Below are 42,184 nucleotides of genomic sequence, written 5' to 3'. Positions count from 1 at the left end.
TATGCGAATACTGCTGATCAGACTGAATGCCATGCTGCGAGACGGCACAGAGTGGCGGTGACGAACGGTGGTAGTAAGACAGTTGCTCCCACAGGAGGTTGTATTCCAGGCAGTTGCTGCACGCTGTTTTGAGGTCGCGAGATATACAGTCGATCTTTGCCCCCCCCACAGAACCCGTTTGGGAGTGGGCTTGCTCACGAAAGCGGTGTGTCATACAACGATGCTGCTGGCTGGCCTGACGCCTTCGCGAGCAAGCCCGCTCCCACAAAAGGGCGCCTGTTTTTCAGGGACATCGTGGCATACTGCCGCGCATGACTTTCGACTCTCCTTTAAGCGCCTGGCAACACGCGATCGAGCACAAGGGTTTCATCCAGGATGAAGCCCAGGAGCATGCGGTCTGGGCCTTGCAAAAATGCCATGAAGCCTTGCACGCCGGTGCCCGTTCGGTCACTGGCGTGTATTTGTGGGGCCCGGTCGGGCGCGGCAAGACCTGGTTGATGGATCAGTTCTATCAGACTTTGCGGGTGCCGGCGCGACGGCAGCACTTTCATCACTTCATGGGCTGGGTGCACCAGCGCTCGTTCCAGTTGACCGGCATCGCCGACCCGCTGCGAGCGCTGGCCAAAGAGTTGGCGGCGGAAGTGCGGGTGCTGTGTTTCGACGAGCTGTTCGTCAACGACATCGGCGATGCGATCATTCTCGGGCGGCTGTTTCAGGTGATGTTCGACGAAGGCGTGGTGGTGGTCTGCACCTCCAACCTGCCGCCGGATGAGCTGTACGCCGACGGCTTCAACCGCGACCGGTTTGTCCCGGCGATTGCCGCGATCAAGGCGCACATGCAAGTGGTGGCGGTAAATGGTGCCGAGGATCATCGCCTGCATCCGGGCGCGGGTCAGCAGCGCTATTTTGTCGCTGCGCCGGGACAGGGCAGTGCTCTGGAGCAGGTCTTCCAGTCACTCAACGCCGGGCAGCCCGCCAGCGCCGAGCCGGTGCCCGTCGGCCATCGTGTGCTGAACGTGGTGCAAGCCAGTGCGACGGTGCTCTGGTGCCGCTATGCCGATCTCTGCGAGCAACCATTTGCCGCGATGGATTTCATCGCACTGTGCGACAACTATCGGTCTATTCTGTTGAGCGACGTGCCGAACCTCAGCGCGCAGAAACGCGAAGGGCGCATCGCTCGCGGCACCGAGGACGGCTCGGCGCAGGTGGTGGCCGGTGACCGTGAGTTGCCGCAACTGTCGGTGCACGACGACGGCGTGCGTCGCTTCATTGCCTTGGTCGACGAGTGTTACGACCGTAAGGTGCCGCTGTACATTGAAGCCCAGGTACCGATGGAGGCGCTGTACACCGAGGGTTATCTGGAATTCCCGTTCCGGCGCACCCTCAGCCGGTTGCAGGAGATGCAGCTGCAGCGTTTTGCCGAATCCTGAGCGAAGAGGGCGCGAGCATGAGTCAACCGTTGTCGCATCATTTACTGACCATGGCCTACCAGAACGCGTGGGCCAATCATCGCCTCGGCAAAGCCTGGAATCAGCTCGACGCCACTGAGCTGGCGGCGCCGCGAACGAGCTTCTTTCCGAGTATCCGCCTCACCCTCAATCACATCCTGACGTGCGACTGGTTCTACGTCGACGCTCTGGAACGCGAGTTGCGCGGTGACGAACCGCATCCTGATTGCTATGTGTTTTTCAACCATGACGAGCCGTTTACCGAGGCCGCAGCGCTGCGTGAAGAGCAGGCGCACGTCGATCGTCGACTGATCGCTTATTGCGAACAACTGCGCGATGCCGATCTGGGGCGGATCGTCACCATCGCCCGGGAAACGCCGCAGCATGACAGTCGCTTGCGTATGCTGTCGCACCTGTTCGAGCACCAGATTCATCATCGTGGGCAGGTGCACGCGATGCTCAGCGCGACCACGGTGAAACCGCCGCAACTGGATGAGTTCTTCTGCGCCGGCGAGAGCGGGTTGCGTGCTCAGGATTTTGCCGAGTTGGGCTGGACCGAAGAGCTGATCTGGGGGCGCTGAAGCCTGGAAATCAAAAGATCCGGTTGTGGCCCGCAACATCCTCGCGGTAAGGTCGAACAGCCTTTCAGGTGCGCACTTTGCACGCCGGGGCCATGATCGGGGATGGAAATGGATTCCGCAGAAATTCTTGTGCTGCAAGCCAGTTACACCAATCCACTGCACGCCGAAGCCATCGGCATCGTGCTCAATCATTACGCAGAAGATCCCATGGGCGGCGGCCATTCGCTTGACCCGGAACTGTTGCGTCGCGTGCCGGAAGAACTTGCGCGCAGGCCTCATGCGTTCAGTGTGCTGGCGTTCGTCGGTGGCGAGCCGGCAGGGCTGGTGAACTGCTTTGAAGGTTTCTCGACGTTTGCCTGCAAGCCGCTGGTCAATGTCCATGACGTGGCGGTCGTGAGCAAATTTCGCGGCCTCGGCTTGAGTCAGAAAATGCTGCGCAAGGTCGAGGAAATCTGCCGTCAGCGCGGTTGCTGCAAGATCACCCTGGAAGTGCTCGAAGGCAACGAGGTGGCACAGAACTCCTACCGCAAATTCGGCTTCGCCCCCGGCATGTTCGACCCGGAACATGGCCGTATGCTGTTCTGGATCAAGGATCTGCAGGCATAAAAAAAGGCGCCCCGGACAGGGCGCCCAACTGTCGTCTCCGAGGCCAGAGCGGAGCCATCGGAGGTCCATCGGTTGCTCGGTGAATCAGTCGCGATAAGACTCGGTGACTTGCGCGGTCTGATCGTTCGGAACCTTCAGTTCCGCTGCTTTGCTATCGGTCGGCTGTTCGCTTGGCGCGTGGTGGACCGGGAAGTTGTCGTAGTAATGCCGCATGCGTTCGGCGCCGCCCTCGGCAAAGGCGCTGGCGGAACCGAGGGCGAGTAGCCCGGCAAGAATGGCGGTGGTGGTTTTCATGGTGCCTCCTACTGAAAAACGTGGGAGCCGTTCGTCCATGAAGCAGATCTCGGGGCACAGTGTCCCGGCGGGGAATTAACTCGGGGTTAACAGCGGTGGCGACGGGATTTGGTGACGCATTGCGCGTCACCTCGAGAGTGGGGCCGCTTCGCGACCCATCGGGGATGAATCCCCTCACCACAGGGGTTTTGTTTGCGTGGATTGGTCAGAGCTTCCAGTCCAGGCTCAAGGTCACCGTGCGCGGGTCGCCCCAGTACACGCCGTTGTAGAAGCCGACGTTGTCGTAATACTTCTTGTCGAACAGGTTATCGACGTTCAGCGACGCCGACAGATGCCTGTCGAACTCATAGCGCGACATCAGCTTGACCACGGTGTAGGCCTCCTGGTTGATCCGCGCCGGTTCGGTGATGATCCGGCCGTTGGCGCCGCGCCCGACCGGGCGGTTGGCCGCGCCGTAGACGTCGCTCTGCCAGTTCACCGCGCCACCCACGGTCAATGCGTGCCAGTTGCCCGGCAGGCGATAGGCCGTGGACAGCCGCAGCATGTTCAGTGGTTGAGCGGTGTTGCTGCGCTGTTTTTCGCCGTCGACGGAATGGGTGTAGGTGTAGCCGGCGGTCATGTTCCAGCCGCTGAGAATTTCCCCGGACACTTCGGCTTCGAAGCCATTGACCTTGTTACCCTTGCCGCCGGACTTGAAAAACTCCTCGCCGCTCACCGGGTCCGGGGGCACCGAGTTGTCACGCTCGGCGACGTTGTCCTGTTTGCTCCAGAACACTGCCGTCGCCAGGTTCAGGCGTTCGTCGAGCAGGCTGCCTTTGAGCCCGACTTCATAGTTGCTGCCGATCACCGGGTCGAGGTAATTGCGGTTGCTGTCGCGCTTACTCTGCGGTTTGAAAATGTCGGTGTAGCTGGCGTAAACCGTGTACTCCGGCGTCAGGTCGTAAAGCAGGCCGGCGTAGGGCGTCCAGATATCATTCTGGCGTTGATGGGTGGCATCGGTGCTGGTCAGTTTTTGCTGCGCATCATAGTAGTAATCGGTGCTGGATTCGTCCCAACTGCCATAGCGGCTGCCGAGTACTGCATGCAGCTCATCGGTCAGGCTCAGACGTGTCGCGAGATAACCGGCTTTCTGCCGGGTGATGCCTCGCGCGCCCGGCAGGCTGGTAACGGTGTCGGCGAATTTGCCGATGTCACCCATGTACTTCCAGTCGCGGATCTTGCCGTAGTCGGCGGCTTGGGGACTGTTGAAGGAGTAGGGCGAAGTCGAGCGGTTTTCCGCCTCGCCGTAGCCGAACATCATCTCGTGTTCGCGGCCGAACAGCTGGTACGGCCCTGACAGGTTGAAGTCGTACACGCTCATTTTCTGTGTGCCGAGCATGTGCCCCATGTAGGCCATCATGCCGCTGCGGTCGGTTTCAGGAAAACCGGCGCCGCCGTAATAGACCTTGCCGTCGGTATCACTTTCGCGGTGGGTGTAGGCGGCCTTCAGCTTCCAGCCATTACCCAATTGCTGGTCCAGGGTAACGAACGCGGTCTTGTCCTTCAGCGGCCAGGAACTCCAGGATGTCGCCATGTTGGTCGACCGTCCGAGGCCGGCCTTGCTGCCGTCGGCGTTCCAGTACGGCACGGTGCCCCAGGAGGTGCCCTGAACCTGCTTGTCCTGATAGTCGTAACCGACGGCAAGCACCGTGGAGTCGGTCAGATCAGCTTCGAGAATGCCGTAGCCGACCTCGCGCTGCAGCGCGTATTTGTCGCGGAACGACTGGCTGTCGCGATAGGCCAGCACCGTACGCCCGCGCAGCCGACCATCGAAGGCCAGCGGCCCGCCGACATCGACATAGCTGTAGTAGTTGTCGTAGCTGCCGCCACTGACCCCGGCCAGTGCCTGCCACTGGGCAGTCGGGCGCTTGCGCACCATGTTGATGGTGGCTGAAGGATCACCGGCGCCGGTGGTCAGCCCGGTGGCGCCGCGTACCACTTCGATGCGGTCGTAGATGATGGTGTCCGAGTCCGACTTCATGCGCCCGAAGGTGTTGAGCATCCCATCAATCTGGAAATTGTTGATCGGGTAACCCCGCGCCGAATAGCTGACCCGATCCGAGTCGTTGTGCTGCACGACGATGCCGGTGGTCTGGCGCATGGCTTCGGACAATGTACCGAGCTTGAAATCATCCATTTGCTGGCGCGTGACCACGGACACCGATTGCGGGGTTTCCTTGATCGACAGGTTCAGCCGCGTCGCGGTGCTCATCGCGCCAGTGGTGTAGGACTCGGTGTTTTCGGTATTAACGCCGAGACCTTCAGCGCTGACGCTGGTGGCGTCCAGTTCCAGCGCTTGGGCGGCGGATTGTGGCGCTGCTTCAGGATCGGTTTCAGCCAGCAGATCGGGACTCAACGCCATGCTGAACAAGCCGACAGTCAGGGTCATGGAACGGGTAATGGGCGCGAACATCGCAGCCGACTCCTTGTCTTCGAGGGAAAAAATCCATTGGTTCAAAGACGAGACGCAGCACGACGATTTAGTAACAAACAAGAAATATTATTATTTGGAGATATTTCCCGACTTCGCCGAGACGGGCGAAAAGCTGCTCACGGCGCTTGCCCAATAGACGGCGGCGGGTATGCTGTTGGCCTGCCGAGGAGATAGCAATGGCCTACGATTTTGACCTTTATGTGATTGGTGCCGGTTCCGGCGGTGTACGTGCAGCGCGCTTCGCCGCCGGTTTCGGCGCGAAAGTGGCGGTGGCCGAGAGCCGTTACCTGGGCGGCACCTGCGTCAACGTCGGCTGCGTGCCGAAGAAACTGCTGGTGTACGGCGCGCATTTCGCCGAAGACTTCGAACAGTCGTCCGGTTTCGGCTGGAGCCTGGGCGAAGCGAATTTCGACTGGGCGACCCTGATCGCCAACAAGGACCGCGAGATCAATCGCCTCAACGGCATTTATCGCAACCTTCTGGTCAACAGCGGCGTGACCCTGCACGAAGCCCACGCGAAGATCGTCGGCCCGCACGAGGTCGAGGTCAACGGTGAGCGCTTCACCGCGAAAAACATTCTGATTGCCACGGGTGGCTGGCCGCAGATTCCGGAAATCCCGGGGCACGAACACGCGATCAGTTCCAATCAGGCGTTTTTCCTCAAAGAGCTGCCGAAGCGGGTACTGGTGGTCGGTGGTGGTTACATCGCGGTCGAGTTCGCCGGGATTTTCCACGGTCTGGGCGCGAACACTACGCTGCTGTATCGCGGTGATCTGTTCCTGCGTGGTTTCGATGGCTCGGTGCGCAAGCATCTGCAGGAAGAGCTGACCAAGCGCGGTATGGATCTGCAATTCAACGCCGACATCGCGCGCATCGACAAACAGCCTGACGGCAGCCTGAAAGCGACCCTCAAGGATGGCCGCGTGCTGGAAGCCGATTGCGTGTTCTACGCCACGGGCCGGCGTCCGATGCTGGACAACCTTGGGCTGGAAAACACCGATGTGCAGCTCACCGACAAAGGTTTCATCAAAGTTGACGAGCAATACCAGACCAGCGAGCCGTCGATTCTGGCGCTGGGTGATGTGATCGGTCGGGTGCAACTGACGCCAGTGGCGCTGGCCGAAGGCATGGCGGTGGCGCGGCGCTTGTTCAAGCCTGAGCAATACCGTCCGGTGGATTACAAGATGATCCCGACCGCCGTGTTCAGTCTGCCGAACATCGGCACTGTCGGCTTGACCGAAGAGGAGGCGCGGGAAGCGGGGTATGAAGTGGTGATTTACGAGAGCCGCTTTCGCCCGATGAAGCTGACGCTGACCGAGTGTCAGGAGAAAACCCTGATGAAACTGGTGGTCGACGGCAAGACCGACAAGGTGCTCGGTTGCCACATGGTCGGTCCGGACGCGGGGGAGATCGTCCAGGGTCTGGCGATCGCGCTGAAGGCTGGCGCGACCAAGCGTGACTTCGACGACACGATCGGGGTGCACCCGACGGCCGCCGAAGAGTTCGTCACCATGCGTACGCCGGTCGGCGCTTAAGCGTCCTTCGCTTTGGTTGTGTCTGGCGCTGCCGCAACGGTAGCCGCCAGACGCAAGCTGTCCTCGAGGCTGGCCTGAGTCTTGGTCAGTTCCTTTTCCAGTGACTGATTGAGCTGCCGCTGTTCGTCGGCATCCTGTTTCAGCGTCTGACTTTCCAGCAGGGCCACGCGCAGGCGTTCCTGGAGGAGGGTGCGTTCGTTGTCGACGCGAGTGGCTTGCTCCAGCAACTGATCCTGACGCTGGTTGCTGTGCTTGAGCTGATCCTGCATCAGGCTCAGTTCGCGCTGAGTGCCGCGGTTTTCCGTGAGCAGGCGTTCGTTGTCGCGATGCAACTGAGTGATCTCGTCCTGACGCACCAGTGCACTTTGTTGCGCCTGGCGCAATTCCATCTGCAACTGCTGCAGCTGTCCTTCGTGACGGGCCTGCTCCTGCTCGCGCTGCTCTTTAGTGGCGTTGCGGTAGTGCTCCAGAGCATCACGGGCGTGCAGATGTTTCTCTTCCAGCGAGCGGATCTGCTCGTCCTTGTCCTGCAGGCGCAATTCGAAATCAGCCAGCGCCTGATTGAGTCCGGCGTTGCGGGTTTGCTCGGTCTGCAGCATCGAGCGGGTTTCTTTTAGCGCTTCGGATTCCTTGGCCAGCGCCGCGCCTTGAATGTCGTGCTGTTGTTCCAGTTGCTCAAGTGCCTGGCGCACCTGCTTGAGTTCCGCTTCCAGGATTTCGCGCTGCTCTTCGAACTGCTCGCGCGCTAGTTCGATCGGCTCTTGCGCCTGTTCTTTCAGGCGCTGGGCGAGACGCGAGACCAGTGCAGTCAGCTCGTCATTGATCGGTTCTGCGGACGCTTCGACCGGTTGGCTGCCGTCATCCAGCTCTTTCAGATAGCGATGGATCGTGGTTTTCGAACCGGTGTTGCCCAGTTCGATGCGTACTGCATCGATGCTGGGGTGTTCGCCTCGGGCCAGAATCGCTGAGCGCGCGATCTGCACCACTGCTTTGTTAACGCCACCACGGGCCATTTTAACTCCTACCATTACGTACTGTGGTACATGCCACCAAAGTACGCAGTGTACCACGCTGAAAATAAAGTTAAATGCTTGATTAATCACAGGCGGGATATACTGGTATTACCCAATGTCAGACCCCTGAATCGGGTTTTTCATCCAGCAATCAGTACGCCTGCGAGAACACTGCCCATGAGCGAGATCGATCGCTACCTGCAAGCCGCCACCCGTGACAACACCCGCCGCAGTTATCGTTCTGCGATCGAGCATTTCGAAGTGAAGTGGGGCGGCTTCCTGCCAGCGACCGCCGACAGCGTGGCGCGGTATCTGGTCGAGCATGCCGGGGTGCTGTCGATCAACACACTGAAACTGCGGCTGTCAGCGCTGGCGCAGTGGCACAACAGTCAGGGTTTTGCCGATCCGACCAAGGCCCCAGTGGTGCGCAAAGTGTTCAAAGGCATTCGCGCACTGCATCCGGCGCAGGAAAAACAGGCCGAACCGTTGCAATTGCACGATCTGCAGCAAGTGGTCGACTGGCTGGAGCAGGAAACCAGTAGCGCCAGGCAGAATCAGGATCGTCCGCAGTTGCTCAAGGCCTATCGCGATCGGGCGCTGATCCTGCTGGGCTTCTGGCGGGGCTTCCGCAGTGACGAGTTGTGCCGTCTGCAGATCGAGCACGTGCAGGCGCACGCCGGCAGCGGCATCACCCTCTACCTGCCGCGCAGCAAGGGCGACCGCGACAACCTCGGGCAGACGTATCAGGCGCCGGCGCTGCTCAAGCTGTGCCCGGTGCAGGCTTATATCGACTGGATCACCGAAGCAGCGCTGGTACGCGGCCCGGTGTTTCGCGGCGTTGACCGCTGGGGCCATCTGAGCGAGGAGGGCTTGCACGCCAACAGCATCATTCCGCTGTTGCGTCAGGCGCTCGAGCGCGCCGGCATCCCGGCCGAGCGTTACACCAGCCATTCCCTGCGCCGCGGCTTTGCCACGTGGGCGCATCAAAGCGGCTGGGATCTGAAATCGCTGATGAGTTACGTCGGCTGGAAGGATATGAAGTCAGCCATGCGCTATGTTGAAGCCAGCCCCTTTCACGGGATGGCCCGGATTACGGATAAACCGGCTTCGTCGTAGATATGGTTTTCTTCTATTAATACAGTCCGCTAATAGCGAAAACAAATCAGCAGCATCAGGTTTGCCAATGAGCCATCCGTCGAGTGAGTGGGTAGGATTCACCCATCGAATTCACAACCCTGACGGAGAGTCATCAATGCCTATCATCAACAGCCAAGTAAAACCGTTCAAAGCTACCGCATTCAAAAACGGCGACTTCGTACAAGTCTCGGACGCTGACCTGAAAGGCAAATGGTCCGTAGTGTTCTTCTACCCAGCCGACTTCACCTTCGTGTGCCCAACCGAGCTGGAAGACCTGGCCGACAACTACGCTGCGTTCCAGAAACTGGGCGTGGAAATCTACAGCGTTTCGACCGACACCCACTTTGCTCACGCTGCCTGGCACAACACTTCGCCAGCCATCGGCAAAATCGAATACACCATGATCGGCGACCCGACCCACGTCATCTCCCGCAACTTCGACGTGCTGATCGAAGAAGCTGGTCTGGCTGACCGTGGCACCTTCGTGATCAACCCTGAAGGCCAGATCAAAATCGTTGAACTGAACGATGGCGGCGTTGGCCGTGACGCTTCCGAGCTGCTGCGCAAGATCAAGGCTGCTCAGTACGTTGCTGCTCACCCAGGCGAAGTTTGCCCAGCCAAATGGAAAGAAGGCGAGGCCACTCTGGCTCCGTCCCTGGACCTGGTCGGCAAGATCTGAGTCTGTGAGACACGCAACACAGGGCGGGATTCCGCACCTACTTCAGTAAGCTGCACCGCCCATTGAAAAAGCCCGGGCGAGATTCGCTCGGGCTTTTTTTCGCCTCGAATAAAGACACAGGAGATCGCCCGTATGTTGGACGCCAATCTTAAAGCCCAGTTGAAATCGTACCTGGAACGGGTTACCCAGCCGATCGAGATCGTTGCTTCCCTCGACGACGGTGCGAAATCCCGGGAAATGCTTGACCTGCTGAAAGACGTTGCCAGTCTTTCGAGCCAAATTACTCTGATCGACAGCGGCACCGATGCCCGCAAGCCGTCGTTCTCGATCAATCGCCCGGGTGCCGACATCAGCCTGCGTTTCGCCGGCATCCCGATGGGCCATGAATTCACCTCGCTGGTGCTGGCCCTGTTGCAAGTCGGCGGCCACCCATCGAAAGCCAGTGCCGAAGTGATCGAACAGATCCGCTCGCTCAAGGGTGAGTTCAGTTTCGAAACCTACTTCTCGCTGTCGTGCCAGAACTGCCCGGACGTGGTCCAGGCGTTGAACCTGATGGCCGTGCTGAACCCGAACATCCGTCACGTCGCCATCGACGGCGCGCTGTTCCAGGACGAAGTCAACGATCGCAAGATCATGGCGGTGCCGAGCATCTACCTCAATGGTGAAAACTTCGGTCAGGGTCGCATGGGCCTGGAAGAAATCCTCGCCAAACTCGATACCGGCGCCATCGAGCGTCAGGCCGAGAAAATCAGCGCCAAACAAGCCTTTGATGTGCTCGTAGTAGGAGGTGGCCCGGCCGGTGCGTCGGCCGCGATCTATGCCGCCCGTAAAGGCATCCGCACCGGTGTTGCGGCTGAGCGCTTCGGCGGTCAGGTGCTCGACACCATGGCCATCGAGAACTTCATTTCCGTGCAGGAAACCGAAGGCCCGAAACTGGCCACGGCGCTGGAAGAACACGTCAAGCAGTACGACGTCGACATCATGAACCTGCAACGCGCCGACAAGCTGATTCCCGGCAAGAACGGCGAGCTGCACGAAGTCCACTTTGCCAGCGGTGCAACCCTGAAAGCCAAGAGCGTGATCCTGGCGACCGGTGCGCGCTGGCGTGAAATGAACGTGCCGGGCGAGCAGGAATACCGTAACAAGGGCGTGGCGTACTGCCCGCACTGCGACGGCCCGCTGTTCAAAGGCAAGCGTGTGGCGGTGATCGGCGGCGGTAACTCCGGCGTCGAAGCTGCCATCGACCTGGCCGGTATCGTTGCTCACGTCACGCTGCTGGAGTTCGACGTGCAACTGCGTGCCGACGCGGTACTGCAACGCAAACTGCACAGCCTGCCGAACGTCACCGTGATCACCAGTGCGCAAACCACTGAAGTCACCGGTAATGGCGAGAAGGTCAACGGCTTGCGTTACAAGGATCGCAATACTGACGAACTGCGCAGCGTCGAGCTGGAAGGGATTTTCGTACAGATCGGTCTGCTGCCGAACACCGACTGGCTCAAAGGCACCATCGAGCTGTCGCCGCGTGGTGAAATCATCGTCGACAACCGTGGCGAGACCTCGATCCCGGGGATCTTCGCAGCCGGCGACGTGACCACTGTGCCGTACAAGCAGATCGTGATTGCGGTGGGCGAGGGTGCCAAGGCTTCCCTCAGCGCGTTCGATCACTTGATCCGTACTTCCGCGCCGGCGTAAAACGGCAGTCGCTGAAACGAAAAAACCCATGAGCGATCATGGGTTTTTTATGCCTGACACAATCCAATTGTAGGAGTGAGCCTGCTCGCGATGGCGGCTGCACATTCAAAACATCATGGCCTGACACACCGCTATCGCGAGCAGGCTCACTCCTACAGGAGAAATTTGCAGTCAGTTACAGCGGCGCAGGCTGAATGATTTCAACCCAGTAGCCATCCGGGTCCTTGATGAACGCCAGGCTTTTCATACGGCCATCAGTCAGGCGCTTCTGGAAATCACAGCCCAGCTCTTCAAAACGTGCGCACGCGGCAACGATGTCTGGCACCGAGATGCAGATGTGGCCGAAACCGCGTGGGTCGGTGTTGCCATTGTGATAGGCGAAGTCGGCGTCGTTTTCGGTGCCGTGGTTGTGGGTCAGTTCCAGAATGCCGGGGATCGCCTTCATCCATTCGGTGCGGGCGGCGGCGTCGGCCGGGATCTGCGCCTTGTCGACCAGCGCGAGGAAGTACAGGCTGAATTCGGCTTCCGGGAAATCACGCTTTTCAACCAGCGAGAAGCCCAATACGCGGGTGTAGAAGTCCAGCGACTTGGTGATGTCCTTCACACGCAGCATGGTGTGGTTGAAGACGAAGTTGCGGGTTGCGCTGTCTGGAGTGGCGGTGACGCCAGGGAAAGTGTTCAGTTCGTGCAGGCTCATAGGCCCTCCGTAACAATGGGGCGAGTGAATGGGCGCAATGATACGCATGCGGGGCGGCATCGCCAAACCGAATGCGCGGCTTGCTCTGTGGGCGGCCGGGCCTCAGACTTTGCAGCTCAATCTGCGAGTGCCTCTGGTAATGATCCGACCGTTCAAAGCGCTGTTCGTTTGCCTTTTCTCATCGCTGCTTGCCGGTCCGGCGCTGGCGGATCAGCCCAGTATCACCTGGCCTGCAGGCTGGGAAGTAGAGGCGCTGCCTGATCAAGCCCCTCAGGTTTCGCGCCAGCGCGCGGTGAAAAACGATGCTGACGGCAATCAGGTGATGGTGATGGAGTTGACCATGAGCCAGGTTGAGGCAGGCCATCAGGTCAATGTGCAGGGTGTCCTGCTGGAAATGCGCAAATCTATTCAGAAAGACTTCTTCCAGGGTGGCTATCAAAGCGTTTGCAACAAGATACATCCGGCAAAACTCGCCGCTCTGGATGCACTGGAGACCACCTGCACGATCACCGAAAACGGCCGTCATGTGTTGTCGCAAACATTGGTTGCTGCGGTCGCGACGGATAAGGCTTATGTACTTTCTTACGCGGGTCAGGCTGAGGTTTATAAGGCGAGCGCCGAGGAAATAGTCGCAGTGAGAAACAGCTTGAAACTTTAAGCGTCTGTTTGCACCGCGACGGGTTTAGATACCCGAAGGAATTAAGCACAAAGTTTAGCAGCGGTTACGGCCGCAACATCCTGGCGCAAACTGTTTGGCCTCACGTCTTGTGGGTGTTAAAGCGAATTGATAATTAGCGCGGGGGAAATCGTTGCTTTTGTTAGATATTGTCGAAAAAAAAGCCCTGCATAGAGCAGGGCTTGTTTGTTGACGCAAGATTAACCGCGCAACCAGGAATCAACGGTGGCTGCACCGTACTGTTCCTTCCAGGCTTTCAGGCCGCGGTGGTTGCCGCCCTTGGTTTCGATCAGTTCACCGGTGTGCGGGTTCTGATAGACCTTGACCACGCGAGCGCGGCGGGTTTTCGGTGCGGCAGACACTTGCAGGCCGGACTTGGACGGGTTCGGATCGAGGATGGCGATGATGTCTTTCAGGCCTTTGCCGTAGGTTTTCATCAGCCCCTGGAGCTTTTCTTCGAATTCGATTTCTTTCTTGAGCCCGGCATCGTTCTTCAGTGATTCCAACTGCTTGAGCTGTTCCTGAAGGGCCTTTTCAGCTGCACGAAATTCAGCGAGTCTGGACAATATCTTTACTCCAATAGTGTGTTTGGCTGATACCAACCGCAAACAAAGCTATAAGCCAAGAGCCTTGAAGCGACTCGGTGATAATGGCTCACCTGCCAATCTTGCACAGGCTGAAAAAATTGTAGTAGTTAATGCGCCAAGAGTAAATCCTGATCTTGTCGTCATGTAACAACAGTGGTGTTTTGTATCAATTTGGTGCGCCCGGTCGCAGCGCCGGGCTTAATTTATTTTTAGTTAATGGTGACTTAATGCATCGATGAAGTCGGCGCCAGGCATGGGTTTTCCGAACAGATAGCCCTGCAGGAAGTTGACGTGGTGTGCGGTCAGATAGTCAGCCTGAGCCTGAGTTTCTACACCTTCGGCAACAATACCCAAATCGAGCTTGGCCGACAGTTCGATAATCGTGTCCAGAATATGCCGCGACAGCGCATCAATGCCGATCATCGCGACGAAACTCTGGTCGATCTTGAGAAAATCGACATTGAATGTTCGCAGGTAGCCCAGGCTTGAATGGCCGGTACCGAAATCGTCGATGGCGATCATCACCCCCAGCGCGTGCAACTGCTCGAACAATAGGTGCGTGACATCGGTTGGCTCAATCAGCTCGCGCTCGGTCAGCTCCAGCACCAGGTTGATACTGCCGGGGGCAAAAGCAGCGAGAAACCCGCGACAGTCTTCGACCAGTTGCAGATCCTGGCAATGGCTGGCGGTGATGTTGATGCCGATGTGGAACGGTTTGTCGAACTCCGCCGACAACGGGCCGAGCAGGGCGGCTGTCTGCTGCATCAGCGAACGAGTCATGGGCACGATCAGGCCTGAATGTTCGGCAAACGGAATGAACAGATCCGGACGCACCAGACCCTCCTTGGGGTGATTCCAGCGCATCAGTACTTCAGCGCCGGACCACTTCCGGCTGTCGCCATGCACCACCGGCTGGAAGTAGGGAATGAATTCGCCAGCCTCCAGCGCGCGCAGCATCTCATGGCTGGGCGAAGTGGCGCGCCGTTGCAGGACATGGGCGATAGCGCCCGCGATCACCCCGAAAAATATCAGCAGACTGAACAGCGGCGGGTATTCGCCGGCCATGTAGCGCCACGTTTGCCCCTGCGGAAAGCCTGCACTGACACTGAAGGCATAGCGCGAAGACGCGAGCATACTCTGCGCCACCGGTAACGGCGGCAGGGCGCCTTGATGCACCTTGCCATCGACGGACAGCCAGTTATCGCCGACCTGCAACAACAGCAGCGTCTGCCGGCCGATCAGGCGCAGGATGTTGCTCAGGTGATAACCATCGAGGGTGGTCAGCGCGCCACCGCGACCTTCGCTGAGGCGATACACCAACAGCGCGGTGTTGGGCGTGACGGGGTTGCCATTCATCAACCACAGTTTGCCCTGCGTATAGTCACCCGGGTTCACGGCCTCCTTGAACTCCCCGAACAGCGAGCTGCAATAGAGGTTGTTGTCCCACACCAGATTGGTCGAGCGCACAAAAGGTCGACGGGTCACCTGCTCACGCAAGGCCAGTTTGACGCTGTCGCAGGGCTGGCCGGCCAGGGGCAGCAGTTCGCTGGCGGCCTGGGCGGTGTTGTCGAGCATCAGTTCAAACTGGCGCAACGCCTCCTCGGCGGTATTTTGCGTGCTCTGTTGCAAGGTGCGTTCGGCTTGCAGATACAGAATCCCGCCGCCTAGCAGGACGGGCAAAACACCACAAAGCAGGCTCACAAAAATGCGTACGCTGCGTTTGCGGCGGGGTCTGACGGTCAAGGGCATAGGCGCATCCTGTTGCGATGGATTGGAACTCTCGAATGCTGGCCTGGCAACGGCGCACCGGTGAAAACAGCGGAGTCAGAAGGGATGATAGATGGCCGTTGGCGCTTGTGCTGCTCACGGCTGGTTGATCTGTCTAGCGAGTTCGATAAATGCCCGCGTGGCGGGCGACGCCTGACGCTGATCGAGGACAGCGAGGCCGATCAGACGTTGCACCGCCGGCAACAGCGGTTTCTTCACGTAACGTGGGGCAGGAGCGCCCGGCAACGAGCCTTCGGCGACGACGGTGATTGCATCGCCCCGGCTGACGACGTCCAGCGTACTGAGCAATTGCGAGCAACGATAGCGAATGTTCGGTTGCAGACGCGCGGCGCTGAACAGACGCGAAACCAGTTCCGATGAGCCGGCCTCGGTCAGCACAAATGGATCAGTGCACAGATCCTTGAGGCTTAGTGCGGCCTTTGCGGCCAATGGATGATTGGACGGCAGCAGGGCAACCATCTGATCTTCGACCAGAGCAAAAGTGTCGAAGCGTTCCTCGGGCAACACTACAAAACCGACATCGATTCGCCGCTCTTCCAGCCACTGCAGCACCTGCCGGTCCGGCCCCTCATCAATGTGCACTTCGATGCCCGGATGCACTTCGCGATAGCGCTGCAGAATCTTCGGCAGCAACTTGATCGATGACGTCGGGCCGAATGAGCCAATACGCAACGTACCGCTTTTCATGCCCCGCGCATCGGCCGCTTCCTGGCGCAACGTGTTGGCCAGACCGAGCATGGCCCTTGCGCGCTGCAGCAGTTGCTCGCCGATATCGGTGAGCTCCACCTGCGACTGGTGTCGCCGCAACAACTCCACGCCCAACTCCTGTTCCAGCGATTTCATCGCGTGGGATATCGCCGACTGCGAAATCCCCAGACGATGGGCAGCGAGGGTAAATCCGCGCAGTTCGGCGACCAGCGAGAAGATCTCCAGTTGTGTGAGGGTCATGAGTGTTTACTCATTTTACGATGAGAGGGCATGAGGGGAATGATACGCCATCCTTCAACTTCTTTCGTTTGGAACATCATGCGCAACCTTGAGCAAACCCACCTAACGGCCTCCGACCGGCCGGTTTACCTGACGCTGGCAGCGGTAACCATGATTTGGGGCGGGACCTTTGTCGCAGGGCGTTTTCTGACGGGCAGCCTCAGCCCGTTGTTCGCCGCCAGCCTGCGCTTCCTGCTCGCCAGCGTGGCGTTGCTCGGGTTTCTGTGGATAGCGCGTATCCCGTTGGCGCGACCGACACCCGGGCAATGGCTGCAACTGACGTTGCTCGGGTTCTTCGGCATTTTCCTCTACAACCTGTGCTTCTTTTATGGTCTGCGGTACATCAACGCTTCACGGGCTTCGTTGATTGTCGCGTTGAACCCGGCGGTGATCGGTCTGGCCTCGTGGTTGTTGTTCAAAGAGCGCCTGGGTCGGGCGAAAGTCGCCGGTATCGCGATCTGCATCACGGGCGCCGGCCTGGTGATTGTCAGCCGTGACCCGCGACTACTTGCCGTGACACCCGATGCGTGGATCGGTGATCTGTTGATTTTTGGCTGCGTGTTGAGCTGGGGTGTTTACTCGCTGTTTTCCCGGGGGCTGAACCAATCCATCGGCCCGCTGCAGACCGTGACCTTTTCCGTGTTGATCGGCAGCGCGATGCTGTGGGCGCTGGCAATGTTGCGTGGCGAGGTCAGCGGAGCAGCCTTGATCAGCCTCGGAACGCCACAATGGCTGAGCCTGATTTACCTCGGCGTGTTCGGCTCGGCGCTGGCTTACATCGGCTACTACGATGGCATCCGCAAAATCGGCGCGACCCGATCCGGCGTGTTCATTGCCCTGAATCCGCTGACCGCGGTGGTGCTCGGCGCGCTGCTGCTCGGCGAGCAACTGACGTTGAGCATGTGCCTGGGCGGCGGGTTGGTGCTGGTGGGGATTTACCTGTGCAACAAACCCCTTGCACCGATGCGAAAAAGGCGGATTTTATAGAGAGGGCAGACAACCCTATTTACGCTGTGTAGAATCGGGTTACGCATACAATAATAAACGTCTTCTGGCAGCAGAAGCCTCGCCCGCAAGAGCCTTGGGTCGACAATGAAGATATTCGGGTTTCAACTGATCTACGGTGACTTCCTCGCCCGCAGTGTGCGAGGCATCTCCTGCGCACCTCCCGCCGGTCTCAGCATTACTGACAAATAACTCTGGTTAATTGATAAGAATGATGAGGCGTCACCATGGCAGATTTATACGAAAACCCAATGGGCCTGATGGGCTTTGAGTTCATCGAGTTCGCATCGCCGACTCCTGGCACCCTGGAGCCGATCTTCGAGATCATGGGCTTCACCAAAGTCGCGACCCACCGCTCCAAGAACGTGCACCTGTACCGTCAGGGCGCGATCAACCTGATCCTCAACAACGAACCCAATAGCGTCGCTTCGTACTTCGCGGCCGAACACGGCCCGTCGGTGTGTGGCATGGCGTTCCGCGTGAAGGATTCGCAAAAGGCCTACAGCCGCGCACTGGAACTCGGTGCTCAGCCGATCCACATCGAAACCGGCCCGATGGAGCTGAACCTGCCAGCGATAAAGGGCATCGGCGGCGCGCCGCTGTACCTGATCGACCGTTTTGGTGAAGGCAGTTCGATCTATGACATCGACTTCGTGTTCATCGAGGGCGTTGATCGCAACCCGGTCGGTGCCGGTCTGAAAATCATCGACCACCTGACCCACAACGTGTACCGCGGTCGCATGGCCTACTGGGCCAACTTCTACGAGAAGCTGTTCAACTTCCGCGAGATCCGTTATTTCGACATCAAGGGCGAATACACCGGCCTGACCTCGAAAGCGATGACCGCTCCGGACGGCATGATCCGCATCCCGCTGAACGAAGAGTCGTCCAAGGGCGCCGGGCAGATCGAAGAGTTCCTGATGCAGTTCAACGGCGAGGGCATTCAGCACGTGGCGTTCCTCACCGACGACCTGATCAAGACCTGGGATCAGTTGAAGAAGATCGGCATGCGCTTCATGACCGCGCCGCCGGACACCTACTACGAAATGCTCGAAGGCCGTCTACCGAACCACGGCGAGCCGGTTGATCAGCTGCAATCGCGCGGCATCCTGCTCGACGGCTCGTCGAACCCGGACGACAAGCGCCTGCTGCTGCAGATCTTCTCGGAAACCCTGATGGGCCCGGTGTTCTTCGAATTCATCCAGCGTAAAGGCGATGATGGTTTCGGCGAGGGCAACTTCAAGGCGCTGTTCGAATCGATCGAGCGTGACCAGGTGCGTCGTGGTGTGCTCGCGACCGAGTAATCCGCCGCCAGAATGAAAAAATCCCGGCTTGCAGTCATGCACAGCCGGGATTTTTTTGCGTCAGAAAAAACTGTGGGAGCGGGCTTGCTCGCGAATTCGGTCTTTCGTTCAAGGTCTTTGTTGACTGAACTGACGCTTTCGCGAGCAAGCCCCCTCCCACAGTAGTTTTGTGTTGCTTTTAAGACCTGCGTTGTCGCATCAGGTGTTTGAAGCCTTCGAAGATCAGCACCACAACGGCGAGCCAGATCGGAATGTAGGTCAGCCACTCGCCGGCCTTGATGCTTTCACCGAGCAACAGCGCCACGCCGAGCAGCAACACCGGCTCGACGTAACTGAGCAAACCAAACAGGCTGAACGGCAGCAAGCGGCTGGCAATGATGTACACCACCAGCGCCGAAGCACTGATCAGACCGAGCAGCGGAATCAGCCAGAGCAAGCCCGGATACTGATCGAACACGGCGAAACCTTGCTCACCACCGCGCACGAACCAGTACGCCACCGGCAGCATCAAGGTCATGTCGACCCACAGACCGCCCAGGTTGTCGGTCTTCAGGCGTTTGCGCAGGACGAAATACAGCGGGTAACCGACCACGACCACCAGGGTCGCCCAGGAAAATCCGCCGACCCGATACAGCTCGTTCGCCACGCCGAGAACGGCAAAGAACACCGCGATTTTCTGCAGGTACGACAGGCTGTCGCCGTACACAATGCGCCCGGTCAGTACCATCGCCAGCGGCAACAGGAAATAACCCAGCGACACATCGAGGCTGTAGCCGTTGAGCGGCGCCCACATGAACAGCCACAACTGCACGCCGAGCAAACCCGACGAAACAATCAGACCGCCAATCAGCTTTGGATAGCCCGCCACCTTGCGCAGCAACTCCAGCACCCGCCGCCATTCACCCGACACCAGCATGAACACGGTCATGCACGGCACGGTCAGGAGCATCCGCCAGCCAAAGATTTCCACGCCGCTCAACGGGGTGAGCAGCGAGGTGTAGTAATACATGACGGCAAACAGCACCGAAGCTGAAACCGATAGAGCGATACCTTTAGACAAACTGTCCTCGCGGATGGGTGATCAAACAGGGCGCGCAGGATACGTGGTTTTTGTGCTGAATATTGGCCGAGTGATCAATATTTCCCACATCCTGAAGATAAGCACAAAACCTGTGGGAGCGAGCCTGCTCGCGAAAGCGGTGTGCCAGACAACGCAGATGTTGAATGTGCCGGCCTCTTCGCGAGCAGGCTCCCACAATGGATTTGTGTTGCCCTCGTAATCTGCTGACGCCGCTGATGCCCGGCTTGTGAGGCTTTCAGGCCTGACGCGGTTTACGGCCTGACACAAAATGGCTCACATCGTTAAACCCCGGCGTCGAAGCATGCCCCGGCGTCACCAGCGAGTCGATAAACGCTTCATCCTCCGCCGTGATCTGCACCGCCTGCGCCTTGGTGTAAGCATCCCACTGCTGTTCGGTGCGCGGCCCGACAATCGCCGAGGTCACCGCGCTGTTGTTCAGCACCCAGGCAATCGCGAATTCGACAATCCCGACGCCACGGCCCTGGGTGTACTGCTGAATCTGCTGGGCGATGCGCAGCGATTCCACGCGCCATTCGGTTTCCAGAATGCGTTTGTCCTGACGCCCGGCGCGGCTGTTGGCGTCGGGAGCGGCGTCGGGTGCGTATTTGCCGCTGAGCACGCCACGGGCCAGCGGGCTGTAAGGCACCACGCCGAGGCCATAGGTTTGCGCGGCGCTGATCTGCTCGGTCTCGGCCTGGCGGTTGACGATGTTGTACAGCGGCTGACTGATCACCGGGCGATCAACGCCGAGGTTGTCGGCGATACGGATCACTTCGGCGATGCGCCAGCCGCGATAGTTCGACAGGCCCCAGTAACGGATCTTGCCCTGGCGAATCAGGTCGCCAATTGCCGATACGCTGACTTCCAGCGGCGTGTTGTGGTCTTCGCGGTGCAGGTAATAGATGTCGAGATAGTCGGTGCCAAGACGGGTCAGGCTGGCCTCCAGACCATTGAAGATGTGCTTGCGGCTCAAGCCGCTGCGGTTTGGCACGCCGTCCGCCGGGCCGAAACCGACCTTGGTTGCCAACACCCATTCGTGCCGATGGCGGGCAATCGCCTCGCCGACGATTTCTTCCGAGCGGCCGTTGGTGTAGACGTCGGCGGTGTCGATGAAATTGATGCCCTGATCCCAGGCCTTGTCGATGATGCGCAGCGAGTCCTCGGCGCTGGTCTGCTCGCCAAACATCATCGTGCCGAGGGTGAGGGTGGACACCTGCAACCCCGAGTGCCCCAGTGTGCGGTAGCTCATGCCGAAATCCTTTTATCGGGTGGGAAAACTCCAATCAAATACCAGAAGCATCCGACGGGGCAAAGTGAATTATCGGCTGAGTGCTGCGCAACGCGTCTGCAAAAACGCCTGCAACACCCGAACGCGTTCCGACACCTGCACCCGATGCGGGCACAGCAGATTGAACGGCACGCTCTCGCCATGCCAGTCATCGAACAGCGTCAGCAGGCGTCCGCCGCGCACATCCTCGGCGACGTCCAGCCAGGCTTTGTAGGCAATGCCATGCCCGGCCAGGGCCCAGCGCCGCGCGACTTCGCCGTCATCGCTGAAGTAATCGCCGTGGACTTCAACTTCCAGCGTTTCGTCCTCGCGACTGAAGCGCCAGGTGTTGTAGGGCCGACCATTGCGCAGGTAGAGCAAGGCGCTGTGTTCGCGCAGTTCGCCGGGATGTTGCGGTGTGCCATGGCGGGCGAGATAGTCCGGGCTGGCGCAGGCAACACGGCGATGCGCCGGCAGAATCGGCAACGCTACCAGCGTCGAATCACTGGGCACACCAAAGCGCAGCGCGACATCCACGGTTTCGCGGAACAGATCGGCGTGCCGATCGTTGAGCAACAATTGCAGTTGAATATTCGGGTGTGCACGTTTGAAGTCGTCCAGCCACGGCAACAACACGTTGCGCCCGAAGTCCGAGGGTGCGGCCAGTTGCAGCACACCGCTGAGGCCTTCGCCGTGTTGCTTCAGTGCCTGCTCACCTTCGGCCAGGGCGCCGAGGGCAATGCGTACGCTGTCGAGATAACGCCGACCTTCTTCGGTCAGGCGCATGCTGCGGGTGGAGCGCGCGAGCAGGCGGATACCGAGTCGGGTTTCCAGACGCTTCAAGGCGATGCTTGCGGCGGCCGGCGTCAGTTCAAGAGTGCGGGCAGCGGAAGAAATACTGCCGGAGTCGGCCACGCGGACGAAGATCTCCAGATCGAGAATCGAGCTCATTGGTAAAAATCCTTTAAAAATCTGTGCGTTTTTGCGGGATTTTTCCGTGATTGGCAAGCTTGGGCATTGCAATCAGTGAGCAAAAAAAGATCGCAGCCTGCGGCAGCTCCTACAGGGAAACGCGTATTTCCGTGCAGGCGCTGCCGCAGGCTGCGATCTTTTGATCTGGAAGCGTGATTACGCGCGCAGCGTCCGCGTCATGCGCAACGCCAGCAAGCTGCCGCCGACAATCACACCCGCCAGCAAATACAACGCCGCGTCGGTCGAACCGGTGCTGTCCTTGACCCAACCCACCAGGTACGGGCTGAGGAAGCCGGCCATCTGCCCCATCGAGTTGATCAACGCCAGACCACCGGCCGCGGCGCCTGCGCTCAACAGGGCGGTCGGCACCGGCCAGAACATCGGCAGACCGGTCAGCGCGCCCATGGTGGCAATGGTCAGGCCGAGAATGGCGATAGCCGGGTTGGCGGCGAAGTTCACCGCGATCAGCAGACCGAGCGCGCCCATCAGCATCGGTACGACCAAGTGCCAGCGACGCTCTTTGCGCAAGTCCGCCGAACGCCCGACCAGCAGCATGAACACCGCCGCCAGCAGATAGGGGATTGCACTCAGCCAGCCGATCACCAGGTTGTCGCTGAAGCCAAGGTTCTTGATGATCGACGGCAGCCAGAAGTTGATCGCGTACACGCCGCTCTGGATGCAGAAGTAGATCAGGCCGAAAGCCCAGATCGCCGGGTTCTTGAACACCGCGAGCAGCGAGTCCGAGGTGGTTTTCGGTTTGTTCGCCAGGTCTTCGGCCTGATCCGCCTCAAGCACCGCGCGCTCGTGCGGGCTCAGCCACTTGGCATTGGCGAAGCTGTCGCTGAGCAGGAAATAGGCGAGGGCGCCGAGGATTACGGTCGGGATGCCTTGCAGCAGGAACATCCACTGCCAGCCGGCCAGTCCGCCTTGCCCGGCGGCGAAGTGATTGAGGATCCAGCCGGAGAACGGGCTGCCGAGCAACCCCGAAACCGGGATCGCCGACATGAACAGCGCCATGATCCGTCCACGGCGGAACGTCGGAAACCATTGCGAGAGGTACAGCACCACACCCGGGAAGAACCCGGCTTCGGCCGCACCGGTGAACAGGCGCAGGGTGTAGAACTGGGTCGGGGTGGTGACGAACAACAGGCAGGTCGACAGCGTGCCCCAAGTGATCATCATCAGCGCGATCCAGCGGCGCGGGCCGAATCGGGTCAGCGCCAGGTTGCTCGGCACGCCGCACAGCACGTAGCCGATGAAGAAGATCCCGGCACCGAGGCCGTATACGGTTTCACTGAACTTCAATGCGTCGAGCATCTGCAGTTTGGCGAAGCCAACGTTGACCCGGTCGAGGTAGTTGAACAGGTAGCAGATGAAGATGAAGGGGATCAAACGCAGGGTGATGCGTTTGTAGACGGCGTTTTTACCGTCGTCGATGGTCTGGGTAGCTGCGGCGCTCTGCGACATAGCGGCTCTCTCTTTATTATGATTTTTTGCGATGCACAGGTTAACGTTGATCGCCCCGAGAGTCTCGGCCACCTGTGGCCGGATTGTCTTTGTGCCTGAGCACAGGGTTTGCCGCCAGACCCTGTGCGGGTGAACAACCGTCCGCCGCCGTTGCTTAAGGATTTTGCCGATCATGTTCGAACTCGATCACGACCTCGCTCAGGATATCGTCGACCGGGCCATGGCCATTTTGCCCTACAACGTCAACGTCATGGACAGCCAGGGCCTGATCCTTGGCAGCGGCGAGCCGGAGCGCATCAACACCCGTCACGAAGGTGCGCAACTGGTGCTGGCCAACGGGCGGGTGGTAGAGATCGATGCACAAACCGCCGTGCACTTGAAGGGCGTGCAGCCGGGGATCAACCTGCCGCTGATGCTCGATCAACGCCTGATCGGCGTGCTCGGTATTACCGGCGAACCGGAGCAACTGCGCACCTATGCCGAGCTGGTGCGCATGACCGCCGAAATGCTCGTCGGTCAGCGCAACCAGCAGGCCGAGCAGCAATGGCGGCGCCAGCGTTGCGACGACCTGTTGGCGTTGCTGTTGAGCGAAGCCGGCGACTCGCCGCGGCTGGTCGATGAGGCGCAGCAACTGGGGCTCAAGCCGCAATTGACTCGGGTGCCGTATCTGTTCGAACTGGGTCTGGAGCATGGGCCGGGGCAGACCGTCGAGGCGCTGAGCGCGTGGTTGACCTCGCGCTATCCGGACAGCTGGTGCGTGAGTTCGGCCAAGTCGTCGCTGCTGTGGTGCCGACCCGCAAGTCAAACGGTTGAGCATGATCGCCTGCTGGAAAAGCTTGATGGCCTGGGCTGGAACATTCTGCGCATCGCTGTGGGTGGGCAGGCGGATGGGCTGGCCGGGTTACGCCGCTGTTATCGGCGGGTTGGCGATCTGCTGGCTTATGGCCGGGAAGTGCTGCCGCAATTGCGACTGCTGACGCTCAATCGCTATCGCTTGCCGGTGATGCTCTGGCGCCATCGCAATGACGACGCGCTGGATGAACTGCTCAAACCGTTGCGCAAAGTGATTGCCAAGGACGGTAACGGCCAGTTGCTCGCGACCCTGCGCAGTTGGTGTGAACACGACGGGCAGAGCCAGGCCTGCGCCGATGCGCTGGGCATTCATCGCAACAGCTTGCGTTATCGGATGGAGCGGATTGCCGAGTTGAGCGGGGTAGATCCGCTGAAGCTCGACGGGATGCTGGCGCTATATCTCGGGGTGCAATTGCTGCCGCAGACTGACCCGAGTTGATCGGGTGTTTTCAGAGACGCCATCGCGAGCAGGCTCACTCCTACAGGGGAACGCATTCCAATTGTAGGAGTGAGCCTGCTCGCGATAGGGCCACAACATTCATCCCCAAGGCTTTTGTAGAAATGAACAATAAACGCCCACCGCGCTTGTGCAGCGGACCGGCGTCAATGCGCAGGCCGACTGGCAGCATGAGGTGCATTGGAACTGGAGAATTCGCATGAAGATCGTCATCGCCCCCGATTCGTTCAAGGACAGCCTGAGTGCCCAAGGCGTTGCCGAAGCCATTGCGCTGGGGTTGGCGCAAGTCTGGCCGCAAGCAACACTGGTCAAATGCCTGATGGCCGACGGCGGCGAGGGCACGGTGGAATCGATTCTCGCCGCATGCGAGGGTGAACTGCGCCGCACCCGAGTACGCGGGCCGCTGGGTGCGCCGGTCGACGCCGCGTGGGGCTGGTTGCCACACAATCACACCGCGATCATCGAAATGGCCGAGGCCAGTGGTTTGCAATTAGTGCCTACGGGGCAACGCGATGCCTGCATCACCAGCACTTTCGGCACCGGCGAACTGATTCGCGCCGCGCTGGATGCCGGCGCGCAACGGGTGATTCTGGCGATTGGCGGCAGCGCCACCAACGACGGCGGCGCCGGCGCGATGCAGGCGCTCGGGGTGAAATTGCTCGATGCGCAGGGGCAGCCATTGGTGCCGGGCGGCTTGGCGCTGGCACAACTGGCGCGACTGGACTTGAGCGAGCTCGATCCGCGTCTGGCCCACTTGCGCTTCGACATCGCCGCCGACGTCAACAACCCGCTGTGCGGCCCGCACGGTGCCTCGGCGATTTTCGGCCCGCAAAAAGGCGCATCACCGGCACAGGTGCAACAACTGGATCAGGCGCTGGGACACTTCGCCGAGCTCTGCGCGCAAGCGTTGGGCAAGGACGTTCGCGATGAGCCGGGTAGTGGTGCGGCGGGGGGATTGGGTTTTGCGGCCAAGGCGTTTCTTGGCGCGCAATTTCAGGCCGGCGTGGAAGTGGTGGCCGAGTTGGTGGGGTTGGCTGAAGCGGTCAACGGCGCCGATCTGGTGATCACGGGAGAAGGGCGGTTCGACGCGCAAACCCTGCGCGGCAAGACCCCGTTCGGCGTGGCGCGAATTGCCAAGCAGCACGGCGTGCCGGTGATCGTCATCGCCGGCACCTTGGGTGAGGGTTATCAGGAACTCTACGAGCACGGCATCGACGCCGCATTCGCCGTCACCAGCGGCCCGATGACCCTGGAGCAGGCCTGTGCCGAAGCTCCACGCTTGTTGCGCGAACGGGCGACTGACATCGCCCGGGTCTGGCAGATGGCCAAACTCAATGACTGACTTCCTGAAGATTTTGTGGAGAGGGGATACATCCCCTCTCCACAGAGGGTTAGTGTCAAGGTGTTTCAGTGGTGAAACACCTTGAAAAATATTTTCGCTTTACACCAAATCTTCCTAAAGCCCCGCCGATACAGAGATCAGGCGCACACAGATTCCCTCGAACAGTGACGCCACACTGAACCCGCCCCAAGGTCCAGTGATGATGGCAAGGACGCTCGCAGTTACCTCTATCCGAGAGTCCAACCATGTCCTTGCGTAACCTGAATATCGCGCCCCGTGCCTTCCTCGGTTTTGCCTTTATCGCCTTGCTGGTGATTGTCCTTGGTGTGTTCGCCGTCAACCGTATGTCGACCATCCGCCAGGCTTCCATCGACATGGATACCAACCAACTGCCCAGCGTCACCTACCTTGGCGTGGTCACGGAAAACGTTCTGCGCCTGCGGATTCTGTCGTTCCGGATTCTGGTCAACCGCGACCCGGCAGGTCTGCAAGAGGCGCAAACACGCATCGGCGTGCTGGTGGACAAGGTGCGCAGTGCTCAGACCAGTTACGCCGCGTTGCCGGCGGAGAGCGAAGAGCGTGCGTTGTATCAGACGTTCGCGACCACGCTCGACAACTACCTGCAAGCGCAAAACCAGATGATGGAGCTGTCGCGTCAGGACAAGGTCGACGAGATGCGCACCTTGATCAACACGCGGATCAAGGACGGCACCGACCAGATGGGCGAGCAACTCAACAAGCTGATCGCGATCAACGCGGCGGGTGCGAAAGTCGCCTCCACCCAGGCCGGTGAGCATTACGACAGCGCCATTACCGGCATCATCGTTGTTGCCGTTGTCGCCGCGCTCGCCACGGTCGTGTTGGCCCTGCTACTGACCCGCAGCATCGTCACCCCGTTGAACCGTGCGGTACAGGCTGCGCAAACCATCGCTGGCGGCAACTTGACCCAGTCGATTGAAGTCGACGGCAAAGACGAAGCCACCCAACTGCTGCAAGCCCTGTCCACGATGCAGATCAACCTGCGCAAAACCATCGAACAGATCGCCGGCTCCGCGACTCAGTTGGGCGCGGCGGCCGAAGAGCTGAGCGCGGTCACCGAAGAAGCCTCCCGTGGCCTGCAACAGCAGAACAACGAGATCGAACAGGCCGCCACCGCCGTCAACGAAATGACCGCCGCTGTGGAAGAAGTCGCACGCAACGCGGTGTCGACGTCCGAAGCCTCGAACCAGTCGACCCAGGCCGCCCGTGAAGGTCGCGATCAAGTGGTGAAAACCGTCGACGCGATCCAGACCATGACCCATGACGTGCAGAGCACTGCGCAAATGATCGAAGGCCTCGCCGCGCAGGGCCGCGACATCGGCAAGGTGCTCGATGTGATCCGCGCCATCGCCGAACAGACCAACCTGCTGGCCCTCAACGCGGCGATCGAAGCAGCGCGTGCCGGTGAGGCCGGACGCGGATTTGCGGTGGTGGCGGACGAAGTACGCGCCTTGGCCCATCGCACCGCGCAATCGACTCAGGAAATCGAAAAAATGGTCGCCGGCATCCAGAACGGCACCGGCGAAGCGGTTTCGTCGATGCAGCAAAGCAACCAGCGTACCCAAACCACTCTGGAAATGGCCCGCGCTGCGGGTGTGGCGCTGGAGCAAATCACCCAGTCGATCCACCAGATCAACGAGCGCAACCTGGTGATCGCCAGCGCCTCGGAAGAACAGGCGCAGGTCTCCCGTGAAGTTGATCGCAACCTGGTCAACATCCGTGATCTGGCCACGCAGTCCGCCGCCGGGGCCAACCAGACCAGCGCTGCGACCCATGAACTGTCGCGTCTGGCGGTGGATTTGAATGCGATGGTGGCGCGCTTTGTGATTTGACCTAGGGTGAAGGCTGGAGACCGCGCAATCAGGAGACGTGCATGCGTTATTCAGCCTTGACCCAACGAATCGCCGGGGAGGGAGCCGCAGCCTGGCAGATTCATGACCGAGCGCTGGAGCTGCGCGCCGAGGGGGTCGATATCCTGCTGCTGAGCGTGGGGGATCCGGATTTCGATACGCCGCTGCCGATCATTCATGGCGCCATTGACAGTCTGCTGGCCGGCGATACGCATTATTCCGAAGTGCGTGGTCGCTTGGCGCTGCGCAAATTGATCGCCGCCCGCCACCAGCGGCGCAGCGGTCAGGTGGTGGATGCCGAGCACGTGATCGTGCTGCCCGGCGCGCAATGCGCGGTGTATTCGGTCGCGCAATGCCTGCTGGATCCGGGTGACGAAGTGATCGTCGCCGAGCCGATGTACGTGACCTACGAGGGGGTGTTCGGCGCGTGCGGCGCGACGGTGGTGCCGGTGCCGGTTCGGCCGGAAAACGGCTTTCGCGTTGACCCCGCCGATGTCGCCGCGCGGATCACGCCGAAGACCCGCGCGATGTTGCTCAACAGTCCCAATAATCCTTCCGGCGCGAGCCTGTCGCTGCTGATCTGGCAAGAGCTGGCGGCGCTGTGCGTGCGCCACGATTTGTGGCTGATCAGTGACGAGGTCTACAGCGATCTGCTCTACGAGGGCGAGCACATCAGCCCGGCGAGTCTGCCGGGCATGGCCGAACGCACGGCGACCATCAACAGCCTGTCGAAATCCCACGCCATGACCGGCTGGCGCATTGGCTGGTCGATCGGGCCGAAGGTGCTGGCCGAGCATCTGGTGAACCTGTCATTGAGCATGCTCTTCGGTCTGCCGGATTTCGTGCAGAAAGCAGCGGAGGTCGCGTTGGCAAGCGATCTGCCGGAGGTGACGCAGATGCGCGAGGAATATCGGTTGCGCCGCGATCTGGTGTGCGAGCGCTTGCGTGGTTGCCCGGGGTTGCAACCGATCCGCCCTGATGGCGGGATGTTCGTGATGGTCGATGTGCGCCAGACCGGGTTTGGCGCGCAGGGGTTTGCCGAGCGCTTGCTGGAAGGTTATGGGGTCTCTGTGCTGGCTGGCGAAGCGTTCGGGCCGAGTGCGGCGGGGCATATTCGTATCGGGCTGGTGCTGGATCGGGTGCAGCTGGCGGATGCCTGTGCGCGGATTGCGTTGTGTGCGGTGCAGCTGTTGCAGGCGCGTAGTGCCTGACAGTGTTGTGTTGCCTGAACTGGCCTCTTCGCGAGCAAGCCCGCTCCCACAGTGGATGGGTGTGTACATAATGTTATCTGTACACACCGAACCCTGTGGGAGCGGGCTTGCTCGCGAATGCAATCTGCCATTCAGCGCATTTTTCAGCCCTGCCAAGCCACCGGATTCACCAGATTCACCGGCTTCTCCCCAGCCAAAGCCGCCAGCAGATTGTCCACCGCACACCGCGCCATCGCCTCCCGCGTCTCATGCGTTGCCGAACCCATGTGCGGGGTTGCCACCACATTATTCAGCTGCAACAACGGCGAATCATGATTCAGCGGCTCACGCTCGAACACATCCAGCCCCGCTGCGCGAATCCGCTGGTGGCGCAACGCGTCGATCAGCGCCGCTTCATCCGCCACTTTGCCGCGCGAGATATTGATGAAGATGCTCTCGGGGCGCATCAGCGCAAACTGCTCGGCGCCGATCAGGCCTTCGGTCTGCGCAGTCAGCGGCAGGGTCAGGCAGATGAAATCGGCCTCTTGCAGCAGCGCTTCCAGGCTGCGGTACTGCGCCGCAAAACGCGTCTCGACTGCCGGTTTGCGCGACTGGCTGTGATAGAGCACCGGCATGCCAAAACCGAAATGCCCGCGCTGCGCCAGCGCTTCGCCGATGCGGCCCATGCCGATGATGCCCAAGGTCTTGCCGTGTACATCGGTGCCGAAATGCGCCGGGCCGATGTTGCGATGCCACTGGCCGCTGCGCACCATGTTCGCCAGTTCCACCACGCGCCGGGCCGTGGCTAGGATCAGCGCGAAACCGGTGTCGGCGGTGGTTTCGGTGAGCACGTCCGGGGTGTTGCTAAGGAGGATCTTGCGCCGGGTCAGGTAGTCGATGTCGTAGTTGTCGACACCCACTGAGACACTGGCGATGGCCTCAAGCTGCGGCGCCAGATCGAGCAGCGCGGCGTCGAGTTTCAGGCTGGCGCCGAGCAAACCGTGGGCGCCGGGCAGGGCGTCGCGTAGCTTCATCAGGCCGTCGGCGTCGAGGCTTTCGATCAGCGTTACTTCACACTGTTGCTGCAGACGCGTCATCAGCGCTGGCGACAGTTTCTTGTACAGCACGACTTGCTTTTTCATGGGCAAAAATCTCTTCAGGAATGCGCCGGCACGGGACGCGTGACTACGGCTTTGGCCACGACACGATCACTGGCGCCAGGCTTGAGAAAAATCGTCAGCACCACCGACAGCAGCAACGCGCCGCTCATCAGCAGGTACGAAGCACCGGGAGAACCGGTGGAACTGTTCAGATAGCCGACCAGATACGAGCCGCCGAACGAACCCAGCGCGCCCATGCTGTTGATCAGCGCCATGGCACCGCCGGCGACGTTGGCCGGCAGGATCTCCGGAACGATGGCGAAGAACGGCCCGTAAGGTGCGTACATGCAGGCACCGGCGATCACCAGCAGTGTGTACGACCACCAGAAATGTTCCGCGCCCAAGGCGTAGGAACCGTAGAACGCAATGGAGGCGATCAGCAGTGGCGGCCAGACGAAGCGTTTGCGCTTCTGCAGTTTGTCCGAGCCCCACGACACCGCGAGCATGCCGATCACCGCCGCCAGATACGGCAGCGCCGACAGCCACCCGGCCTCGATCATGTCCATTTGTGCGCCGGCCTTGAGGATCGACGGCAACCACAGCACAAAGCCGTAGACGCCGATGCTCCAGCAGAAAAACTGCAGCGCCAGAATGATCACCTTCGGCGAGCGGAACGCTTCGGCGTAGTTCTTCACCGCTTTGATCCCGACCTGTTCGGCGGCGAGAGCGCTTTCCAGGTCGTGCTTTTCCTGTTCGCTCAGCCACTTGGCCTGAGCAGGACGATCATCGGCCAGCTTCCACCAGATAAACGCCCAGATCACCGCCGGCAAACCTTCGATGATGAACATCCAGCGCCAGCTGAAGTGCTGCACCAGATAGCCCGAAACCACCGACATCCACAGCATCGTTACCGGGTTGCCGAGGATCAGGAAGGTGTTGGCCCGCGAGCGTTCGGCACGGGTGAACCAGTGGCACAGGTAAACCAGCATCGCCGGCATCACCGCGGCTTCTACCACACCGAGCATGAAGCGGATCACGATCAGCCAGTAGGCGTTGGACACGACGCCAGTCAGGGTGGCGAGGCCGCCCCAGAAAATCAGGCTGAAGAAGATCAGCTTTTTCACGCTGTGCTTCTGCGCGTAGATCGCTCCCGGTACCTGGAAGAAAAAGTAACCGAGGAAGAACAGCGCGCCGAGCAATGAAGACAGCCCCGGGGTGATCATCAGGTCGGCAGCCATGCCGGAGGCGGCGGCAAAGCCGTAGTTGGCGCGGTCGAGATACGCCAGGCTGTAGGTGATGAACACGATCGGCATGATGTACCACCAGCGGCGGGTGGCGAGGGTTGCGGTTTTCATGGTGTTGCTCCTGAGCTTGTTGTTTTTGTCGCAGCAGGTTCAATGAATCGGTTGTCTGAGCGGGCCTCATCGCGAGCAGGCTCACTCCTACAAGGGTTATGTGTTTGCCGCTGCAGCTGTGACTGGCGGAGATCCAATGTAGGAGTGAGCCTGCTCGCGATCAGCGGCCTCGAATTCAGCGGAGAGTTCGGACCGGGTCGGCAACCCCTCCATATCCCCACGACTCTGCACCGCCCGACTGCCAATCCAGTTCGCGCGTTGCACCGCCTCGGCAAAACTCTGATGCTCCAGCAGGGCACTGATCATGCCGACCGCAAAGCCATCACCCGCACCCACGGTGTCGACCACGTTGGCCACCGGCACCCCGGCGACAAAACCCTGATCCAGATGCGTGCGGTAATAGGCACCTTGCGGCCCAAGCTTGATCGCCACGGCTTCGGCGCCCTGATCGAGATAAAACGCCGCGATGTCCGCCGGATCTTCGAACCCGGTCAGCAAGCGACCTTCGCTCAAGCCCGGCAGCACCCAGTGGGCGAGGGCAGCGAGGCGGTTGATCTCGCGGATCATCTCTTGCTCGGTGGCCCACAGGCTCGGGCGCAGATTGGGGTCGAACGACACGCTGCGCCCGGCATGGCGCATGCGTGTCATCAGCTCGAACGACATTTCCCGAGCGCTGGCTGACAGTGCCGGTGGAATCCCGGTGGCGTGCAGGTGACGGGCGCTGAGCAAGGTATCGGTGATCGACTGCACGGACAGACGACTGGCCGCCGAGCCACGGCGGAAATACTCGACCTGCGGGTCGCTGCCGTCGTCGTTACGCGACTTGAACTGGAAACCGGTCGGGTGCTGGTGATCGACCGCGACGTGACTGCAATCCAGACCTTCCTTGATCAAGGTCTCGACCACGAAACGTCCGAGGGAATCGGCGCCGACCCGGCTCAGCCACGCGACGTTGAAACCCAGCCGCGACAGGCCGATCGCCACATTGCTGTCGGCGCCGGCAATGCGTTTGTGAAAATGCTCGACTGCAGCCAGATCACCGGTCTGCTCGGCGACCAGCATCGCCATTGTTTCGCCGAACGACAGAATATCGATGTCAGACATGGGCAGGCTCCAGGCGCGATTGACCAAGGCGGGCGAGGGCGGCGACGTGTTCCGTGGTCAACGCCACCAGATCATCGCCCTGCAACGGGTATTCGGCGGCACGCATAACGCCTTGGGCCATGTGCCGCAGCAGTTGTTCCCACAAATGCAGGTCGCTGACGGCGGGCGGCACGGCGACCAGTTTGCCGTCGGCGCGGCGGGCCACGGCTTTGCAGTGCACGTAGCCGACGTGGCGTCCGAGCAGGCGTGCGGCGTTGGCGGCGGACTGGTCTTGCCACTGCCAGTTGCCGATGTCGAAGGTCATCTTGATCGGCAAATCATGCTGCTCCACCGCCGCGAAAAAATGCTGGAACGGCTCGATGCGGCCGCCCTGCAAGGTCTGGTCGTTTTCCACCAGCAACTGCACCGGGCTGTTGCCCAGCAGTTGTTTCAGCACTTGCAGATCACAGTTGTCGGTGAAGTAACCGAGCGAGACTTTCAGCCATTTCGAGCCGAATGCCTCTGCGTGTTGCAGGGCGTTGATCAGCTCGGGATTGGGCCGCGCCTGACCGGCGAGCCACAGTTCGCTCGGCGACGAATAGATGCTTTGCAGTCCCTGCGCCCGAGTGGCGGCTTGCAGTTGCTCGGGCACTTCGCGGGTCAGCAGCTCTTCGCGCCATTCGATGCGATCAGCGCCAGCGGCGGCCAGCACATCGATGAAGAAGTCCTGCCCGCGTTGGCGCACAAGCTCGGCGCCGTAGCTGGACAGGCTGATGGAAACGGCAGGTTTATTCATTGTTATCTACCTCTGAAACCGGTTTCATTTTTGTTCAAAAAAATCTGATTGACCTCCGCGGGGCGTCCGGGCGCCACCGCGAGCAGGCCCACCCCTACATTTGGAATGCCCCCCCCCTGTAGGAGTGAGCCTGCTCGCGATGGCGCCATAACAGTCACCGCAAAGATCCTCGGGTAGAACCGCGCTCAATCAGCACCGGCGCAAAATCCACTCTGCGCGCTACCTCGACATCCCCCCGCAAACGCTTGAGCAAACATTCAAACGCCCGCGCGCCAATCTCGGCTGTCGGCTGGGCGAGGGCGGTAATTCCGCTGCCGACCAACGGGTACCAATCCAGATCATCCAGGGCAATCAGCCCGACATCCTCGAACAATCGGCAACCGATTTCGCGCAAGGCCAGGGTACAAGCCAACGCTGCCACGCCATTGGCGCAGAACAGTGCTTTCGGCCCGGTCGCCGGTGTGTCCAAAAAGATTTGAAGATGAGTGGCGAGTGCGTCGCTGGTTTCCAACACGGCCCCGGTCAGCCCGGAGCGCTGGGCGATCTGCGTCTGAAAACTGCTGACCCGCTCGATCCGCGAACTGGTGCCGTCAAACGGCTCAGTCACCAGCAACACATCGCGATAGCCGCGCTGCTCAAGGTGCGTCAGGGCCATCTCGACCGCCTGCGGATTGTTCAGCCCGACCATGTCGCTGTCGAGGCCATCGACCTTGCGGTCCACCAGCACCAAGGGCATTTCCCGGTGCAACTCGTGGAGTTCGTCACGGTGATGGCCTAGGGTGTTCACGATCAGCCCCTCGATGTTGTACGAGCGCAACAGCGCCAGATGCTGGCGCTCCTGCTCGTCGTCGCGGTCGGTGTTGCACACCACCAGGCTGTAGCCGTGCGCACGGCAGGCGGTTTCCACCCCGTGCATCACGGCAATCGAATAAGGGTTGCGGATATCGGCCACCAGCATGCCGATCAGGCGCGTGCGCCCGCGTTTCAGACCACGGGCCATCTGGTTCGGGCGATAACCCAGCTCACTGATCGCCTGCTCGATACGCAAGGCGATGGCATCGGAGAGCAGGGCGCGGTCGTCGCCGATGAAGCGCGAGACGCTGGCCTTGGATACGCCGGCGCGTTCGGCAACATCAAGCATGGTCACGCGGCTGCGCTGGGCGGCGGAGAAGTCGTTCACGGTCTGAAACCTATTATTGGATTTATTCGTTTCATGCGCCGCGATGGCGCTGAAACCGGTTTCAGGAAACACCAGAAGCTGACACTCCGTCAAGTGAATGCGCGTGGTACTTCAACTTGGCGCCGACGGGCGGTGCTCAGCGTTATTGAAGTATCTGCGCAATGCTCAGCCAAACAGGCCGGCAGCAATATTGATCGAAAAGCCCAGAATCGCGGTGTTGAACACAAAGCCGATCAATGATTGCGCCAGGACGATCTTGCGAATGTCGCGGGTAGCCACGCCGACATCGGCAGTCTGCACCGCCACGCCGATGGTGAAGGAGAAATACAGGAAGTCCCAATAATTGGGCGTGGTCAGGCCTTCAGCGAAACGCAGGGCCGGTTCCTTGCCATCCCAGGTGTAAAACAGGCGCGCGTAGTGCACACAGAAGATCACCCCGATCACCAGCCAGGAACCTACGACGGTGACGGCGGTGAACGCGTAATGCAGAAGTTTGTGATGGGTATCCAGATCCTTGGTGCCGGCCAGTTCCAGGGTGATGGCGGCCAGGCTGGCCAACGCCGCGATACACACCACGAACAGCACCAGTCCGGCATTCTCGTCTTCGACGACGGCGATGCGTTTGACGTCCGGTGCCTTGGCTCGGGTGGCGAGCCAGAACATCAGGATCAGGTAAGTCCAGACGCCGGCGTTCCAGCCGATGAGGATTTTGCTGACGACGGAGTCAGCAGGGACCAGCAGGCCGGTGGCAAGGCCGACCAAAGCGGCGGCGGACAGGCGAGGGTGGGTGCGGGCGAGAAAGCGCATGGGGACTCGATGGGCCAGGATGTTTTGACACCTTAGCCCAGCGACGTCCGGGATGACCACTGACTTGACTGCTCAAATGACCTTGTGGGAGCGGGCTTGCTCGCGAAAGCGGTGTGTCAGCTACATGAATACTGACTGACACGACGCCTTCGCGAGCAAGCCCGCTCCCACAGGGATCAGTGGTGTTTGCTGAAGCGTTGTACGAGCTTCATTACTACTACAAAGAACAATGGCACGAAGATCACCGCCAGCGTCGCCGTGATCATGCCGCCGATCACTCCGGTGCCGATGGCCTGCTGGCTCGCCGAACTGGCGCCAGTGGCGATGGCCAGCGGCACCACGCCCAGGATGAACGCCAGCGAGGTCATGACGATCGGGCGCAGACGCAGGCGCGCGGCTTGCAACGTCGCGTCGATCAGGTCGTGACCTTCGTCGTACAGGCTCTTGGCGAACTCGATGATCAGGATCGCGTTTTTCGCCGACAGACCAATGATGGTAATCAGCCCGACCTTGAAGAACACATCGTTGGGCATGCCGCGCAAGGTCACCGCCAGCACTGCGCCGAGCACACCCAGCGGCACCACCAGCAGCACCGAAGTCGGAATCGACCAGCTCTCGTACAACGCCGCCAGGCACAGGAACACGATCAGCAACGACAGACCGAGCAGGATCGGCGCCTGACTGCCGGACAAACGTTCCTGCAACGACAGCCCGGTCCACTCCTGACCCAGACCTTTCGGCCCCTGAGCGACCAAGCGTTCAATCTCCGCCATCGCTTCACCGGTACTGTGCCCCGGCGACGGTTCGCCGGAAATCGCAATCGCCGGGTAACCGTTGTATCGGGTCAGTTGTGCCGGGCCTTGCGTCCATTTCGCCTGAACGAACGCCGACAGCGGCACCATGTGCCCGGCGTTGTTGCGCACATGCATTTTCAGCAGGTCATCGACCTGACTGCGCTGATCGCCTTCGGCCTGTACCACTACCCGCTGCATGCGCCCCTGATTGGGGAAGTCATTGATGTAGGAGGAACCCACGGCGGTGGACAACACGCTGCCGATGTCAGCGAACGACACGCCCAGCGCATTGGCCTGCTTGCGGTCTACCTCCAGTTGCACCTGCGGCGCTTCGGCCAGCGCGCTTTCGCGCACGTTCATCAGCACCGGGCTTTTCTCGGCGGCGGCGAGCAGTTCGCTGCGCGCCTGCATCAATGTCGCGTGACCGAGACCGCCGCGATCCTGCAGACGGAATTCGAAGCCGCTCGACGTGCCGAGGCCGTCAACCGGCGGCGGCAACACAGCGAACGCGATGGCATCCTTGATCTGGCTCAGGGCGATATTGGCGCGATCGGCAATCGACGTAGCCGAATCGTCGCTGCCGCGCTCCGACCAGTCCTTGAGGGTGGTAAACGCCAGCGCCGCATTCTGCCCGCTGCCGGAGAAGCTGAAGCCGAGAATCACCGTGCTGTCGCCAACCCCCGGTTCACTGGCGTTGTGCGCTTCGATCTGCTCGACCACCTGCACCGTACGGTTTTTGCTCGCACCCGGCGGCAACTGAATGTCGGTGATGGTGTAACCCTGATCCTCAACCGGCAGGAACGAGGAGGGCAGACGCGCAAAGCACAGGCCCATGCCGATCAGCAGCACGCCGTAGATCAGCAGATAACGCCCGCTGCGCTTCAGCGCGTAACCGACCCAGCCTTGATAACGATCGGTCAGTTGCTCGAAGCGGCGGTTGAACCAGCCGAAGAATCCGCTTTTCTCGTGGTGCTCGCCCTTGGCAATTGGCTTGAGCAGCGTGGCGCACAGTGCAGGCGTCAGCGTCAGGGCCAGAAACGCCGAGAACAGGATCGAGGTCGCCATCGACAGCGAGAACTGCCGGTAAATCACCCCCACCGAGCCCTGCATGAACGCCATCGGGATGAACACCGCCACCAGCACCAGAGTAATACCGATGATCGCCCCGGTAATCTGCTTCATCGCCTTGCGCGTCGCTTCTTTCGGCGACAGGCCTTCAGTGGCCATGATGCGCTCGACGTTCTCCACCACGACGATGGCGTCGTCCACCAGAATGCCGATCGCCAGCACCATGCCGAACATGGTCAGCACGTTGATCGAGAAACCCAGCGCGAGCATGGTGGCGAAGGTGCCCATCAGGGCCACCGGCACCACCAGCGTCGGAATCAGCGTGTAGCGGATGTTCTGCAGGAACAGGAACATCACCGCAAACACCAGCAGCATCGCTTCGCCCAAGGTGTAAACCACTTTGGTGATCGAGACTTTGACGAACGGCGAGGTGTCGTACGGAATCTTGTATTCGACGCCCGCGGGGAAGTAGCGCGACAGCTCGTCCATCTTCGCCCGGATCAAAGTGGCGGTCGCCAAGGCATTGGCCCCCGGGGCCAGTTGCACGCCGACGGCGGTGGACGGCTTGCCGTTCAGGCGCGTGCCGAACTGGTATTCCTGACTGCCGACTTCGACCCGTGCCACATCGCCGATGCGCACGGTGGAGCCGTCGGCATTGGCCTTGAGCACGATGTCGGCAAACTCTTCCGGCGTCGACAACTGCCCCTTGACCAGAATGGTCGCGGTGATTTCCTGCGAGGATGGGTTGGGCAAGTCGCCAATACTGCCCGCCGACACCTGGGCGTTTTGCGCGACGATGGCGGCGTTGACGTCAGCCGGGGTCAGGTTGAAACCGATCAGCTTCTGTGGGTCGATCCAGATCCGCATCGCCCGTTCGGCGCCATACAGCTGCGCCTTGCCGACGCCGTCGATGCGCTTGATTTCGTTCATCACGTTACGCGCCAGATAATCACTGAGCGCTACGTCATCAAGCTTGCCGTCGCTGGAGGTCAGGGTGATCAGCAACAGGAAGCCGGCAGAGACTTTCTCCACCTGCAGGCCTTGCTGATTGACTGCCTGCGGCAGGCGCGACTCGACCACTTTGAGGCGGTTCTGCACATCCACCTGCGCCAGCTCCGGGTTAGTGCCCGGCTGGAACGTCGCTTTGATCGTCGCGCTGCCGAGGCTGCTCTGCGATTCGAAGTACAGCAGGTGATCGGCGCCGTTGAGTTCTTCTTCGATCAGGCTGACCACGCTTTCATCGACGGTCTGCGCCGAGGCGCCAGGGTACACCGCGTAGATTTCGATCTGTGGCGGCGCGACATCGGGGTACTGCGCCACCGGCAATTGCGGAATGGCCAGCGCACCGGCCAACAGGATGAACAGGGCGACAACCCAGGCGAACACCGGGCGATCGATAAAGAACTGCGGCATATGAAAGCGTCCTGCTTACTGACCAGAGGTCTGGGCAAGTGGAAGAGGGGTGTCGTCGATCTGCACTTTTTCGCCTGGACGGGCGTGCTGCAGGCCTTCGATGACAATGCGGTCGCCGGGCTTGAGGCCGCCGGTGACGATCCAGCGGTCGTTCTGCACCGCGCCCAGTTGCACCGGCTGCTGGGCGACGCGCATCTGCTCGTCGACGGTCAGCACCTGGGCGATACCCGCGCTGTCACGCTGCACCGCACGTTGCGGCACGGTGATGCCGTTCTGTACGGTGGCTTGTTGCAGACGTACACGGATGAAGCTGCCCGGCAGCAGGTCGAGATCGGGATTGGGGAACTCGCTGCGCAGAATGATCTGGCCGGTGCCCGGATCGACGCTGATGTCGCTGAACAGCAATTTGCCCGGCAACGGATAGAGGCTGCCGTCATCCTGAATCAGCGTGGCCTTGACCTGATCCTGACCGACTGCCTGCAACTGCCCGGAACGGAACGCGCGACGCAGTTCGTTGAGTTCACGGGTCGACTGAGTAAGGTCGGCGTAGATCGGGTTGAGCTGCTGAATCAGCGCCAGCGGCGTGGTTTCGTTCTGCCCGACCAGCGCACCTTCAGTGACCAATGCACGGCCGACCCGCCCGGAAATCGGCGCGGTGACGGTGGCGTAGCCGAGGTTCAGCTTCGCGCGTTCCACTGCAGCTTTATTGGCCGCCACATCGGCGGCGGTTTGCCGGGCATTGGCGCGGGCGTTGTCGTAATCCTGAGCGCTGATGGCCTTGTCGTCGATCAACTGCGCGTAGCGTTGTTCCTGCAGCCTGGCCTGGAAGGCATTGGCCTCGGCCTTGCGCAACGCGGCTTCGGCGCTATCGAGATCAGCCTTGAACGGTGCCGGGTCGATGCGAAACAGCACGTCACCCTTTTTCACGTCGCTGCCTTCACAGAAGGTCCGTTGCAGCACCACCCCGGCCACTCGGGCACGCACTTCAGCGATGCGCGGGGCGGCGATACGACCGCTCAGTTCGCTGCTGATCGACAGGGGGCGGGCCTCGATGGTCTCGATGCGCACGGTAGCTGGCGGCGCTTCTTCTTCGGCCTTCGAGGACGAATCACAGGCGCTCACCAACAGCGCAGCGGCGATCAGGCCGAGCCCGGCCAGAAGATTTTTTGACATGTACCACCCCCAATATTGAAGCCCGCATCCTAAGGCCAGACGCCGAGGGTAGCGGTGAAGCTTTGTAGGCGCTGTGTGAAATTGTGTAAGGGTTTTACTCAGGGACGGGTGAGGGCGTATATCCTTTACGCCTTGAAATTTATTGCGACAGATAAACCGTCATCGCGAGCAGGCTCACTCCTACATTGGAACTGTGCCAGACACGAACCTTGTAGGAGTGAGCCTGCTCGCGATGAGGCCCGAACAGTCGCCACTGCACTTTCCTTGGAACACCCCATGCCCAACATCCTCCTGGTCGAAGACGACACCGCCCTCGCCGAACTGATTTCCAGCTACCTGGAGCGCAACGGCTATTCCGTCAGCGTAATCGGCCGTGGTGATCACGTGCGCGAGCGGGCACGGATCAATCCGCCGGATCTGGTGATCCTCGACCTGATGCTGCCCGGTCTCGACGGCCTGCAGGTCTGCCGCTTGCTGCGGGCCGATTCGGCGACGCTGCCGATCCTGATGTTGACCGCTCGCGACGACAGTCACGATCAGGTGCTGGGCCTGGAAATGGGCGCCGACGATTACGTCACCAAACCCTGCGAGCCACGGGTTCTGCTGGCCCGGGTGCGTACTTTGCTGCGGCGCAGTAGCCTCGGTGAACCGATGACGGTCAATGACCGGATCGTCATGGGCAATCTGTGCATCGACCTGTCCGAGCGCACCGTGACCTGGCGCGAGCAACCGGTGGAACTGTCCAGCGGCGAGTACAATTTGCTGGTGGTGCTGGCCCGGCATGCTGGGGAAGTGCTGAGCCGCGATCAAATCCTGCAACGCCTGCGCGGCATCGAGTTCAACGGCACCGACCGTTCGGTAGACGTGGCGATTTCCAAGCTGCGGCGCAAGTTCGACGACCACGCCGGCGAGGCGCGCAAGATCAAGACGGTATGGGGCAAGGGCTACCTGTTCAGCCGCTCCGAGTGGGAATGCTGAGCTGATGTTCAGAATCCTGTTTCGCCTGTATCTGGTGACGATCGTCTCCTACAGCGCGGCGATCTATCTGGTGCCGGATCTGGTGATCATGGCGTTCCGCGAGCGCTTCATCACCTACAACCTCGACTACTCGCGCGGTCTGCAATCGCTGATCACCCGTCAGTTTCACGCGGTGCCACAGGATCAGTGGCCAGCCTTGGCGCAGTCGATGGACAAAGACTTCCAGCCGCTGCACATCGCACTGGCGCGCATCGACGACGCCGGGTTCACCGCCCCCGAGCAAGTGCGCTTGCGCGCCGGGGAAAACGTGGTGCGTATCGGCGATTGGGGATGGCGCACCTTGGCGGTCACGCCGCTGAACGATGACGTTGCCGTGCAAATGGTGGTACCGCCGGATCCGCTGGACGTCAATCTGTTGTACTGGAGCATCAACGTGCTGATCGGCGCGAGCATGCTCGCCTGCCTGCTGCTGTGGATTCGCCCGCACTGGCGCGATCTGGAGCGCCTCAAGGGCGCTGCCGAACGCTTCGGCAAGGGCCACCTGAACGAGCGCACGCAGATCCCCGCCAGTTCCAACATCGGCAGCCTGGCCAACGTGTTCGACACCATGGCCGGCGATATCGAAAATCTGCTCAACCAGCAGCGCGACCTGCTGAATGCGGTGTCCCACGAATTGCGCACGCCGCTGACCCGTCTGGACTTCGGTCTGGCCCTGGCGCTGTCCGATGATTTGCCGGCGACCAGTCGCGAGCGCCTGCAAGGACTGGTCGCACACATTCGCGAACTGGATGAGCTGGTGCTGGAACTGCTGTCCTACAGCCGCCTGCAGAACCCGGCGCAGTTGCCGGAACAGGTCGAGGTTTCGCTGGATGAGTTCATCGACAGCATTCTGGGCAGTGTCGATGAAGAACTGGACTCGCCGGACATCGTCATCGACGTGCTGCTGCACGGTCAGCTCGAACGTTTCACGCTGGATCCGCGCCTGACCGCCCGAGCGATCCAGAACCTGCTGCGCAATGCCATGCGCTATTGCGAAAAACGCATTCAGATTGGCGTGCAGGTCAGCCCCGATGGTTGCGAGATCTGGGTCGACGACGATGGCATTGGCATCCCGGATGATGAGCGGGAGCGGATTTTCGAACCGTTCTATCGCCTTGATCGCAGTCGTGATCGGGCTACCGGCGGCTTTGGTCTGGGCCTGGCCATCAGCCGTCGGGCGCTGGAGGCGCAGGGCGGGACCTTGACGGTTGAAAGTTCGCCGCTGGGTGGGGCGCGGTTCAGGTTGTGGTTGCCTGACATGACTTGACCCGAAACCCGTGGGAGCGGGCTTGCTCGCGGAGGCGGGGGGGCAGGGGGCAAAAAATAAAATGGCACACCGCCTTCGCCGGGCAGCCCGCGCCCCCACGGGGGTTCTG

At 60.6% G+C, this 42,184-nt stretch carries 35 protein-coding genes and 1 pseudogene; 17 read left to right on the top strand and 19 right to left on the bottom strand.

What is annotated here, in order from left to right; genetic code table 11:
- Positions 1–311: 311 nt before the first annotated feature.
- From zapE to LVD08_RS05275, 3 genes are all read left to right on the top strand, one after another.
- Positions 312–1,430: a cell division protein ZapE gene (zapE, locus tag LVD08_RS05285; RefSeq protein ID WP_247267644.1), complete on the top strand. Its 1,119-nt coding sequence runs from the start codon at positions 312–314 to the stop codon at positions 1,428–1,430.
- Positions 1,431–1,447: 17 nt separating this feature from the next.
- Entirely contained in the window at positions 1,448–2,029 is a 582-nt protein-coding gene (locus tag LVD08_RS05280; RefSeq protein WP_098963951.1) for a DinB family protein, read from the top strand.
- Positions 2,030–2,137: 108 nt separating this feature from the next.
- Positions 2,138–2,635, top strand: a complete 498-nt coding sequence (locus LVD08_RS05275) for a GNAT family N-acetyltransferase (protein ID WP_098968408.1) — start codon at positions 2,138–2,140, stop codon at positions 2,633–2,635.
- An 84-nt stretch (positions 2,636–2,719) separates the two neighbouring features.
- Here the strand turns inward: LVD08_RS05275 and LVD08_RS05270 are convergent, their stop codons facing one another.
- Together LVD08_RS05270 and LVD08_RS05265 are read right to left on the bottom strand one after the other, a co-directional pair.
- On the bottom strand, positions 2,720–2,929 hold the full coding sequence (locus LVD08_RS05270) for a hypothetical protein (protein ID WP_097089648.1): 210 nt from the start codon (positions 2,927–2,929) through the stop codon (positions 2,720–2,722).
- 205 nt (positions 2,930–3,134) lie between these two features.
- Positions 3,135–5,381 (bottom strand): TonB-dependent siderophore receptor, encoded by a 2,247-nt coding sequence (locus LVD08_RS05265; RefSeq protein WP_247267643.1) that lies wholly within the window; start codon positions 5,379–5,381, stop codon positions 3,135–3,137.
- Between LVD08_RS05265 and LVD08_RS05260 the strand changes: the two genes are divergently transcribed.
- Both LVD08_RS05260 and gorA read left to right on the top strand, forming a co-directional pair.
- Positions 5,368–5,538: a GPO family capsid scaffolding protein gene (locus LVD08_RS05260; RefSeq protein ID WP_143503118.1), complete on the top strand. Its 171-nt coding sequence runs from the start codon at positions 5,368–5,370 to the stop codon at positions 5,536–5,538. The genes LVD08_RS05265 and LVD08_RS05260 overlap by 14 nt on opposite strands.
- A 40-nt stretch (positions 5,539–5,578) precedes the next feature.
- Positions 5,579–6,937: a glutathione-disulfide reductase gene (gene gorA / locus LVD08_RS05255; RefSeq protein ID WP_247267642.1), complete on the top strand. Its 1,359-nt coding sequence runs from the start codon at positions 5,579–5,581 to the stop codon at positions 6,935–6,937.
- Here gorA and LVD08_RS05250 read toward each other — a convergent pair.
- Positions 6,934–7,950: a DNA-binding protein gene (locus tag LVD08_RS05250; protein WP_247267641.1), complete on the bottom strand. Its 1,017-nt coding sequence runs from the start codon at positions 7,948–7,950 to the stop codon at positions 6,934–6,936. The genes gorA and LVD08_RS05250 overlap by 4 nt on opposite strands.
- 177 nt (positions 7,951–8,127) lie before the next feature.
- On the opposite strand from LVD08_RS05250, the gene LVD08_RS05245 reads away from it, so the two are divergent.
- From LVD08_RS05245 to ahpF, 3 genes are all read left to right on the top strand, one after another.
- A complete protein-coding gene (locus LVD08_RS05245; protein WP_247267640.1) occupies positions 8,128–9,066 on the top strand; it encodes a site-specific integrase in 939 nt (312 codons plus the stop codon).
- Positions 9,067–9,202: 136 nt separating this feature from the next.
- Entirely contained in the window at positions 9,203–9,766 is a 564-nt protein-coding gene (gene ahpC / locus LVD08_RS05240; RefSeq protein WP_003224621.1) for an alkyl hydroperoxide reductase subunit C, read from the top strand.
- Positions 9,767–9,898: 132 nt separating this feature from the next.
- Positions 9,899–11,461 (top strand): alkyl hydroperoxide reductase subunit F, encoded by a 1,563-nt coding sequence (ahpF, locus tag LVD08_RS05235; RefSeq protein ID WP_027612006.1) that lies wholly within the window; start codon positions 9,899–9,901, stop codon positions 11,459–11,461.
- A 175-nt stretch (positions 11,462–11,636) separates the two neighbouring features.
- Here ahpF and gloA read toward each other — a convergent pair whose 3' ends face one another.
- Positions 11,637–12,158 carry a lactoylglutathione lyase gene (gene gloA, locus LVD08_RS05230; protein ID WP_247267639.1) on the bottom strand — a complete coding sequence of 174 codons (522 nt, stop codon included), beginning with the start codon at positions 12,156–12,158 and terminating at the stop codon, positions 11,637–11,639.
- Positions 12,159–12,297: 139 nt separating this feature from the next.
- On the opposite strand from gloA, the gene LVD08_RS05225 reads away from it, so the two are divergent.
- Positions 12,298–12,816: a DUF4946 domain-containing protein gene (locus LVD08_RS05225; RefSeq protein WP_096797438.1), complete on the top strand. Its 519-nt coding sequence runs from the start codon at positions 12,298–12,300 to the stop codon at positions 12,814–12,816.
- Between the two features lie 218 nt (positions 12,817–13,034).
- Here the strand turns inward: LVD08_RS05225 and LVD08_RS05220 are convergent, their stop codons facing one another.
- The 3 genes from LVD08_RS05220 to LVD08_RS05210 form a co-directional block, all read right to left on the bottom strand.
- Positions 13,035–13,400, bottom strand: a complete 366-nt coding sequence (locus LVD08_RS05220; protein ID WP_003224630.1) for a histone-like nucleoid-structuring protein, MvaT/MvaU family — start codon at positions 13,398–13,400, stop codon at positions 13,035–13,037.
- A 234-nt stretch (positions 13,401–13,634) separates the two neighbouring features.
- Positions 13,635–15,170, bottom strand: a complete 1,536-nt coding sequence (locus LVD08_RS05215) for an EAL domain-containing protein (RefSeq protein ID WP_027612003.1) — start codon at positions 15,168–15,170, stop codon at positions 13,635–13,637.
- Positions 15,171–15,284: 114 nt separating this feature from the next.
- Positions 15,285–16,157: a LysR family transcriptional regulator gene (locus LVD08_RS05210; RefSeq protein ID WP_247267638.1), complete on the bottom strand. Its 873-nt coding sequence runs from the start codon at positions 16,155–16,157 to the stop codon at positions 15,285–15,287.
- A 78-nt stretch (positions 16,158–16,235) separates the two neighbouring features.
- Between LVD08_RS05210 and LVD08_RS05205 the strand changes: the two genes are divergently transcribed.
- Positions 16,236–17,183: a DMT family transporter gene (locus LVD08_RS05205; RefSeq protein WP_247267637.1), complete on the top strand. Its 948-nt coding sequence runs from the start codon at positions 16,236–16,238 to the stop codon at positions 17,181–17,183.
- A 245-nt stretch (positions 17,184–17,428) separates the two neighbouring features.
- On the top strand, positions 17,429–18,505 hold the full coding sequence (gene hppD, locus LVD08_RS05200; protein WP_115989844.1) for a 4-hydroxyphenylpyruvate dioxygenase: 1,077 nt from the start codon (positions 17,429–17,431) through the stop codon (positions 18,503–18,505).
- A 178-nt stretch (positions 18,506–18,683) separates the two neighbouring features.
- On the opposite strand, the gene rarD is transcribed toward hppD, so the two are convergent.
- The 4 genes from rarD to LVD08_RS05180 form a co-directional block, all read right to left on the bottom strand.
- Positions 18,684–19,565 carry an EamA family transporter RarD gene (gene rarD / locus LVD08_RS05195; protein ID WP_027611999.1) on the bottom strand — a complete coding sequence of 294 codons (882 nt, stop codon included), beginning with the start codon at positions 19,563–19,565 and terminating at the stop codon, positions 18,684–18,686.
- Between the two features lie 256 nt (positions 19,566–19,821).
- Positions 19,822–20,835 (bottom strand): aldo/keto reductase, encoded by a 1,014-nt coding sequence (locus tag LVD08_RS05190; RefSeq protein WP_247267636.1) that lies wholly within the window; start codon positions 20,833–20,835, stop codon positions 19,822–19,824.
- A gap of 69 nt (positions 20,836–20,904) precedes the next feature.
- Positions 20,905–21,804 (bottom strand): LysR family transcriptional regulator, encoded by a 900-nt coding sequence (locus LVD08_RS05185; protein WP_247267635.1) that lies wholly within the window; start codon positions 21,802–21,804, stop codon positions 20,905–20,907.
- Between the two features lie 177 nt (positions 21,805–21,981).
- Positions 21,982–23,292: an MFS transporter gene (locus tag LVD08_RS05180; RefSeq protein ID WP_027611996.1), complete on the bottom strand. Its 1,311-nt coding sequence runs from the start codon at positions 23,290–23,292 to the stop codon at positions 21,982–21,984.
- Between the two features lie 172 nt (positions 23,293–23,464).
- Here LVD08_RS05180 and LVD08_RS05175 point away from each other — a divergent pair, with 172 nt between their 5' ends.
- The 4 genes from LVD08_RS05175 (at position 23,465) to LVD08_RS05160 (ending at position 29,043) form a co-directional block, all read left to right on the top strand.
- On the top strand, positions 23,465–24,583 hold the full coding sequence (locus LVD08_RS05175; RefSeq protein WP_247267634.1) for a sugar diacid recognition domain-containing protein: 1,119 nt from the start codon (positions 23,465–23,467) through the stop codon (positions 24,581–24,583).
- A 217-nt stretch (positions 24,584–24,800) separates the two neighbouring features.
- On the top strand, positions 24,801–25,943 hold the full coding sequence (locus LVD08_RS05170) for a glycerate kinase (RefSeq protein WP_247267633.1): 1,143 nt from the start codon (positions 24,801–24,803) through the stop codon (positions 25,941–25,943).
- Positions 25,944–26,188: 245 nt separating this feature from the next.
- Positions 26,189–27,814, top strand: coding sequence for a methyl-accepting chemotaxis protein (locus tag LVD08_RS05165; protein ID WP_247267632.1), 1,626 nt, complete (start codon positions 26,189–26,191; stop codon positions 27,812–27,814).
- A 41-nt stretch (positions 27,815–27,855) separates the two neighbouring features.
- Positions 27,856–29,043, top strand: coding sequence for a pyridoxal phosphate-dependent aminotransferase (locus LVD08_RS05160; protein ID WP_096797430.1), 1,188 nt, complete (start codon positions 27,856–27,858; stop codon positions 29,041–29,043).
- A 143-nt stretch (positions 29,044–29,186) separates the two neighbouring features.
- Here the strand turns inward: LVD08_RS05160 and LVD08_RS05155 are convergent, their stop codons facing one another.
- The 8 genes and pseudogenes from LVD08_RS05155 to LVD08_RS05120 form a co-directional block, all read right to left on the bottom strand.
- On the bottom strand, positions 29,187–30,164 hold the full coding sequence (locus LVD08_RS05155) for a 2-hydroxyacid dehydrogenase (protein ID WP_247267631.1): 978 nt from the start codon (positions 30,162–30,164) through the stop codon (positions 29,187–29,189).
- Between the two features lie 21 nt (positions 30,165–30,185).
- Positions 30,186–31,477 (bottom strand): annotated as a pseudogene (locus LVD08_RS05150) (MFS transporter); the annotation flags it as partial.
- A gap of 96 nt (positions 31,478–31,573) precedes the next feature.
- Positions 31,574–32,581, bottom strand: a complete 1,008-nt coding sequence (locus LVD08_RS05145; RefSeq protein ID WP_247267629.1) for a sugar kinase — start codon at positions 32,579–32,581, stop codon at positions 31,574–31,576.
- Positions 32,574–33,356, bottom strand: a complete 783-nt coding sequence (locus tag LVD08_RS05140; RefSeq protein WP_247267628.1) for a sugar phosphate isomerase/epimerase — start codon at positions 33,354–33,356, stop codon at positions 32,574–32,576. Before LVD08_RS05140 ends, LVD08_RS05145 begins: the two co-directional genes overlap by 8 nt.
- Before the next feature lie 154 nt (positions 33,357–33,510).
- Positions 33,511–34,536: a LacI family DNA-binding transcriptional regulator gene (locus tag LVD08_RS05135; protein WP_342453834.1), complete on the bottom strand. Its 1,026-nt coding sequence runs from the start codon at positions 34,534–34,536 to the stop codon at positions 33,511–33,513.
- Between the two features lie 165 nt (positions 34,537–34,701).
- On the bottom strand, positions 34,702–35,343 hold the full coding sequence (locus tag LVD08_RS05130) for a DUF1345 domain-containing protein (protein ID WP_027611985.1): 642 nt from the start codon (positions 35,341–35,343) through the stop codon (positions 34,702–34,704).
- Positions 35,344–35,519: 176 nt separating this feature from the next.
- Positions 35,520–38,618 carry an efflux RND transporter permease subunit gene (locus tag LVD08_RS05125; protein WP_247267627.1) on the bottom strand — a complete coding sequence of 1,033 codons (3,099 nt, stop codon included), beginning with the start codon at positions 38,616–38,618 and terminating at the stop codon, positions 35,520–35,522.
- Between the two features lie 15 nt (positions 38,619–38,633).
- The gene (locus LVD08_RS05120) at positions 38,634–39,791 is read right to left on the bottom strand and encodes an efflux RND transporter periplasmic adaptor subunit (RefSeq protein ID WP_247267626.1); all 1,158 of its coding nucleotides are present in this window, start codon (positions 39,789–39,791) and stop codon (positions 38,634–38,636) included.
- A gap of 276 nt (positions 39,792–40,067) precedes the next feature.
- Between LVD08_RS05120 and LVD08_RS05115 the strand changes: the two genes are divergently transcribed.
- Both LVD08_RS05115 and LVD08_RS05110 read left to right on the top strand, forming a co-directional pair.
- The gene (locus LVD08_RS05115) at positions 40,068–40,769 is read left to right on the top strand and encodes a response regulator transcription factor (RefSeq protein ID WP_003224662.1); all 702 of its coding nucleotides are present in this window, start codon (positions 40,068–40,070) and stop codon (positions 40,767–40,769) included.
- Between the two features lie 4 nt (positions 40,770–40,773).
- Entirely contained in the window at positions 40,774–42,075 is a 1,302-nt protein-coding gene (locus LVD08_RS05110) for an ATP-binding protein (protein ID WP_027611982.1), read from the top strand.
- The last annotated feature ends 109 nt before the right edge of the window (positions 42,076–42,184 follow it).

The sequence above is a fragment of the Pseudomonas sp. YL2 genome (assembly GCF_023063025.1).
In the GTDB taxonomy this organism is placed as follows: Bacteria; Pseudomonadota; Gammaproteobacteria; order Pseudomonadales; family Pseudomonadaceae; genus Aquipseudomonas; species Aquipseudomonas putida_A.
The sequence above is the reverse complement of the archived record's forward strand: the minus strand, read 5'-3'. Positions and strand labels throughout refer to the sequence as shown.

Coding starts and splice junctions, on each gene's coding strand:
- ahpC (WP_003224621.1), top strand. CDS start 9,203: ATGCCTATCATCAACAGCCAAGTAAAACCGTTCAAAGCTACCGCATTC.
- LVD08_RS05190 (WP_247267636.1), bottom strand. CDS start 20,835: ATGAGCTACCGCACACTGGGGCACTCGGGGTTGCAGGTGTCCACCCTC.
- LVD08_RS05120 (WP_247267626.1), bottom strand. CDS start 39,791: ATGTCAAAAAATCTTCTGGCCGGGCTCGGCCTGATCGCCGCTGCGCTG.
- LVD08_RS05175 (WP_247267634.1), top strand. CDS start 23,465: ATGTTCGAACTCGATCACGACCTCGCTCAGGATATCGTCGACCGGGCC.
- LVD08_RS05260 (WP_143503118.1), top strand. CDS start 5,368: ATGGGCGCGAACATCGCAGCCGACTCCTTGTCTTCGAGGGAAAAAATC.
- LVD08_RS05270 (WP_097089648.1), bottom strand. CDS start 2,929: ATGAAAACCACCACCGCCATTCTTGCCGGGCTACTCGCCCTCGGTTCC.
- LVD08_RS05115 (WP_003224662.1), top strand. CDS start 40,068: ATGCCCAACATCCTCCTGGTCGAAGACGACACCGCCCTCGCCGAACTG.
- ahpF (WP_027612006.1), top strand. CDS start 9,899: ATGTTGGACGCCAATCTTAAAGCCCAGTTGAAATCGTACCTGGAACGG.
- gorA (WP_247267642.1), top strand. CDS start 5,579: ATGGCCTACGATTTTGACCTTTATGTGATTGGTGCCGGTTCCGGCGGT.
- LVD08_RS05225 (WP_096797438.1), top strand. CDS start 12,298: ATGATCCGACCGTTCAAAGCGCTGTTCGTTTGCCTTTTCTCATCGCTG.
- LVD08_RS05160 (WP_096797430.1), top strand. CDS start 27,856: ATGCGTTATTCAGCCTTGACCCAACGAATCGCCGGGGAGGGAGCCGCA.
- LVD08_RS05185 (WP_247267635.1), bottom strand. CDS start 21,804: ATGAGCTCGATTCTCGATCTGGAGATCTTCGTCCGCGTGGCCGACTCC.
- LVD08_RS05140 (WP_247267628.1), bottom strand. CDS start 33,356: ATGAATAAACCTGCCGTTTCCATCAGCCTGTCCAGCTACGGCGCCGAG.
- LVD08_RS05130 (WP_027611985.1), bottom strand. CDS start 35,343: ATGCGCTTTCTCGCCCGCACCCACCCTCGCCTGTCCGCCGCCGCTTTG.
- hppD (WP_115989844.1), top strand. CDS start 17,429: ATGGCAGATTTATACGAAAACCCAATGGGCCTGATGGGCTTTGAGTTC.
- LVD08_RS05265 (WP_247267643.1), bottom strand. CDS start 5,381: ATGTTCGCGCCCATTACCCGTTCCATGACCCTGACTGTCGGCTTGTTC.
- LVD08_RS05280 (WP_098963951.1), top strand. CDS start 1,448: ATGAGTCAACCGTTGTCGCATCATTTACTGACCATGGCCTACCAGAAC.
- LVD08_RS05205 (WP_247267637.1), top strand. CDS start 16,236: ATGCGCAACCTTGAGCAAACCCACCTAACGGCCTCCGACCGGCCGGTT.
- LVD08_RS05110 (WP_027611982.1), top strand. CDS start 40,774: ATGTTCAGAATCCTGTTTCGCCTGTATCTGGTGACGATCGTCTCCTAC.
- zapE (WP_247267644.1), top strand. CDS start 312: ATGACTTTCGACTCTCCTTTAAGCGCCTGGCAACACGCGATCGAGCAC.
- LVD08_RS05250 (WP_247267641.1), bottom strand. CDS start 7,950: ATGGCCCGTGGTGGCGTTAACAAAGCAGTGGTGCAGATCGCGCGCTCA.
- LVD08_RS05180 (WP_027611996.1), bottom strand. CDS start 23,292: ATGTCGCAGAGCGCCGCAGCTACCCAGACCATCGACGACGGTAAAAAC.
- LVD08_RS05165 (WP_247267632.1), top strand. CDS start 26,189: ATGTCCTTGCGTAACCTGAATATCGCGCCCCGTGCCTTCCTCGGTTTT.
- LVD08_RS05215 (WP_027612003.1), bottom strand. CDS start 15,170: ATGCCCTTGACCGTCAGACCCCGCCGCAAACGCAGCGTACGCATTTTT.
- LVD08_RS05245 (WP_247267640.1), top strand. CDS start 8,128: ATGAGCGAGATCGATCGCTACCTGCAAGCCGCCACCCGTGACAACACC.
- gloA (WP_247267639.1), bottom strand. CDS start 12,158: ATGAGCCTGCACGAACTGAACACTTTCCCTGGCGTCACCGCCACTCCA.
- LVD08_RS05170 (WP_247267633.1), top strand. CDS start 24,801: ATGAAGATCGTCATCGCCCCCGATTCGTTCAAGGACAGCCTGAGTGCC.
- LVD08_RS05145 (WP_247267629.1), bottom strand. CDS start 32,581: ATGTCTGACATCGATATTCTGTCGTTCGGCGAAACAATGGCGATGCTG.
- LVD08_RS05125 (WP_247267627.1), bottom strand. CDS start 38,618: ATGCCGCAGTTCTTTATCGATCGCCCGGTGTTCGCCTGGGTTGTCGCC.
- LVD08_RS05275 (WP_098968408.1), top strand. CDS start 2,138: ATGGATTCCGCAGAAATTCTTGTGCTGCAAGCCAGTTACACCAATCCA.
- LVD08_RS05155 (WP_247267631.1), bottom strand. CDS start 30,164: ATGAAAAAGCAAGTCGTGCTGTACAAGAAACTGTCGCCAGCGCTGATG.
- LVD08_RS05210 (WP_247267638.1), bottom strand. CDS start 16,157: ATGACCCTCACACAACTGGAGATCTTCTCGCTGGTCGCCGAACTGCGC.